Origin of the sequence: Thalassospira sp. UBA4513, from assembly GCF_002388495.1 — a bacterium.
GTDB classification, from domain to species: domain Bacteria; phylum Pseudomonadota; class Alphaproteobacteria; order Rhodospirillales; family Thalassospiraceae; genus Thalassospira; species Thalassospira tepidiphila.
In genome coordinates, this window is the sequence record NZ_DGMR01000039.1 from 173,003 (window position 1) to 222,222 (window position 49,220).

The following is a 49,220-nucleotide window of genomic DNA, read 5'->3' on the forward strand; positions in this document are numbered from 1 at the left end:
GCAACCCTTTATTTCTTCACGCTGTTTGGCCTGATCATGAACCTGATCAGTGACCTCAGTTATCATCTGGTGGATCCACGGATCGACTTCGAAGGGCGGGGGAATTGATCATGTTCAATGCTGTTCTCTCACCGCTCAACCGTCGTCGCCTGTCGAACTTCAAATCCAACAAGCGCGGCTATTGGTCGCTTGTGATCTTTACCATCCTGTTTGTCATTTGCCTCGTGGCCGAACTGGTCGCCAATGACAAACCGATCTTCGTCAAATATGGCGATGACTGGTATGTGCCGATCGTATCGGACCATCCCGAAACGGCCTATGGCGGGGATTTCGATGTCGAGACGGATTTCTATGATCCCTATATTCAGGGCAAGATCGCCGAAAACGGCTTTGCCATCTGGCCTTTGATCCCGTTTTCCTACGACACCATCGATTTTGAAATGCGCGAACCGCAACCAGCCCCGCCCTCAATGCGCCATTTGCTGGGCACGGATGAATTGGGCCGCGATGTTCTCGCACGCCTGATTTACGGTTTCCGGATTTCCATCCTGTTTGGTCTGGCACTGACCGCGGTCAGTTCCGTGATCGGCATTGCGGCTGGTGCGGTGCAGGGCTATTTCGGCGGCTGGGTCGATCTTGGCTTCCAGCGCGTGATTGAAATCTGGTCAGGCCTGCCACAGCTTTTCATCCTGATCATTCTGGCCAGCCTTTTTGCACCCGGTTTCTGGACGCTTCTGTTCATTCTGGTGCTGTTCAGCTGGATGAGTTTGACGGGGCTCGTCCGTGCCGAGTTCCTGCGCGCACGTAACTTCGAATATGTTCGGGCTGCACGCGCCCTTGGCATGACCGACACCCGGATCATGTATCGCCATGTTCTGCCCAATGCGATGGTGGCAACCATCACCTTCCTGCCGTTCGTGTTGAATGGCTCGATTGTCGCACTCACCTCGCTCGACTTCCTGTCGCTTGGCATGCCGCCCGGCTCCCCGTCCTTGGGCGAGCTGTTGTCACAGGGCAAGAACAACCTTCAGGCGCCCTGGCTTGGCTTTACCGCCTTCTTTGCCATCGCAACCATGCTCAGCCTTCTGATCTTTATCGGCGAAGCAGTGCGTGATGCCTTTGATCCGCGTAAAACGTTTTAAGGAGTAGGACAATGACAGCGCAATCCGCCCATCAGCCGCTCCTTGCCATTCGCGACCTCTCGGTCAAATTCGCCGACGTCACAGCGGTAAAGGATGTGTCCTTTACCCTTGATCGCGGTGAAACCATGGCCCTTGTCGGGGAAAGTGGCTCTGGCAAATCGGTCACCGCACTTTCGATTTTGCAATTGCTGCCCTATCCGCGCGCCAGCCACCCGTCAGGATCGATCATCTTTGACGGGCAGGAAATGGTCGGGGCCAAGGAACGCACCCTTCGCAAGATCCGCGGCAACCGGATTTCCATGATCTTTCAGGAACCGATGACATCGCTTAACCCGCTGCACAATATCGAAAAGCAGGTGGGCGAGGTATTGTTCCTCCACAAAGGCCTGCGCGGTGCCAAGGCGCGTGCCCGCATCCTTGAATTGCTTGAACTTGTCGGTATTCCCGATCCGGCGTCACGGCTAAAAGCCCTGCCGCACGAACTTTCCGGTGGCCAGCGCCAGCGCGTGATGATCGCCATGGCACTTGCCAACGAACCGGAACTGCTGATTGCCGATGAACCGACCACGGCCCTTGATGTCACCATTCAGGCGCAAATTCTTGAACTGCTCAAGGATCTGCAAAGCAAGCTAGGCATGGCGCTGCTCTTGATCACCCATGATCTGCAGATCGTTCAGAAAATGGCGCAGACCGTTTGTGTCATGAAAGACGGCGAAATTGTCGAGGCAGGGCAGGCGCGCGCGCTGTTTGACGATCCCAAACACGATTACACCAAAAAGCTGCTGTCGGCCGTTCCCAGTGGCCAAGCCCCGGCATTGCCGGAAAACGCCACCGAACTGCTTGAAACCAGCAACATCCATGTGCAGTTCCCGATTGGCCGCAAAGGCATCCTTGGGCGGCCCGATCATTATTTGCACGCGGTTGATCAGATTTCGCTGACCCTTAAGCAGGGCGAAACCCTTGGCATCGTTGGTGAAAGCGGATCGGGTAAAACCACGCTCGCCATGGCGATCCTCAGGCTTCTGAAATCAACCGGTGACATCCGCTTTGCCGGTCAGGACATTCGCGATTTTTCCGGTGCTGATTTGCGCAAGCTCCGCCGTGATATGCAGGTGGTGTTTCAGGATCCGTTCGGTTCGCTCAGCCCGCGCATGTCCATCGCCCAGATCGTTGGCGAAGGCCTTGAAATCCACGCGCCCGACCTGACCCAGGCCGAACGCGAAGCCCGCATTGCCGAGGCGCTTGACGAAGTCGACCTGCCGCAAAATGCCATGGATCGTTATCCGCATGAATTTTCCGGCGGGCAGCGTCAACGCATTTCGATTGCCCGTGCACTGGTCTTAAAACCCCGCTTTATCGTACTCGATGAGCCGACATCGGCCCTTGATATGTCGGTACAGGCCCAGATCGTCGAACTGCTACGTGATTTGCAGGCGCGCCACAAGATGGCATACTTGTTCATCAGTCATGACCTGCGCGTTGTGCGTGCATTGTCGCACCGTGTCATGGTCATGAAGAACGGAAAACTGGTCGAAAGCGGGGCTGCTGCCGATGTGTTTGATAACCCGCAACAGCCCTACACCAAGGCGCTGCTGGCCGCGGCTCTTGATCTCAAAGCAGCCGGTAAGGAATTTGTCAGAAACTAGGGGCAGCATTCCGGATCAAGATCGGGTACAACATATGAAAAGGCAATAATAACAGGACTATAAAGGCAGGTTTAAGGTTGAATATGTTGTCACGTGCGATCAAAAATCGAACCGGACATCGTCTTTGCGGCCATGTGCTGATCATGGCTCTGTGCTTTGCTGTATTTTCAATGGCGATCCCCGCGGCCCGTGCCAGCACGGCGTCCGCGGACAAAGCCAACACCGAAGAACCCAAAGAACCAGCCGTTCCTGAAATACCCGATACGGTTGTTGTGCCTGACCCGGTGTCGCTGACGATTGTCTTACGCAAAAGCGGCACCATTCGTCAGATCGTTTTCAACATCTGGCTGGAAGCCACCAACAGGCAGGCTGTGGACGTTATCGAGCAACGCCTGCCCAAGGTCATCAACGCCTTTCTGGTCGATCTGCAACGCCTGATGTATCGCGATACCGAGCAGCGCTTTGAAAACCGCGAACCGGGCAAGCGCGGCTTTAAATACACAGCCCCCGGCCTTTTGCCGCCACCACCCCCCAAGACCGAGGAAGAACTCGCCGCCGAGGCCGAAGCCGCCAAACTGGCCGAGGAAAATGGCGAGGAAATTGCCAAGGAACCACCCTTCAGCCCGTTCCAGCCGGTTTCAAACCGCTATTTCGCGGCCCTGCAAAACAAACTTCTGCGCACCGGTCAGGGCGTTCTGCCACCTGATACCCTGCGCTCGGTTCAGATCCGCATGTTCTATGATTTCTGGCCGGGTGACGCCAAGCCGCGCAAATAACCAAAATCCTAGTGTGATAAGTGTATCGATGCCCATGCGTCGCAGCCTGCGCATGGGCCATTGTCAAACGGGCACTTGTCGATCCTTGCGGCTGTGATATCCGAGGCCGTCGTCCTCATAGTTGTCATCAGAGTTGCCACTAAAGTTGCCCCACCATGTCGTTTGAAATCTGGCTCAGTTTCGCCCTGCTTGTCTTTCTGGTCGTGATGTCGCCCGGCCCCAGCATCCTGATCGGCATGTCCCATGCGCTGCGTTATGGTGCGCGCCCGACCTTGATGACGGCCTTGGGTGATGTCACCGCCAACATGATCCAGATGCTGATTGCGGCCCTTGGTTTGGGAGCTGTCCTGGCGACATCGGCAACCGCCTTTGCCATCGTCAAATGGTGCGGTGTTGGTTTTCTGCTCGTCATCGGTTTGATGTCATTCCTTCGCAAGCCCAGGGAAATCAATATCAAAACCGGTATCGAAACGAATAATCAGGTGGTGTTTGAGCCGGCAAACGGGCTGCGCCTGTTCCGCGAAGGCTTTCTGGTCGCGGCTGGAAATCCCAAGGCGATTGCCTTTTTCGGGGCGCTGTTTCCGCAATTTATCGATCCATCCCAACCGCTCGCGCCGCAATTGCTGATTCTGGGCGTAACCTTCGTAACACTTGATTACAGTTTCGTAATGATTTACGCGATGGGGGCTGCAAAACTGATGCCGTGGCTGGTGCGCCGCGGGGGCAATAACGTCATTGCACGGCTGTCAGGTGGCGTTTTGATCGTTGCTGCGGGGCTTTTGGCGCTGATTGAGGTGCCCGAAACCATGGCGGACACGCATCCGCTCCCGGCACAGGCGATAAACCAGCCAACGGCACCATAACATCGTTTTGCCCGGTCTTTTGTATTAGAATTTCAGATAAACCATTGATATCATTTTGGAAAATCGAAATCGCATAACATGCCAATTGGCGCAGATACAAACCAACTGGTCTGTATATAGCGAATTTTTGCCATATCAGATTTGCTGCATTTAAAATGGGGAAGTTTTGCTGCCCTAATTGGCCGATTTTGTGAAACGTGACCTTGGAAACGGGCTTTGGGCGTTAATTGTGGTCTGGGACCAGACGCTTGTCGATTTGTTCTTGGTTGTTTCTGGGGCCGGATTATTCGCTCTCGAGACCGGCACCGACGATGATATCGCCAAATTCGCGCAGGAAGACCGATCCCTTGACCGTCCGCTGAACCAGAACCGAACGGCGATCTTCTTCATCGACCTTGCGTTTGACCATGCCAAGCGAGCTCAGGCGATCAAGTGCACGGGTAATAGCCGGTTTGGAGATATTCAGCGCCTCGGAAAGGCCGCGTACCGTATGCGGGGCCGGGGTCAGGTAAACGCTTAGCAACAAGGCCATCTGTCGGGCCGACAGGTCGGGGGAGTCCCGACGCACACTCTCAACAATCGCGATACGCCAAAGGTCAAGCGCCTGAGACGGTTTGATCTCGATCGACATGTTCGTGCCCAACAATTTATTTGTTACGAATACGTAATCTCTACCTGACCCCTGCCATGATGTCAAAGGCCTAATTACCAAAAAATTGAATTTACGGTTAGTTTACTTACCGTAACGATCCTTGATCAGCTTGAAGGCGGCCCGGATGCCCTGTGCTTCGCCGCCGGTCGGGCGACCGGGACGGTCGGACGGGTTCCAGGCCATCAGATCGATATGCGCCCAGCTTTTGGCGCCTTCGGCAAAACGATCAAGGAACAGGGCGGCAATGATCGCGCCGCCAAACGGGCTACCCGAAATGTTGTTCATATCAGCCGCCTTGCTATCAAGCTGGCTGCGATAATCATCCCACAGCGGCAAACGCCACAGCGGATCGTTTTCGGCCAGACCTGTTTCCATCAGACCATTGGCCAGATCATCATCATTGGAAAACAGGGCCGGCAAACCAAGACCAAGGGCAACACGTGCCGCCCCGGTCAGGGTCGCGAAATCAAGCAGCATGTCCGGGTCTTCCGATGCCGCCTCGGTCAGGGCATCGGAGAGAACGATGCGTCCCTCGGCATCGGTATTGCCGACCTCAACCGTGATGCCCTTGCGGGTTTGCAAAATATCGCTCGGGCGATAGGCCCGACCCGACACCATGTTTTCAACCGCCGGGATCAGAACGCGCAATCGTACCGGAAGGTCGGCCGCCATGATCATGCGCGCCAGGCCAAGAGCCTGTGCCGAACCGCCCATGTCCTTTTTCATCAAAAGCATGTTGCTCGATGGCTTCAGGTCATAGCCCCCGGTGTCAAAACACACACCTTTACCGACCAGCGTGATCTTCGGCGCATTTTCATCGCCCCATGTAAGGTCGATCAGGCGCGGGTCGCGATCACTGCCATGCCCGACCGTGTGAATGGCCGGGTAGTTCTGCGCCAAAAGGTCCATGCCAACAATCGCACTGACATTGGCACCAAATTCCGCCCCAAGGCCTCTGGCGGCTTCTTCAAGCTCCGCCGGGCCCATGTCATTGGCCGGCACATTGATCAGATCGCGCGCGAGGCCGATGCCGCGCGCAATGTTTTCGGCCCGCTTGGCGGCCTCAATGTCATGCAGGGCGATTTTGGCGCGCTTGTCCTTTTTGCCGTCATCCTTGCGATAGCGGTCAAACCGATAGCCGCCCAAATAAAGTCCAAGGGCGGCCTTTTCATAAAGATCGTCCTTGTCCGTCAGATCATCAGAAAGCGCATAGGCCCCGGCCGGAAGGGCGTTTGGCAAGCCGGCAAAATCCCAGATCGCCTTGGCATCATCAACGTAGCCAACCAAAACAGTGCCAACCGCGCCGTCGGCCCCGGGAAGCAAAAGCTGCGTGCCGCGCTTGCCCTCAAAGCTGTTGGCGGCAATCCATGATTTGGTCGCGTCCGGCTGCTGGGCAAGCCAGCTTTCAAAACCGCTTTCGGCAATCGGGGTGATCGGGGTCGGCTTGGCAGAAGGATCGTTGGCGATGATGTGGTCGTACAATTTAAGACATCCCTGCTGGTGACGGGTGACGGGTGACGAGTGATTGGTGATACGTGACGGTCGACTGAAAGGGCAGTGGCCAAAGACCAACTGCCCAAACAAAACGAACCGGCAATATGTGTTCACAAGATATGTGACCCGATCTTACGGCTGCCATCCCCCGCGGTCAAAACTCATTCACATAATCGAACACTGCTTTGTGCTTAAGGCCACGCTTGAACGTCTGGCTTGAACGACTGGCTTGAACCGGGCGCCCAAAGGCCAGATAGTATTCGCCGCTGTCATCAAACGTCCCAATCGCGCCAACCGCCAAAGGTCCCAGCATGCAAAACCTTCCTGTGCTTTATATCGGCAATAAAAACTATTCCTCCTGGTCGCTGCGCGCCTGGCTTGGCCTGCGCGTTGCCGGCGTGGCGTTCGAGGAAAAACTGGTCCCGCTCCGCTCCGAAGAATGGCACGCCAAGGCGCCGGTCTTTTCGCCCACGGCCAAGGTCCCGGCCTACTTTGATGGCACCAAAACCATCTGGGAGGCGCTTGGCATTCTCGAATACATCGCCGACAGTCAGCCCGACACCATGCTCTGGCCGCTTGATATCGATGTGCGGGCAATCGCGCGCGCCGTCTCGCTTGAAATGCATGGCGGGTTTGGGCCCTTGCGAAGCTCCATGCCAATGAATTGCCGCAAAAGCCTGCCCGGGCTTGGCCGCAATAAAGGCGTGGACAAGGACATCACCCGCATCACTGAAATCTTCAAGATGTGCCGCACCCAATATGGTCAGGGCGGTGATTTCCTGTTTGGCCATTTCTCGATTGCGGATGCCATGTTTGCTCCGGTGATAACACGGTTCAAAACCTATGGCGTCAGCCTTGATCCGATTGGCAATGCCTATATGGAAACCATCCTTGCCCTGCCGGAAATGAAGGAATGGTACGCCGATGCCGCGACCGAGGAATGGGTGATTGACGACGCTGAGGTGAAATAACCCATGCCGGGGCTAACCGGAAAACTGCCCGAAATTGATCCAATGGGCGGGGACGCTGCCCTTGATCGGTTGCTGTCTGAGGTCCGGGAGTGCCGCATTTGTGCCGAACAGTTGCCGCTGGGCCCGCGCCCGGTGGTGCGCATGGCAAAATCGGCGCGTATTCTGGTGATCGGGCAGGCACCGGGCACACGCGTGCATGAAACCGGCCTGCCGTGGAATGATGCATCCGGCGATCGCTTGCGTGATTGGTTGGGACTTTCGGTCGATGATTTTTATGATCCGGCGAAACTCGCCATCATGCCGATGGGGTTTTGTTATCCCGGTCGCTTTGATCGTGGCGGGGATCTGCCGCCCCGACCGGAATGCGCGCCGACATGGCATGATGCCCTTATGCGCCATTTACCCGATATCGGCCTGACCCTTCTGATCGGGCAATACGCGCAGGAACGCTATCTTGGTCCGCGCCGGGCCAAAACCATGACCGAAACCGTGCATCACTTTGCCGATTTCCTGCCCGACGGCATCCTGCCCATGCCCCATCCAAGCTGGCGCAATACCGCCTGGATGAAAAAGAACCCGTGGTTTGAGGCCGACCTTTTGCCGGTGCTGCAATCACGTGTGCACGGCTTGCTGACATAGACCGATTTGGGTTGCGCTGGTTTTTATGTTCCAATGCGCCAGAAGACTGCGTCCATAAGACAAGTGGCCAACATTAAGGAGGCACAAGATATGAGCAAACTTGAAAAATCCACCATCGAAAAGGCGCTGAAAGGTCTTTCGGGATGGACGCTTGCCGATGACGGGCTTTCGATCAAGCGCGTCTATAAGTTTGGCGATTTCAATGCCGCGTTTGGCTTCATGACGCGGGTGGCGCTTAAGGCCGACAAGATGGATCACCATCCCGAATGGTTCAATGTCTATAACAAGGTCGAAATGACGCTGACCACCCACGATGCCGGGGGTGTCACCCAAAAGGACATTGATCTGGCAACCTTCTGCCAAACGGCTTCTGGTCAATAAGCCCTGCCAAATGAATTGCGCCCTGCCGCTGGGGGACGGCAGGGCGCATTGGCTGCGGGATAAAGAAACGAAATCGTGTGGGACTATTTCGGTTCCAGCCGGACCGCGCCATCTATGCGAATGGTCTCGCCATTGATCATTTCATTTTCACAGATATGCATTGCCAGACGGCCATATTCATACGGATCGCCAAGGCGTTTCGGGAATGGCGTATTGGCAGCCAGACTTTCCTGAACCTCGTCAGGCAGGCCCTTTAACATCGGCGTGCCAAACAGACCCGGTGCGATGGACACCACCCGAATGCCGTGGCGGGCCAACTCACGTGCAGCCGGCAGGGTAAGCGACGCCACCCCGCCCTTGGACGCGGCATAGGCCGCCTGTCCGATCTGCCCTTCGAAGGCCGCGATCGATGCGGTGTTGATAATCACCCCGCGTTCGCCGGCATCATTCGGGTCATTCTGGCTCATCGCGTTGGCGGCAACCCGCATCATGTTAAATGTGCCGATCAGATTGACCGTGATCACCTTGGAAAAGGCCGCCAGATCGGCCGGGCCGTCGCGCCCGACAATGCGTTCGCCATGCACGATCCCGGCACAGTTCACAAGGATCGATGGCGTGCCAAGATCCGCCTGCACCTTTGCAACCGCCTGCTCGACACTTTCGGCGTTCGAAACATCAACGCCATAGCCAACACCACCCAATTTCTCGGCTGTTGCCTTGGCACCCTCTTCATTCAGATCAAATGCCGCAATCCGTGCCCCGGCACTCGCCAGTGTCTCGGCGGTTGCCGCGCCAAGACCGGATGCAGCCCCGGTAACAATGGCAATCGAACCCTTGATTTGCATGACGTGAAGCCTCCCGACGCGCGCTCTTATGATTAATTTGGTATTTGTATACCAAATTATATCTTTAACGGGCAAGCGTCGATTTAACCTTGTCGGATGTGCGAAATTGACACCAAAGATCAGGGTTAACGGCGCTGGGCGATCTCGCGATAAAGCGCTTCGGGACTGACACCGATTTCAAGGGCAATCACCCGCCAATTACCCTTTTCCGGCAGCACCCCGTCATGCCAGGCGATCCAGGCATCAAGCCGTTCAGCCACAGTCCGAAGCCGCAAAATCTCCGCCCGCTGGCGCGTTGCCTGCACCTCGCGCGCCAGATGGGCGGCAAGCGATAGTGCCATCTGATTATTATCGGCAAGATGGGCTTCGACATCATGTTTGCGGATCATTTTGACCTGCGCATCCTGATGGCAGACAGCATCGCAATGGTAGTAATGCGAAAACAACGATGCCTCTGCCAAAACACTGTTTGGCCCGGCACGTTGCAAAACAATCTCGTCACCGTTTTCCAAAAACCGCGCCAGTCGCACTTCCCCGCTGAGAACAAGGAAGAGATGCTCGACCGGGTCGCCCTTGCGAAACAGGACCTTGGGCGGGCTGTAATCATACAGCCTGCCATGAAAACGGTTGAGAAGATCAAAGATTGATACCGACATGATATCTATCATGTGGCAATTGGCTAACCTGTTTCAAGCTTGGCGACCATTTAACCCAAAAGGTGTTGCCATGCTTATGCTCTCCCGCCTGCCGAAAACGCTGTTCCTGACCGCATTTGCCCCGTTGATCCTGCTTGGACTAACCATCCCGTTAACCGCCCATGCACAGGGAAATGTCCACATGCATCGCACCGGCAATGCGCAGCACGGCAGTAAAATCGCTAGGGATGAAAGCACGCCATCCCCCTATGTCGGCCAACAACATCGCCCGGTCAAAAGCCTGTCGGCCGACGATATGGCAGAACTGCAAAAGGGCGGCGGCTGGGGATTGGCCAAGGCCGCCGAACTGAATGGCGTGCCGGGGGCGGCCCATTTGCTCGAACTTTCTGATCAAATCCCGCTATCCACAGACCAGCATGCCGCCATCACCGCCCTTTATGCCGACATGAAAGAAAACGCGATCATTGCCGGCAACAGATTGATCGAGGCTGAAATCGCCTTGGACGCAGCATTCAGGGCCGGCGGCCTGACGGCGGATGAACTCGAAGGGCTGATAAACACCATCACCCAAAGTCTCGGCCGGTTGCGCTATGTTCATCTGTCGACCCACCTCAAGACCCCGAAAATCCTGAGCCCCGATCAAATCGCGCGCTATAACAGTTTGCGGGGATATGACGGGTGATGGGTGACGCGTCGCCAAAACCCTATCTGGCCTTGGCAAGCTTGCGTTCCCGAAGTGCGACATAGATCGCAGCCCCGATAATCATCGCCCCGCCGGGCAATATCCAGATATCGGGCACTTCGTCAAACAGGATCAGTGCCAGCACGGCAATGATCGGCAAACGCAAATAGGAAAATCCGACAAAGAAACTGTAATCGGCCAGTTGCAGGGCTTTGACGTTACAAACCTGCATCACATTCATCATCAACGCGGCAACCGCCATCAGGCCAAGTGCAGACCAGCTTGGCGTCTGCCAGACGAATAATGCCGGGATCAGGGAAACCGGTGTGGTGATGATCATCAGATAAAACAAAAGCGATGTGGTGGACTCGGTTGCCACCAACCGCTTTGTGATCAACCCGGCACTGGCCATGCAGATCGCCGCCGCAATCGGCAAAATACTGGCCGCTTGCATGGTATCTGTCCCGGGCTGAATGATCAGCGCCACACCGACAAACCCGATAACAATCGCAAGCCAGCGGTGAATGCGCACCTGTTCGCGCAAAATCACCGCGGCCAGAATGGTGCCAAACAGGGGCACCGTGAAATTAAGCGTCGTCGCCTCTGCCAGTGGCAAATACAACACCGCCATAAACCACAAACACATTTCCGCTGCCGACAACACCCCGCGCAAGCCAAACAAAGGCAGGCGCTTGGTGGCAAGGCTGCCAATCCCGCGCTTCAACACCATCGGCAAAATCAGGATCAGGCCAAAGGCAAAACGCAAAAATACCGCCTGATAGGGATGCAATTCCTCGGTGGCATAGCGGATGGTGAGCGTAAAACACGCCGCCAGAATGGCTGCAAACAGCGCAAAAAAGCTTGCCCGCATCACATCGGATTGGGTGTTGAACCATGTCCGCATGCTGTCACGACTTCCTGTTGGACGGCGGCGGGTCAAGATCGCTTGCGGTGGCCGAAAGACCGCGCTTGATCCGGTTGGCTTCGCGGTTAAGCTTGGCCTCGCGCCGCGCGATATAAAGTGCGGACCCGATGATCAGGGCGGCACCCGGCACCAGCCAGATTTCCGGAACCTCGCCAAACATCACCAGTGCGATACCGACAACAAAGGGCAGGCGCAGGTAATTAAACCCGATCACAAAGCTGTAATCATAAACCCGAAAGGCGTTGGTATTACAAAGCTGGGTGATGTTGGCCATGAACGCGCCCGCCACCATCAGGCCAAGCACCTCAAGGCTCGGCGTCTCCCAGACAAACAATGCCGGGATCAGGGTCAGGGGCGTGGTCAGCATCATCATGTAAAGGATGATGGCGGTCGGGTTTTCGGTTCGCGACAGTGACTTGATCGTCAATCCCGCACTGGCCATGCAGATCGCCGCCGCAATCGGAAACAGGCTTGCCAGTTGCACGGTTTCGCTGCCCGGCCGGATGATCACCAGCACCCCGCCAAAACCAACCAATAAGGCCGCAATCCGGTATTTGCGAACTTTCTCACCCAAAAAGATCGCGGCAAGGATGGTGCCAAATAGCGGTACGGTGAAATTAAGCGCGGTTGCCTCGGCCAGCGGCATATAGGCAATCGCCGAAAACCAGAAACTCATCGCCCCCATCGACAGAACCGCACGCAGGCAGAACATCGGGAAACGCTTGGTCTTAAGCGGCGTTAATCCCGCCCGCAACGCAATCGGTGCGATGAATAAAAGCCCAAAGAAATTGCGCAAAAACACCGCCTGCAACGGATCGATATGCTCGGTCGCAAGGCGGACAAACACCGAAAAGATCGCCGCACTGATCGATGCCATCAGGCCAAAGGCGGTTGCCTGCAAATAGGGCGGAAGTCCGTTAAACCATTCACGCATCGGGCTTGTCCTTTGCGGGGGCATCCCGATCAACGCGGGTCACCGGGATGGCTTGCGGATCGGCGGGGGCCGTGGTCGGCAGGCTGGCTTCCCTCTTGGCCTTTTTGGCCAGAACCGCCTCACGCCGCGCGATATAAAGTGCTGATCCAATGATCAAGGCCGCCCCCGCCCAGGTCCAGAAATCAACCACTTCGCCAAACATCACATAGGCCAAGGCCGCAACAAAGGGCAGGCGCAGGAAATCAAAGATCATGACATAGGACTGATCGGCCGTGCGATAGGCGCGCACCAACAATTGCTGCCCCGCCGTTCCGGTCACGGCAATGATCAACAGGATGAACAATTGCCAGACGGTCGGTCCCTGCCAGTATATCAGGGCCGGGATCAGCGACAGCGGCGTCATGATCAGGCCCATCCAGGTTACGATGGCATTGGCACTTTCGGTCCGTGACAGCATTTTAACCGTGGTCATCGCACACGCCATGAAAACCGTCGCGCCAAGTGCCAGGATCGCACCGGTCTCAAAACTTTGCCCAAACGGACGGATCACGATCATCGCCCCGACAAAGCCAATCGCAATCGCGCTCCAGCGGCGCGCGCGCACGGTTTCGCGTACCACCACGGCGGCCAGCACCGTGGTCAGGATCGGCAGGGTAAAGTTGATCGCAATGACCTGTGCCGCGGGCGACAGCGAAAGGGCGGTAAAAATGCACGACATCGCCCCGAAACCCAGCACCCCGCGCAGAAAATGCAGCTTGAACCGCTCGGTCTTTAATCCGCTCGCGCCATGGCGCACCATCCACGGCACCATTGGCAGTAATCCGAACAGGTTACGGAAAAACGATGCCTCGAACGGATGCAGGTCTGCTGTGACATAGCGGATAAAAACTGCCATTACCGCAAAACACATTGCAGCACTGATCATAAGAAGGGCGCCCATCAGGGCTGCATTGTCAGAGGCGGGGCGATGTAAAATCATTACAAGTAAAGGTTAGGGTCAAAACCCATGTCCATGATCGTCCCGGTCTCCCGGATTTGTGCGGATATGCGGAGCAAAATCGCCGGAAGATCAATATCTTTCAAGATTTTGCGACAAAATAGCCCGTGCAAATCCGGGTGATCCGAAGGACAACTGATATGGGAGAAAGCCTCTGCGTCAAACCCCTTGACCGGGGTTCACCCCGCTCTGCGGCATTTTCCTAGCTTTTTCTCTCATATCAGTTGCCGGGTCGGTCATGGACATGAGTTTTGACCCTACGCAGCTATCCGGAAAAAATCCAGTCTCGCGAACGGGGTATCGCATGGCAGCGGCGCATGGCAGACCCGGCAAATTTGGCGAACAGTTCGCGCACACTCGTTTTTCGTGTAAGATCAAGGCAATCAGCAAAATCCATTCAGGGGGAAGATAAATGGATGCAATTGATCGCAAACTGATCGACATCCTGCAGGAAGACGCATCACTGTCCTATTCGGTTCTGGGAACAAAGGTCGGGTTGTCTGTTTCTGCGGTGAATGATCGCGTGCGCAAGCTGCGCGAACAGGGGATTATTCAGGCCTATCGCATTTCGGTTGATCCAAACGCCATTGGCCGTGCCTTGACCGCAATGGTCTGGCTGCGCACCGATCCGGCCAAGGGCAACAAGAAACTGGTCAAATCCCTGATCAAGGCCGATGAAGTGCTGGAATGCCATCACATGACAGGACGCTTTGATTTTCTGGTCAAATTGCGCCTGCGTGATACCGGCCATCTGGAATCCTTCATTTCCGACACGATCAAGGAAATGCCCGGCGTGGTCGAAGTTCTGCCGGAAATTGCCTTGTCGACAGCCAAGGAAACCCTATTTGTTCCGGCGCAGGCCGACCACGAATAGGGGGCCGTGCCTGACTTTACAGTTTCAGGAAAATTTTGATCAGTCATCGGGGGGAGATGGCATTGCCGGTCATCATTTCCTAAGTATCACTATGTGATAGTACTGCGCACGTAACCCGCCAAACCCATTCTGATGTCCCGACATAGGAGCCCCCGAAATGATTGAATCGATGAATCTGGTGATCCTGATTGCATCGATTCTGGTGGTGGTGGCTGTTTTCACCAGTCTGGTCAGCTTCCGGGTCGGCGCGCCCTTGCTGTTGGTGTTTCTGTTTGTCGGTCTGGCGGCCGGCGAGGACGGCATTGGCGGCATCATGTTCGACAATGCGCCGCTTGCCTATTTCATCGGCTCCATCGCGCTTGCCCTGATCCTGTTTGACAGTGGCTTTGAAACCCAGCTCCGAACGTTAAAAATCGCGGCTGGTCCATCGCTTGTGCTGGCCACATTCGGGGTGTTGATTACCACCGGGGTGATTGGCGGGGTAACCTGGCTGGTGCTCGATGTGCCATGGCTGGTCGCCCTTTTGTTCGGGGCGATTGTCAGTTCGACCGATGCGGCGGCGGTGTTCTTCCTGTTGCGCGTGGGCGGGATCAATCTGCGTGATCGTACGCGCAGCACGCTTGAAGTTGAATCGGGTTCGAACGATCCGATGGCGGTGTTTCTGACCATCTCGCTGGTCGAACTCATTATCCTTGGCGGTGGCGAAAACATCGCGCTTGAACTCCTGCAACGCTTCATCCTTCAGATCGGTCTTGGCGCGATTTTCGGCCTTGCGGGTGGTTATGCGCTGGTCTGGATGATCAACCGGGTCAAACTTGAACCGGGACTGGTGCCGATCATTACCATGGCGTTGGCACTCAGCCTGTTTGGCGCGACCAGTATTCTCGGCGGCAGTGGCTTTTTGGCGGTCTATGTTGCGGGTCTTTATGCCGGGAACAGCAACATGAAGATGAGCGTCGGCGTCCGGCGTTTTCAGCATGTCACCACATGGCTTGCCCAGATCGCGATGTTTGTCACCTTGGGTCTGCTGGCCACCCCGTCCGAATTTGGCACGGTTGTCCTTCCGGGAGTCATTCTGGCGCTGGTTCTGGTGTTTGTCGCCCGTCCGGTCGCGGTCTGGCTGTGCCTTATGTTCTTTAACTTCTCACGCAATGATACCGCCTTTATTTCATGGGTCGGCTTGCGCGGGGCGGTGTCGATCCTGCTTGCGATTGTGCCGATGGTCGAAGGCGTGCCCGAAGGGCAGCTGTTGTTTAACACCGCCTTCATCGTCGTGATCACATCGCTTTTGTTGCAGGGCTGGACGATCCGGCGGATGGCGCATTGGCTGGGCATCATTGTGCCGGCCCGCCATGGCCCGGTGGATCGTATTGATCTTGAACTGCCCGGCAATGCCAATCAGGAAATCGTTGTCTATCGCGTTCACGAAGCCAGTGCGGTTGCCACCGGCCATCGTATTCCGCGCTGGGCACGGCCAAGTCTGATCCTGCGTGATGGCGCATCACTGCGCCCGCATTCTGCCGGGCCGGTTCAGGGCGGTGATCAGGTCTATATCATCACCCCGCCCAAGCATGTCGACCTGCTCGATCAACTGTTTGCCGGTCCGGCCGAGGGGGCCAATGACGTCGAACTGTTTGGCGATTTCAGCTTCCCGGCCGATACCCGAATTGCCGATATTGGTCGTCTGTATGGCTTTGCCGTCGACGCTGATGACACCGAACTCACCGTGGCCGAAATCCTCGAACGTGATCTGCCTGGTGATCTCGAACTCGGTGATCGCATGCCCTATGGCACGGTGGAGCTGATCGTGCGCCGCACCGATGATGAGCACGACGTGCTTGAAGTTGGTTTGGCGGTCGAACAGCAAAAAGCCAAACCCAAACGCCGCATTCCGATCTTCCAGTCGCGCAGCGAATTGCTGGCAATCTGGAAAGACTGGCAAAAACGCAAACGCGCCGAAAAGAACGCAGCGCTGAGCGATCAGACATCATCGACGGCCAAGCAGATTGATGATCGCACAGACGAGGCCGATGTGACTGAGGCCCCCGACGCGCCGGACACATCCGATGACATGATCGATGATGTGGCTGACGACGCGGTTAACGACACGGCTGGTGACACCCCCGAAGATGGTGCTGAAGCCCCCGAACCAGAAGACAGCGGCAAAAAGCCCGGCAAAGCAGGTCGGTCGAAAAAATCCTGATTGGCTATGCATTAGATTTCCGGTCTTTGGATTAGTTTGCCTAATGGCAGGATCAAAAAAGCTGGTTTGGCGTCGGTTCTGAACTGCCCTAAATTGTGGCTTCAATTCTTTTGGAGTCCTTGGGCCATGTTCGGTCTTTACGCAGCAGTTGTCTTGATCTGGGGATCGACCTGGATTGCCATTCAGTATCAGCTTTCGGTCGCCCCCGAAGTGGCCGTGGCCTATCGCTTTGCTTTGGCAACGCTGATCTTGATGGCTTGGTGTGGCCTACGCCGTTTGCCGATGCGCTTTACGCTGCGTGATCATTTCTTCATGGCGGTTCTGGGCGTCTGTCTGTTTTCGCTGAACTATGTGCTGATCTATGTCGCCAGTATCCATCTGACGTCCGGGCTTCTGGCGGTGGTGTTTTCAACCATCGTCATCATGAATATGATTAATGGCGTGATCTTTTTCCGCCGCCGTCCCGAAACCCGCACCCTGATCGGGGCCGGGATCGGGCTTACCGGGATCGCCATGGTCTTTGCCAATGATCTGGCCGCCTTCGATCTGACAACGGGCGGCAGCATCGGGCTTCTGGTCTCCCTTGCGGGCAGTTACATCGCATCACTTGGCAATATGGCGTCCGCACGCAACCATGCGCGCGGCGTTCCGGTCATGCAGGCCAATGCTTATGGCATGCTCTATGGCACGGTCTTGCTGTTTGGCTATATCGCGCTTGCCGGGATCCCGGTGTCGTTTGATACCAGTGCCAGATTCTTGGCAGCTTTGGTCTATCTCGCCCTGTTCGGATCGGTTCTGGGCTTTGGCTTCTATCTGACACTTTTGGGCAAAATCGGGCCGGATCGTGCGGCCTATAGTTCGGTGATGTTCCCGATTGTTGCCCTGTTGTTGTCGACCTGGTTTGAGGATTTCCACTGGACGGGCAATATAATCTGGGGTGTGGCGCTGACATTGGTCGGCAACGTGGTTATTCTGACCAAACGGGTTCCCAAACCGGCGACCAAGGTGCTCGAACAGGTTGCTCCGGTACCGCCAACTTGCGCAACAAACCCGACGGCGAAGCCCTGATCGCAGACCTGAAGACGGAGTAACAAGATGAACGGTGCGGCCTATTTCGAACGCATGGCGCAATATAATCTCTGGGCCAATTCGCGTGCCTACGGGCTTTGCGCGAAATTGCCAGCGGCCGAACTCGATGCCCCGCGCACGGCCTTCTTCCCGTCGATCCTGCGCACGCTCAATCATATACTGGTTGCTGACCGCATCTGGATGAGCCGCCTGCTCGGCAGTCCCGTGGCCATGCCGCTCAATACGGTGCTTTATGAAAACTTCGATGAACTCCACCACGCCCGCGTGGCCGAAGATCAGGCGATCATTGAGTTCACCAACGGCCTGACCGATGCCGAAGTAACCGCCGATCTTACCTATCACTCGGTCGCGGGCGATGCCTATACCATGCCGCGCGATCTGGTTTTGGCGCATATGTTCAATCATCAGACCCACCATCGTGGGCAGCTATCCAACATGCTGATCGAGGCCGGATTGGGCCCGCTTGAGATTGATCTGGTCTTTTTCGCCCGGGATCAGTTGCGATGATCGAACTTCTCGTTGCCTATACGCCGTTTCTGATTGCCGCCCTGTTGCTTAACATCTCTCCGGGGCCGGACATGGCCTATATTGTCGGGCAAACCGCGGTGCATGGCCGCAAGATCGGCCTGTTTTCATCGCTTGGCGTGATTTCCGGTGCCTTTGTCCATGTTTTGGCGGCAACCTTTGGTCTTTCGGCAATTCTTGCGACCTCGGCGCTGGCCTTTGCCATCGTCAAATGGATCGGGGTGGCTTATCTCGTGTGGCTGGGTATCGGCGCACTGCGCAGCAGCTTTGCCAAATCCGAAACTGCTGCGCAATCGGCTGAACCGGCTGCCCCGATTTCGACCAAACCGATGACCGCCTTTGGCGCCTGGCGTCAGGGGGTGATGATTGATGTGCTCAATCCCAAGGTGGCGATTTTCTTCATGGCCTTCCTGCCGCAATTCATTGATCCGACCCGTGGCAATGGTGCGGTTCAATTTCTCGTACTCGGCCTGATGGTGCTTCTGATCGCCTTTGTGGTTGAGGGCATGCTGGTGTTGGCGGTGGCCTCGACTGCGGGCCGGATCAAGGGCAGTCGCAAGCTCGGCGCCTGGTTGAACCGCGCACTTGGCGGCATGTTCATCGCCCTTGGCATCCGTCTTGCCATTTCCCAGCAATAGCCTGCAAAAATCAGCCTTCCTCAGGATTTTCGCGCCAGATAGCTGACCAATGCCCGCGATGCCGGGGCGGCGGTAATGCCATGGGCAACCACGCTGATGCAAACAATCATGGTGCCGGCGGCAAACAATGGTTTGAACGCCACCGGATCAATCATCGTCGCCATGATCAGCATGTAAATCACCGATGCAATCCCGCGCGGTCCGAACCAGCCGATATAAAGCTTTTCGCCCAGGCTATAGGGACTGCCGATCATGCAGATCCACACACAAAGCGGCCGCAGGACAGCGAGGCTTGCAATCGAAAACAGTAGCATCGTCCAGGTCCAGCTTTCATAAAGTGCTGGCACAACGATCAGGCCAAAAACAAAGAATGTCAGCATGGTCAGAAGCTCTGACTCGGCCTCGCCAAAGCTTTCGATCGCGTCCTTGACCTTGTCGCTCGAAATATTAAGCGCAAGCCCGCCGGCAAAGGCCGCGACAAAGCCATTGCCGCCCAATTCCTCGGCCAGCAGGAATATGAAAAGGGCTGCCAGAACGCCGAGTAACCGTTCAAACCGTGCAACGATGGTCCTGTTCTTGACCGCGTGATTGACCACCTGACCAATGACATAGCCACTGACCACCCCGATCACCGCCCCGATTGAAATCTCAAGCAGCGCCTCTGCGACCCAGCCCTGATGTCCGTTGCTCAGAAGATTGGCTTCCAGCAAAACTGCGGTGGTAAAGACCGGCAGGACCAAGCCGTCATTCAGCCCGCTTTCAATATTGATGCCCTGGCGCACCGGTTCGGGCACGCCCTTGTTTTCCAGTACCGGTCGGCCAAGCGCCGCATCGGTCGGACTGACAATAAGCGCAAGGATCAGGGCCGGCACCAACCCGATAGACGCATCAAGCCCGACAATAAACGCCCACGTCACCCCGATGGTCAGCGGCAACCCGATCAACAGCAAGCGGATCGCGATATTGCGCGCCGCACTTTCCTTGCGGTAATCGAGCACCGCGGCATCGAGAAACAAAATGATCGCAAGCGTCATCTCGGCAAAGCCGGTGGCAAAATGAATGCTGCCCGAAAGCGCATCCATCGGCGCACTGTGCCAGATGCCCAGCGGCAGGGCGACCAGCATCCCCGTCAGGACCATCATCATCGGCGATGAAATATTGCGGCGTTGCAGGCGGCGCGATTGCAGGCCATACACCAGCCCGGAGCCGAGAAAAAGAATGATCACCCATTCAAACATGGCGCTGCCCAACTTGTTGCCCTGATCCGGGGTAGTCTGCCCCAAAGGTCGCGGATCGCCAAATGTTTAAGGTATCACACGGCCTTACGCGATGGCCTTTTGCAAAACCGCCAACCCCTCGGCATGGGCGCGGCTGTCACCACTGGCAATCACCAGATCGCCGCTGTGCATCGTAAGGGCTTGGCCCGCCCAATCGGTAATGATCCCGCCCGCACCCTCGATCACCGGCACGGCGGCACAGAAATCATAGGGCTGCAGGTTCGATTCCACCAACACATCGCCAAACCCCATGGCAATCAGGCCATAGCCATAAGAATCAATACCGTAAATCGGCTGCTTGGCGGCCCCAAAGACCGCCTCATATCCGGCAATCGCCTTTGGCTCCACGAAAAGGTCCGGCCCGGTGGTGAAAATGGTGGCATCTTTCAGGTGGGCACATTCACGTGCCGTGACCACATTGCCATTGAGTGTCGTCGGTTGCCCTTCGACCCCGATCCAGCGTTCATCCAAAATCGCCTGATCAATCACACCCAGTACCGGCTTGCCATTACGACACAGCGCAATCAGGGTATTAAAGCTCGGCTTGCCGGTGATGAATGATTTGGTGCCGTCAATCGGATCAAGGATCCAGACATATTGGGCATCAAGGTTTTCCGGCCCGTATTCCTCGCCCAGAATGCCATGATCCGGCAGCTCCGCATTGATCAGATCGCGCATGGTGCGCTCGATCGCCCGGTCGGCATCGGTCACAAGGCTGGCATCGCCCTTTTCATCGATAGAAAGCGGCTTGCGGTAATAGCTTTGCAGCACCGGGCGCGCTGCATCGGCAAGCTTGTGGGCCATATCGAGAAACGGGGCATTGTTGGTCATCGGATATCCTGTGTCGGCAAGGTCAATTTTGCGGTGGGGCGTCTGGGCAATGAAGTCTGTCAGGCCATCGCGGCCTTGATCGTCGCCAGAACATCCTGATGGCAACGCGCATCCCCGCTGGCAACAACATCACCTGCACTATCGATATGAAGCGGCTTGCCGGCCCAGTCGGTCATCACACCGCCTGCACCCTCGACAACCGGCACCAACGCACAAAAATCATACGCCTGAAGCCCGATCTCAACCACCGTGTCGGCCAGACCGAGTGCTGTCAGGCCATAGGCATAGGCATCGACGCCATACATCGGCACCCGGCAGTTTTTCGAAACCGCCTGATAGGCCTTGGCGGCATCGCCCTTGAACAGCTCGGGCGCGGTGGTAAAGAAGGTCGCACTCTTAAGGTCTTCGCATTCGCGCGCACTGATCTCAACGCCATTCATCGTGCTGGCCTGCCCCATCACGCCGACCCAGCGTTCATCGGTAATCGCCTGATCAATAATGCCCAGAACCGGGGTGCCCTTGTGGCAAAGTGCGATCAGGGTCGCAAAGCTCGGCTTGCCGGAAATGAACGATTTGGTGCCATCAATCGGATCGAGCACCCAGACATATTCCGCATCGGTATTTTCCCGGCCATGCTCCTCGCCCAGAATGCCATGATCGGGTAGTTCGGCATTCAGGATATCGCGCATGGTGCGTTCGACCTCGCGGTCGGCAATCGTCACCGGGCTGTCATCGGCCTTCACATCGACCGCGACCGGGGTGCGGTAATATTTGCGCACGACCGGGCGTGCGGCATCGGCCAGTTTGTGGGCGATTTCCAAAAACGGATCGAGATTTTCCATAAAGGTATTCCTGCAGGCGGTTGATGTCTGGCGGCGGGGTATGGTTATGGCCGGTACTATTTCCGCTTTGGGCCCAGAAGGCAAGGACGCCATCTATAAAGTCCCAAACGACAAACCCCCAAACGCAAACAGGGGACAGTTTCCTGTCCCCTGCGTGTTCGGTGCTGACCATAAATCTCGGTCAGGCGATGTCTTTGGCTTGCGTGCTTACTGCGCGGTGGCTGCGTCAACAGCGTCGCCGGCTTCCTCAACCGCGCCTTCAACGGCGGCTGCGGCATCATCAACAGTTTCTTCAACCGCTTCGGCGGCTTCGTCAACGGCTTCTTCTGCGGCCTGGGTGGCTTCAACCGCTGCCGGATCGGGCAGGGCGACCGGGTTGTCAGACTTGGTGTTCAACCAGGCAATAACCGCGGCACGATCTTCGGCCTTTTTCAGACCGCCAAAGCTCATTTTGGTGCCATCGATGTAATCGCGCGGCTTGTAAAGGAACTCGTTCAGCTCCTCAAAGCCCCAGGTGCCACCATGGTTGGCCATCCCGTCAGAATAGGAGAAGTCATCCTTGTGCGCGAACGCGGCACCAACGATGCCATAAAGGTTCGGGCCGGTTTTGTTCGGGCCGCCTTTTTCGGCGTCATGGCAGGATGCGCATTTTTTGAAGACTTTCTCGCCTTCACCCATGTCGGCCGAGGCCAGCATGGCAAGAATCGGTTCCGGGCCTGCCGGTTCTGCCGGTGCAGCAGCAGGGGCATTTGCACCCGCCATCACATCTTCGGAGAACGGATATACCGGTGCTTCCAGTTCTTCAGGACTGACCAGTGCGCTGCCGACCTTGCCGACAACCACTACCAGAAGCACAGCACAAATAACGCCGGCGACGATCTTGTTGATTTCCATCGTGTTCATGACGGGACCCCGTTACAGCCTAATCACTCTCAGGTTTTATCTTTATGTTCTACCCATGCGTCCCCGGCAATCCTCGATCAAGAGAAACACACGTGTAACCGCAGGCAAAACTGGTTGGTGGGAAACTATACGTTTCAGCGATTTGCATCAACCTTTCTTAAACACCAAGGCGAACAAGCTTGCCTTAGAACTTTCGTCTAGTGTTCCGCAAAACGCGATTCCGTCTTTCGTCGCCGCACCAAAACCGGCTAATGTCGCGCCGATTAAGAACCTGTGTTCTGCCATTGCTTGTTCACACCACGCTTTGCGCAAGATCAAAAAACGGGTGATTTGTGCCTTATTGGAGCGAAGAAATGTCGACCCCGCGCAATCCTGTTGTTGTAATTCCCGCCCGCATGGCGTCCACGCGTTTGCCCAACAAACCACTGGCCGATATCTGTGGTGAACCCATGATCGTTCAGGTTTGGCGTCGCGCGACGGAGGCCGGAATCGGTCCGGTTCTGGTTGCCTGCGCCGAACAGGAAATTGCCGATGCGGTCACTGCTGCCGGGGGGATTGCCGTTCTGACCGATCCTGACCTTCCCAGCGGATCGGACCGTGTGCATCAGGCGCTGCAAACGTTCGACCCCGAAGGCACGTTTGATGCGGTGGTCAATGTGCAGGGGGATCTGCCGACCATTGATGCCGCCGATATTCGCGCGGTGTTTGAACCGCTTGCCGACCCGTCGGTGGATATCGCGACTTTGGCCGCTGAAATCAAACGCGACGAAGAACGCACCAACCCCAATGTGGTCAAGGCGGTCGCGGCCTTTGGCACCGGGCGTGTCGCCCGCGCCCTTTATTTCACCCGCGCAACCGCACCCTATGGTGACGGGCCGCTTTATCATCACATCGGTCTTTATACCTATCGCCGTGCCGCCCTTGATCGGTTCGTTTCCCTGCCCCCGGCAGAACTCGAACAACGTGAAAAGCTTGAACAGCTGCGCGCGCTTGAAAATGGCATGGTGATTGCGGTCGCCCTTGTTGATGGCGTACCGCTTGGTGTCGATACACAAGAAGACCTTGAACGCGCGCGCGAAGTGCTGGGTGCATAGTTGCGGTTCTTGGCATCAAGTGCTTTAAGTTCTTAACGACAACAATTTGACCATTCAGGAAACAGCCAGATGACTGCGCAACAAAGGATCGCTTTTCAGGGAATGCACGGTGCCTATTCAGATCAGGCAGCCCGTCGCGCCTTTCCGGGTGCAACGACAGTACCGTACAGGACCTTTGAAGGCGCCTTTAGCGCACTCGAAGATGGCGATGTCGATCTGGCGGTGATCCCGATTGATAATACGCTGGCGGGGCGTGTGGCCGACGTGCACCACATCCTGCCGGAATCGGGTGTTCATATCATCGGTGAAACCTTCCTGCGCATTAACCATGCGCTGGTTGGCGTGCCGGGTACGAAGATCGAAGACATCAAGGAAATCCACAGCCACGTTCACGCACTTGGCCAATGCCGCAAACTGCGCAAGGAACTCGGTGTCAATGCCGTGGTCGGCCCGGATACCGCGGGCTGTGCCAAGGAAGTTGCTGATCGCGGCGATAAATCGATTGCCGCCATCGCGCCGGTTTTGGCCGCCGAGATTTATGGTCTTGATGTGCTCCGGACCGAGGTCGAAGACGCCGAACACAACACCACGCGCTTCATCATTCTGGCCCGTGAACCGCTCAATATTCCCAATGACGGCACCCCGGTGGTGACAAGCTTTGTCTTCCGCGTGCGCAACGTCGCCGCCGCCCTTTATAAGGCACTCGGTGGTTTTGCCACCAACGGCATCAACATGACCAAGCTTGAAAGCTACATGGTCGAAGGCCACTTCACCGCGACCCAGTTCTTTGCCGAGGTCGAAGCCCACCCCGAACAGCTCGGCCTGCGCCACGCACTCGAAGAACTGCAATTCTTCTCGCACGAAGTCCGCATTCTGGGTGTTTATCCGGCGCACTCCTTCCGCAAGGAAAACAACCTTCCGGCGGAATAAACGGAAAAAAGAATTCGCAAAACAAAAAGGGCCGGACAAATCAATGTCCGGCCCTTTTTTTTGAAATCAGGTTCTTACGACCCGGCTTGGTTCTTCAAGTCGGTCGAGAAACGATGAATGATCTGGCTCAGTTCAGCCGAGCGATCAGAAAGCTCGGCGGAGGCTGATTTCAGTTCATCGGCATCGTTGGTCGTGCCCTGGGCATTCTTCATGGTTTCGTCAACGCTCTGGGAAATCTGTTTCACCCCATCCGCACTGCGGTTGGCATTGCCCGAGATTTCCTGCGTTGCCGCACCCTGTTCTTCAATGGCCGCGGCAATTGCGGTTGATGCGCTTCGGACCTGTTCGATGGTTTCCGAAACCCGCGAAATGCCGGTGACCGCACGTTCGGTGCCGTCAACAATGTCATTGATCTGGGCGGCGATTTCATCCGTCGCCTTGGCCGTCTGGGTGGCAAGGTTTTTGACCTCGTTTGCCACAACCGCAAAGCCTTTGCCGGCTTCACCCGCACGCGCAGCCTCAATGGTGGCGTTTAGCGCCAGAAGGTTGGTCTGACCGGCAATATCGTTGATCAGGCCAATGATCTCTTTGATCTTCTCAACCGTCTCGGACAGGCCGGCAACGTCATTTGACGCGCTCTGGCTTTCATCGGTTGCCCGTTCCACAGTGTTCGACATCTGCGAAATCTGAACGTTGATCTCGGTGATCGAGGATGACAGTTCCTCGGTCGCGGCGGCAACCGCATCGACGTTCTGGGAAACTTCACCGGCCGCAGATGCCACCTGCTGGCTCTGGCCCAGAATGCCATCCGCACTCTGTGACATGCTCACCGCAAGATCGGCACTGCGTTGAACCGAACGATCAACGGCCTTGGCGATACCACCGACTTCGCTTTCAAGCTTTTCGGCGATTGCGCGGATATTGCTGCGGCGTTCTTCTTCGGCTTTTTGTTTCTGAACCGCGGCATCGGCTTCAAGCTGCTGGGCCTGTGCCGACTTGTCACGCAGTGCCAGAACACCGGCGGCCATGTCGCCAATTTCAACGAACCGGGATTCGGTTTCGACCGGTGCCTTGTAATCGCCATCGGCAATCGTGCGAATGCTGCTGTTCAGGCCGACGATGCTGCGCGTAATGCGTGTGCCGACAAGCCAGGACAAAACACCGGCAATGATGATTGCGATAACGGAAATGATCGCAATGCGCTGCATGACAGAAATGAATTCTGCCTGAACATCGTCCATATAGACGCCAGCGCCAAGGGCCCAGTTCCATTCCTTGATCGGGCGCACATAGGCGGCCTTCTCGATCAGTTTGTCACCTTCACCCGGCTTCTTGGTTTCATACAGGATCACATCGCCGCCTGCCTTGGCTGCGGCAACAATCATGTTGCGCACCTTGCTGTCGGGATTGCACTTGCCAACATCTTCCGGGCTCAGCGGATCAAGCTGCATGCAGTAATTATAATCGGTGGCATAGATATAGTTCTGCCCGTCAAACCGGTATGCATTAAGCACATCCAGGGCCGCAGCCTTGGCTTCGTCTTCGGTCATCTCGCCGCTTTTGGCTTTGGCGATATAATTATTGACGATCGTGACCGCACCCTCGGTCAAATTCGAAATCTGTTCAAATTTCGCATTTCGAAGACTGGTTTGATAGTTCAGGGCGACTGTGGCGATAATTGCCAGCAGCACCAAAAGGCAGATGGCGGGAATGGAAAATATCCCCGTGACGACCCGAAATCGCATGATTATCCCCTTCCAAGCGATTGTAGTGATCGCACTATATGCACATGATTTGAGAACCAAATGATTAATATTGCGTGCGATATTTGTTACATGGTTATGACGGTCACAAACCCCAATAACCGGGGGAATGCGTTTTTGCATGGCTGATCGGCGCCGGGATTGATTGACTTATGGTCAAATGCCCTGTATCACCCGGCTCATTCCTTCGCTTGCAAAGACAGAATGAGCTGTCAGGAACTGTATGAAAAGGCGAGGGCGGGTTCGGCGTGATGACGTCGATGCCTCACATCATTTGCCTCTCATGCAGGGTCCGACGCAGTGGCTGCTCTTTGCCGCGCACCGGTCATGACTTCGTTTGGGCAGGCACCCACAGGCGTTAACATGGCGCCGACCGGATAAACGAAGGACTTTCCTTTATGACGAATTTTAATGGGCTCAACCTGATCGAGCCCCTGCTGCGCAATGTTGAAGCTGCCGGTTTCTCCGCGCCGACCGAAATTCAGGCCGCGACGATTCCTGCACTTCTCGAAGGCAAGGACCTGATGGGTATTTCCCATACGGGTGGCGGTAAAACCGCTGCATTCTGCCTGCCGTTGCTGCAGCGTCTTGCCGAAAACCCGCAGCGCCCGAAACCGGGTCAGCCGCGCGCGGTTATTCTGGCGCCGACCCGCGAACTGGCGACCCAGATCGGCCAGTGCCTGCGTGATTTCAAAAAAGGCATCCGCCTGTTTTCCTCTGTTGTCTTTGGTGGCTCCCCGATGGGCCCGCAGATTCAGGAACTGCGCCGTGGCGTTGATATCCTGGTTGCGACCCCGGGTCGTCTGCTGGATCATATGTCGCGCAACACGGTTCGTTTCGACGATGTCGAAGTCTTCATCCTTGATGAAGCCGACCGTATGCTTGACATGGGCTTCTCCGAAGACGTTCTGGCCGTTGCTGAACTGCTTCCGAATGCGCATCAGACCGTGATGTTCTCGGCAACCATGCCGCCGGAAGTCAAACACCTGACCGACCGTCTGCTTAAAGACCCGGTCAAGGTTGAAACCGCACCGCAGTCCAGCGTGACCGAGCGCGTGACCCAGGTTGGCATGTTTGTGAAACGTCACGACAAGACCAAGCTTCTGGTTCAGCTGCTTAAACGTGACGAATCCGAACGCGTTCTGGTGTTTACCAAAACCAAGGCAGATGCCGACGAACTGTCGTTCCAGCTGCGCGATGAAGGCATCGACAGCGATGCCATCCATGGCGACAAACAGCAGCGTATCCGTCAGAAAATCCTGCGGAACTTCCGCAATGGCAGTTTCCCGGTTCTGATTGCGACCGATGTTGCTGCACGTGGTATCGACGTTCCGGGTATTACCCACGTTGTGAACTATGATCTGCCGCAAGATGCCGAAAGCTATGTCCACCGTATCGGTCGTACCGGTCGTGGCAGTGCCGAAGGTATTGCGATTTCATTCTGCGAGCCGCGCGACATTCGCCTGCTTCGCAACATCGAACGCCTGATCAAACAGGACGTTAATATCGACGAAGATCACGAATTCCATGCTGCCCCGCCGCCCCGTTCGTTCGGTGCCGGTGCTGGTGCTGGCGGTCGTGGTGGTCGCGGTGGCCGTGACGGTGGTCGTGGCTTTGGCGGCGGCGGTCGCGGTGGTTTCGGCGGCCGTGATGGCGGTCGTGGCCGTGGTGGCTTCGGCGGTGGTCGTGATGGCGGCCGCGATGGTGCCCGTGGTGACAATCGTGACGGTGGTCGCGGTCGTGGTTTCGGCGGCCCGCGTGACGGTGGCCGTGATGGTGCCCGCGATGGCGGTTTCCAGGGTGATCGCGCAGCACGCGGTTTCGGTGGTCGTGATGAGGCACGCGATGGTGGCCGTGATGGCGCACGTCGTGACTTCAATGATCGTCCGCGTCGTGATGGCGGTGATTTCCGCAATGACCGCAAGCCGCGCTTTGATAATGATGACCGTGCACCGCGCGGCGATCGTGAAGAGCGCAGTGGCGGCCGCGGTGGCAACTTCCGCCCCCGTGGTGAAGGCGGCAACCGTGACGAACGTCGCTTTGCGGACAAGCCTCGCGGTGATCGTGGTGGTAACTTCCGCGGTCGCGATGGTGCCCGTGATGGTGCCGGTGCGCGCGACGGTGCCCGTCGTGACTTCAACGACCGTCCGCGTCGTGCCGAAGGTGGTCGCAGCGAAGGTCGCGGCGGCAACCAGGGCATGAAACGCCGTTCGGCATAATTCTGCCCCGCTGTATTGCGGGTACTGTATGGGGGCTGCGCCGGGGAACGGCATAGACGTTTACGTCATGCCGGTGCGCAGCACTTCACAGGGACATTGTTAAAGGGGGACCGGCTGGAAACAGCTGGTCCCTCGCTATTTTGGCCTGTGTTTCGCGCACGGGTTTGGAGCATTAATCTGTTTAGACCTATCCTGAAGTGGGGAATTGGTCTAAATTTACTAAACCTAAGCGTAAGGTATCTGTCCTGTGTGCCTCAGGGCTCCGAAATGCAGGCAGAGGAAGAGTGGTAATGATGAGCATCAGAATTGCATTTCTGGCCGTGCTTTTGGCGACCGTTGTTGGCTCGGGATCTGTGCGTGCACAGTCGGGCAAAAGCGGATCTGTTTCCGATGCCGACGGGCAGCGCGATTGTTCGCGTCTGGTTGCGTCGGGCAATCCGGATTACCCGCCCTATCTCTGGGTGGCCAAGGATGGCCATACCCTGCAAGGTGCTGCTGCCGACTTCATCAAACGGGCCGGTGAACTGGCTGGTGTTGAAGTCGACGTCGTCTATTCGGGCAACTGGGGCCGGGTGCAGCAACATATGCGCGACGGAACGATCGATCTGATCGCCGGTGCCTTCCTGACCCTGCCGCGTCTCGAATATATGGATTACTTCTATCCGGCCTTTCAGGGGACGCGCACCGTGATCTGGACGCATGACAATCTTGATCTGCGCTACAGCCAGTGGTCCGATCTGGTCGGGATCGATGGCCTGACCGTGATCAATAACAGTTTCGGACAGGCGTTTGACACCTATGCCCGCCACAATCTGACCATCAGCGAAGTACCAAGCCTCGAACAAGGCTTGCAGATGCTCTCGCTTGGTCGGGCGGAATACCTGATCTACGAAGAATTCCCCGGCAAGGCCGTGGCCGCCCGCGAAAACATCACCAATATCCGCAGTTACGACACCCCGGTCAGCACCGAAAACCTCTATCTGACCATGTCGCACAAATCGGAATGCAACACCGGCGAACTGCGCGGCCGCCTGTCGCGTGCCGTCTTCGATCTCGTCTCCCGCAATGTGATGACCGAAATGCTCGAAGCCAGCATCCAGGAATGGGGCGACCAGACCAATTAGGGCTAGACCACAGCTAGGGCCAGACCAGCTAGTGTCAGACCAGCTAATGTCAGACCAATTGGGGTCAAACCAACTGGGGCCAGACTAACTGCGGTCAGGCTAACTAGGGTCAGGCTAACTAGGGTCAGGCCAACTGAGGCTTGTCGCGGCGCTTACGCGGGATGCCTCTGTCGCACCCGTGAACAAACTGTCCCGATTATTGCAGCACCGGCAATGTGAGGGTTCCTCACATTTATTTATACCTCTGAAATCATGGGGTTTTTCCGCGCCCAGCGCGCGAACTGCAATCCGAAACCGTTGAATATCGGCGGCTTGACGCCGATTTTGTCTCTATGCTGCCCGGCGCATCAAAAAACCGGTATAGCTATGCGGATTTAATTTGACGTTAACGTTAACGTCAACTACAACAGAGTCGCGTCATATCCCGGTGTGCTTGATCCTCATCGCGCCGGTTTCACCACAGGATCGCGACATGGCCTCGTTTGAACCGCAAAATCCCGATTACGTCGCCGAAGTGCGTCGACGTTTCGCCCAGCAGCCCTACAATCTGTCAATCGGGGCCGAGGTTTCTGATGTCAAACCGGGCCGGGTCGAGGTGATTGTGCCAACGCGGCCTGATTTGTTGCAGCATAACGGCTATTTCCATGGCGGTCTGATCGCAGGGCTCGCCGATATCGCCGGGGGTTTTGCCGGCTGGAGTTTGGTCGAGGCCGATCAGGGCATGCTGACGATTGAATACAAACTCAACATCGTTGCACCCGGTATGGGCGATCAGTTGCGCGCGGTCGGCGAGGTGGTTTCACGCGGTCGGTCGATCATCGTCACCCGCATCGATGTCTTTGGTATGAGGAATACCGAAACGGTCCTCTGTGCGACATCGCTTCAGACGCTCAAGGTGATGAAGCTTCCGCCGGAATTACTCACCAGCGCCGCATAATCGGGCTGATTATTCACTTTTATCAAATAACCAGAATTCGCAGGGCAGGAACAGGAACATGGCATTTTTCGACTTCCCCGGACTGAAATTCGATCTTGGCGAAACCGCGGATGCAATCCGCGAAACCGTCTCGTCTTTTGCCGAGGCCGAAATCGCCCCGCGCGCGGCCGAGATTGATGCCAGTAACCAGTTCCCCAACGATCTCTGGCGCAAATTCGGTGATCTTGGCCTGCTGGGCATGACAGTGTCCGAAGAAGACGGCGGTACCGGCCTTGGCTATCTTGAGCACGTGATCGCCATGGAAGAAATCAGCCGTGCTTCGGCCTCGGTCGCGCTGTCCTATGGCGCGCATTCCAACCTGTGCGTCAACCAGATCAAACGCAACGCCACGCCCGAACAGAAGGCCAAATACCTGCCCAAACTGATCAGTGGCGAACATATCGGGGCGCTGGCGATGAGCGAGCCGGGCGCTGGATCCGACGTTGTCTCGATGAAGCTTAAGGCCGAGAAAAAGGGCGATCGTTGCATCCTCAATGGCAACAAGATGTGGATCACCAACGGGCCGGATGCCCATACGCTGGTCGTCTATGCCAAAACCGATCCCGATGCCGGGCCCAAGGGCATTACCGCCTTTATCATTGAAAAGACCTTCAAGGGGTTCTCGACGGCGCAAAAGCTCGACAAACTGGGGATGCGGGGTTCCAACACCTGCGAACTCGTATTCCAGGATTGCGAAGTGCCCGAGGAAAATATTTTGGGGCAGCTCAATGGCGGTGTGCGGGTTTTGATGAGCGGCCTTGATTACGAACGCGCGGTTCTGGCCGCAGGTCCCACCGGCATCATGCGCGCCTGCATGGATGTGGTCGTGCCCTATATTCATGAACGCAAACAGTTCGGTAAGGCGATCGGCGAGTTCCAGCTGATGCAGGGCAAGATCGCCGATATGTACACCACGATGAATGCGTGTCGCGCCTATGTTTACGAAGTCGCCAAGGCGTGCGATCGCGGGGAAACCTCGCGCAAGGATGCGGCGGGTGTGATCCTCTATGCTGCCGAAAAGGCAACCTGGATGGCGCTTGAAGCCATTCAGACGCTGGGCGGGAATGGCTATATCAATGAATATCCGACCGGCCGTTTGCTGCGCGATGCCAAGCTGTATGAAATTGGGGCGGGCACCAGCGAAATCCGCCGCATGCTGATTGGCCGCGAACTGTTTGGCGAAACCGCCTGAGTGTTAAAACCGAAAACTTCGTCCCACGAACAAACGGACCCATATCATGAGCACTTCTGATCCGATCGTCATTGTTTCCTGTGCCCGCACCGCGATGGGCGGCCTGCAGGGGGATTTTGCCAGCGTGACTGCCGCCGAGCTGGGCGGTGTTGCCATCAAGGCAGCGCTTGAGCGCGGCGGTATTAGCGCCGATGATATTGATGAGGTCATCATGGGAAATGTGTTGCCCGCCGGTCAGGGGCAGGCCCCAGCCCGTCAGGCCGCCTGGCATGCCGGCATCCCGCGTGCGGCGGGAGCGACCACGATCAACAAGATGTGCGGATCGGGCATGAAGGCCGTGATGTTTGCCCATGATACGCTGGTCGCCGGTGGTGCGGATGTCATGGTGGTGGGTGGCATGGAAAGCATGACCAATGCGCCGTTCCTGCTTCCGAAAATGCGGTCGGGCCACAAATACGGTCATGACATGGTCTATGACCACATGGCACTCGATGGTCTGGAAGATGCCTATGACAAGGGCCGTTCGATGGGCACCTTTGCCGAGGCGACCGCCGAAAAATACGGCTTTACCCGCAAAGAGCAGGATGACTATGCCATTACCTCGCTGACGCGGGCGCAAAATGCCGCCACGTCCGGCCATTTTGCCGATGAGATTACCCCGGTGACCTTTAACACCCGCAAGGGCGAGGTCACCATTGATGCCGACGAACAGCCGCCCAAGGCCAAACCTGAAAAAATCCCCACCCTGCGCCCGGCCTTTGCCAAGGACGGCACGGTGACGGCTGCCCATTCAGCATCGATTTCTGATGGGGCCGCGGCCCTTGTGATGATGCGCGCGTCGGAAGCTGAAAAGCGCGGTCTTAAGCCGCTTGCCAAGATCGTTGGTCAGTCGACCCACGCGCAAGAACCCTGCTGGTTCACGACCGCCCCTATTGATGCGATCAAAAAGGTGCTGGGCAAAACCGGCTGGTCCAAGGACGATGTCGATCTTTGGGAAATCAACGAAGCCTTTGCCGTGGTGGCGATGGCTGCGATCCGTGATCTGGAACTTGATCACGGCAAGGTCAATGTCCATGGCGGTGCCTGTGCACTCGGCCATCCGATAGGTGCCACCGGCGCACGGTTGCTGGTGACCTTGATCCATGCGCTTAAAACCCATGGCGGGACCAAGGGCGTGGCGTCGCTTTGCATTGGTGGCGGCGAGGCCACGGCGGTTGCCATCGAGCTGCTTTAAGTTTTTGGTAAATTATGTGAACGAAGTTACGCCCCTGTGATTGGGGGGCGGCTTTCTGATGACAGAAAACCGTGATCCTGCTATCGGAATTGCGGTTTTGGCGCAGGGACGAGGCTGCTTGCGCGACACCAGCACCGGGGTATCATAGTCAAGGGACAGCCATGCAAGATGTGTTGAGCCTGGCGGCGCAAAATCTTCTGTCGCCCATCGTTCTTTTCTTTGTTCTGGGGGTGGGAGCTGCCCTTGCGCGATCGGATCTGACGATCCCGGAAGCCGTCGCCAAAGGCATTTCGCTTTATCTTCTGTTTGCCATTGGTTTCAAGGGCGGGGTGGCGGTCTCAAATAACGGGATCGACCTGACACTTGGCATGACCCTGATGGCGGGCGTGATCCTGTCCTTTGTCTTGCCCTTCATTGCCTTTGCGCTTTTGCGCTGGATCTCGCAACTGAGCAGAACAGATGCTGCTGCGGTGGCAGGGCATTATGGCTCGATCTCGATCGTGACCTTTGTCGCGGCAACTTCGGTCCTGCAAAGTTCGGGCATTGTGGCAGAAGGTTACATGGTTGCGGTGGCTGCCGCGATGGAGGCACCTGCCATCTTCTCGGCCCTGTTGCTGGTGTCATCAGGCGGCAAGGGCCGGATGGATGGCGCGTTGATCCGTGAAATCCTGCTCAATGGTTCCATCGTCCTGCTGGTCGGCAGTTTCTTTATCGGCTGGATCACCGGTGCCGAGGGCATGGCCAAGATCGAAGCCCTGATTGTTTCGCCCTTCCAGGGGGTTCTTTGCCTGTTCCTGCTTGATATGGGGCTGGTTGCCGGGCGTGGCCTGAAACAGGGGCGTGCGGTGCTGCGCCCGGGGCCGCTTGTTTTCGGGATGTTGATGCCGGTGATCGGGTCCTGCCTTGGACTGGCGTTTGCGCTGATTATCGGCCTGTCGCTTGGTGGAGCGGTGCTGTTGATGGTGCTGGCCGCCTCGGCAAGTTATATCGCGGTGCCTGCGGCCATGCGTGTTGCCCTGCCTGAGGCCAATCCGTCGGTCTATCTTACGCTGTCGCTTGGCGTGACGTTCCCCTTCAACCTGACGCTTGGCATTCCGCTTTATCTTGCGATGGCCAGCGCCGTTCACGGAGGTTAATCCCATGGAAAAGCATGATGCTAAACGCGTGGCGATCATTATCGAAGCCATTATGGAAAGCCGCCTGCGTCAGGCGCTTGAAGGGGCGGGGGTTACCGGCTTTTCCGTGCTGCCAGTACTTGGCGGATCGGGTCGGTCAGGCAGTTGGAGCCGCGACGATACCGTATCGCGCGGCGGCGGTATGGTTCAGGTGATTTGCATCATCCGCCCGGAGAAGCTTGACCGGATGCTTGAGGCCGCGTTCGAGGTGGTGGATCGTCATATCGGCGTTGTCACAATCAGTGACTGTCAGGTGCTGCGCGCGGATCGTTTCTAGGAACGTCAGGGTTTGGTTGTCTGCGAAACAAAGGAGATCGCACGTTTAGAACGGTTCAAAAGGTTGGAATGGGGACTATCAACTTGGGCAATTTGGTCCTATTTTGTCGACAGCGTTATGACAGAATAGGGGACTTCGCGAGATGTCAAAGCCAACCGTTGATCGGATGCTTGCCGGGTTCAAGAGCTTTAAGGCGATGTATTATGATCAGCGCCCGGAACGCGTCGAGGACCTGGTCAATATGGGCCAGCGACCGGAAGTTCTTTTGATTGCCTGTTCTGATTCCCGCGTTGATCCCGCCATCCTGACCAATGCCGAACCGGGCGAGATGTTTGTCATCCGTAACGTGGCAAACCTTGTTCCGCCCTATGAGCCCGATGAAAACTATCACGGGACGTCGTCGGCGATCGAATTTGCGGTGCGTGATCTGAAGGTCAGGGACATCGTCATTCTGGGCCATTCGGCGTGCGGTGGCATGGAGGCTCTAGTCGAACACGGCGAAGCGGGCAAGGTGCCGGATCGTGACTTTATCGGCGAGTGGGTCAGCATTTCGAAATGCTGTCTCGAACATGGCCCGGATGTCGACAAGGTATCGCGTCATTCGATCCGTAACTCGCTGCAAAACCTGATGTCGTTCCCGTTCATCAAGGAACGGGTCGAGGCCGGAGACCTCAAGCTGCATGGCTGGTGGTACGGCATGAAAGAAGGGATCCTGTGGCGCTTTGATGCCGCGCAGGACAAATTTGTTCAGGGCGAAGAGTAAGCCCGGTCTGATGACAACGATCTTCTGATCGCAGGACCGGACATCGCCTGTAAGTGGGAGGGTGGCCGTCATGCGGTTGGAAGAACATCAGATCATGGTGCGCGATACCGCGCGCGAGTTCGCCGAAAACGAACTCAAACCCAATGCCGCAAAATGGGACATCCACCATACCTTCCCGGCCGAGGCGATTGCAGGCCTGGGCGAGCTTGGCTTTTTGGGCATGCTGGTGCCTGATGAATATGGCGGAGCGGGCATGGATCATGTCGCCTATGCGCTTGCACTTGAAGAAATTGCCGCTGGTGACGGCGCGACCTCGACCATCATGTCGGTGCATAACTCTGTCGGCTGCATGCCGATCCTGAAATTCGGGACAGAGGCCCAAAAGCAGGAATTTCTCGTGCCGATGGCGCGCGGCGAAAAAATCGGGGCCTTTTGCCTGACCGAACCGCAGGCCGGATCAGATGCCAGTGCACTGCGCACCCGTGCGGTGCGCGATGGCGATCACTGGGTTTTAAATGGCGCCAAGCAATTCATCACATCGGGGTCCGAGGGCGATGTCGCCATCGTCTTTGCCGTCACCGATCCGGATGCTTGCAAGCGTGGCATTTCGGCCTTTATCGTGCCGACCGACACGCCGGGTTATGTCGTATCCCGGGTTGAGGAAAAGCTTGGTCAGAATGCCTCGGATACCTGCCAGATCACGTTTGTTGAATGCCGGGTGCCAGCCGGAAACATGCTGGGCGAGGAAGGGCAGGGCTACAAGATCGCGCTTGCCAACCTTGAAGGCGGTCGCATCGGCATTGCCGCCCAGTCGGTCGGTATGGCGCGTGCGGCGTTCGAGGCGGCCAAGGATTACGCCAACGAACGCGAAACGTTTGGCAAAAAGATCATTGATCATCAGGCGGTGGCGTTTCGTCTGGCCGATATGGCCACCAAGATCGATGCCGCCCGGTTGCTGGTCCATCGCGCCGCTGCCTTGCGCGATGATCACAAGCCATGCCTGACAGAGGCCTGCATGGCGAAAATGTACGCCTCCGAAATTGCCGAAGAAGTGTGCTCGGCCGCCATTCAGATCCACGGTGGCTATGGCTACCTCAAGGACTTCCCGGTCGAGCGCATCTATCGCGATGTGCGGGTGTGCCAGATCTATGAAGGCACGTCCGATATCCAGCGGATGGTGATTGCCCGGGCGTTGGCGGATTGACGAGGTGCGCGTCGGTTGATTGTTAGATCGGTGGCGGGGCGAAGCGTTCGAGGAAGCGTTCCGCGCGCGGCAAGGCATCATGCAGGAACTGTTTGGGTTCACGAAGCCATAGCCCATCGATCTGGCGCGATTTTTCCTCGGAAATCAAAACGCCGTGCGGGATTTCTTTGATTTCGACATTCCAGTCCGGCCAACGCTGTCTGGCCCGGCGGATGCAATGGCTGATGAACGCTGCACGCTTGCTGTAGCCATGATAATCAAACACCCAGTCATCGTGGGCGACGACAATGTGATTGCCCGGATGGCCGCTTTTCGGGTGAAGCCAAAGTGCCGTGAGCTCCCCAATCGCACTGTATCGCTTGATAAAGGCGTGGGCGAGGATGTGGCAGGCACCACAGGCAAAGAACACACGGTCCGGCAGGTTCCAGCGCATCACCGGATCGCTTTTGCGATAGTTCGGTGTTCTTGGCTGATGCATCGGCCTTAATCCTGACGCCCGGGCAGAAGTCCGTGCTTTTCCAGTAACCTGCGAAACTGGTGATAGTTCAGATCAAGACTTTTGGCAGCCTCGGTCTGGTTGTTGGCGTTTTGGCGCAGGGCCTGTTCAAGCAGTTTGATTTCGAAATTGGCGACCTGTGTTTTGAAGTCGATATTTGTGTCTGGTTGCGGCGTGTCGACTTCTTCCGCAGGTGTCGGTGTGTCACGGTCGGTCTCGGACCAGATGTCCTCGAACGGATCGATGGTGATGTGGGCCAGCGGGGCTTCGTCGTCTTCAGAGAGGTAGATGCTGCGTTCAACCGCGTTGCGCAGTTCGCGGATGTTGCCGGGCCAAGGGTAGCGAAGCAATTGTTCGGCGGCATTGCGCGAGAAACCGGGAAATACGCTGCGGCCCAGGCGTTTGGTCATCTCAAGCGCGAACTGTTCGGCGAGTAAGAGTATATCATCAGACCTTTGGCGCAGTGGCGGCACGGCGACGACGTCAAAGGCGAGGCGATCAAGCAGATCGGCGCGGAACCTGTTGGTTTTGGCCAGTTCGCGCAGATTTTCATTTGTCACACCAATGACGCGGGTGTCGACTTCGATGACTTCCGAGCCGCCGACGCGCTCGATCTCGCCATATTCAACAACACGCAGAAGCTTTTCCTGCACCACCGGGCTGGCTGTGGCGATTTCGTCGAGGATGATGGTGCCGCCGTGCGCACGTTCGAACCGCCCGATATGGCGTTTGGTCGCCCCGGTAAACGCCCCGGCCTCGTGCCCGAACAGTTCGGTATCAAGCAAGGTCTCAGACAGAGCGGCGCAATTGACCTTGACCAGTGGTCCACCCCAGCGGCGCGACAGGTAATGCAGGCGGGCGGCAATCAGTTCCTTGCCCGAGCCGCGTTCGCCAATCACCAGACACGGGCGTTCAATCGGCGCCAAGCGTGAAACATGTTCAAGGGCGGCCAGAAAAACGGGGTCTTCGCCCAATATCGGTTGCAAACTATCCATTTCGCGAAAAACGTTATCGAAAAACGTCATTATTGTCGCGATAAAAGTTAAACAAAAAGTCTGATGATTAATTAAGTTATTGATTTTATGGGATTTCAAAACTGGCACGGCATTTGAAGTAGAGAGTGCAGAATTTGTAGCGTCCCCCGATTAATTAAGGAGATCAGACAATGGGCGTGTTTTCGCGTTTGTCCGATATCGTAAATGCCAACATCAACTCGCTTCTGGATCGTGCCGAAGATCCGGAGAAAATGGTGCGTTTGATGATTCAGGAAATGGAAGACACCCTGGTTGAGGTGCGTTCCGCCGCCGTCAAGGCGATTGCGGACAAGAAGGAAGTCGAGCGCAAGCTCAAGAAGCTTCATGACGGTCAGGTCGAATGGGACACCAAGGCAGAGTTTGCTGTTTCCAAGGGCCGTGATGATCTGGCCAAGGGCGCACTGATGGCGCGCCGTCGTCTGGCCGATCAGAGCCTTGTGCTTGAGCGTGAACTGGAAGTGATCGAGGAAACCCTTGGCAAGTATGACGAGGACCTCAATAAGCTTCAGAACAAGCTGAACGAAGCCAAGGCGAAACAGCGTACGGTTGAAATCCGCATGCAGACGGCTGAAAAGCGTGTCAAAATGAAAGAAAAGCTGCATTCCGGTCAGATCGACGAGGCGCTTCTGCGTTATGAGCAGATGGAACGCCGGATTGACGAGCTTGAAGCGAGTGCGGACTCTTGGGACCTTGGTCGCGGACAGAGCCTTGAGGAACAGTTCGAAGACCTTGAGGCCGAGCTCGGGATCGAGGATGATCTTAAGGAACTGAAAGCACGCGTAAAAAGCGACGCGAAAAAAGACAAATAAGTAACGGGTTTTCGTGTTTCGATGCGTTGATCTGTTTGAAAGAACGAGATGTCGAATATGTGGGCGATTGCCGTACCTCTTATCGTTTTGATCACCGTTGTTGGCCCGGTTTGGGTGGTGTTTCATTACATCACGGTTTGGAAACGCATGAAGGCCGAGCAACGCCCGCAAAGCCCGGAACAGACAGCCCGCGAAAAGGAAGCGGTGGCGGGTCTGAAACAACGGGCAAAGCGACTCGAAACGCGTGTCGAAACACTTGAACGCCTGTTAGATGCCGAGGTTGCCGAATGGAGGAACAGGATATGACTGCTCAGCAAGCTACTGCCGGAGACGGTTTTGGGCGCAGTCACAAAAGACGCTCGCGCTGTGGATGTGGCTCACGGCATAACCCGGACGGTTCCAGGCGTCATGGTGTGATCGGCCGGACCACGCGCGGCATTTCAGAAGCCTTTGGCATTCCGCGCAAAGGGGTGCTGATTGCCTTCATTCTGGTTCTGATCTTCAGCTTCCCGGTTGGCGTGATGCTGTTTGGTCTGGCGTGGGCCTATGTCCATCATCCGCAGTGGTTTGATGCTCTGCGCGGTAAAGTGCGCGGTGCCGGCCAAAGCACATCGGCCGGACGTGCCGCCCGCCAGAACAACAGCACGGCGGATGCCGCAAACGAGCGCCCGACGGTTGGTGTTGATTATGAAGAAAGCTGGATGGAAGACCTGCGCGAGCAGTTTGACGATCTGGAACGGCGCACCGGTTCGATGGAGGGCTTTGTCGCATCTGGCGATTACCGCATGGCATCCGAATTCAAAAAGATGAAAGAGGATGACGAAGCCAGCAAGGCCGATAAAGACAGCAAGCCGGACGATACCAAAACGGATGGGCCGAAGGCCTAAGCACGAGCAGAGCATTTTGACGAGATTGACGGCGGTTTTAACAGCTACCCCAAATCCCCCCTCGCGTTAGCACGGGTCTTGACCCGAAGAACCGTCGTCAAACAGTTAAACCGGACTTCTCAGGAGGTCCGGTTTTTCTTTTTGTTTGCAGTTCCTTGCGGCAAAACCCCCAAATAGCGTTTATCACTATACCTAATTTAAAGGTTTTTTCGGCAAAGTCGGAAAAATTGCCCATATAGTGCGCTATAGGGCAGGCAGCTTTTGGGGAGCACCATATGACGACCATGATCGAGCATCCCGGCGAACAGGATTTTCTGCATCGTTTGATGCTTGATAACCCGTGGTGGGATGGCGTTACCGATGATCAGGTGCAAGGCCTGCCGCAACGCGCCTTTTTCAAGCGGTTCTGGGCGGCGATCGAAAAGAATGACGGCCAGAAGGCGGTTGTTCTGACCGGCCCACGCGGGGTGGGCAAGACCGTGATGATGCGCCAGGCCGTGGCGGAGCTTTTGAATGCCGACACGCCGCGGCGCCATGTTTGCTATATCTCGCTTGAACATCCGTTGTTTCTTGAGGTCGACCTGCCGCGTTTGCCGAAGCTGCTGCGCTCCATGCGCGGGATTTCGGCCGATCACCCGCTTTGGCTGTTTATTGACGAGGTATCCTATCAGCGCGACTGGGAGGCAAGCCTGATCAAGTTGCTCGCCGCCGATCCGATGTTACGCGTGGTGGCGGTCAGTGCGCTCGCACCTGCGGGCGATAATGCGGAATATATCCAAAGCCTGTTTTTACCCCCCTTCAGCTTTGCCGAGTATCTTGAGCAAAAGGGCATCGCACCCAGTGATGTCTTGCCCGAAACGCCCAATGTCGGGCGCTATACCGCCGATGTGCCGGACGGGTTGGTGGCACTCAACGACCTGTTTGAGGATTACATCAACGAAGGCGGTTTTCATGCCGCCAATGGCGAGGCCGGGGCCATTCACCGGTCATTGCATTCGGATTTGCCGGGCCTGCATGGCATTTCAAGCCCGTCGGACCTGCATCGGTTGTTTGCGCTTCTGGCCTATAACACCGGTTCGGAATTTTCGATCGAGGTGCTGGCGCGCGAGCTTGATATCGCCAAGAACACGCTTCGGCGGTATCTTGAATATCTTGAAAGTGCCTGGCTGGTGCGCCGCCTTGAACGTGTCGATCAGGATGCCAAACCGTTTCAGCGTGCAGTGGCGTTCAAGGTGCACCTCATTCATCCGGGTTTGCGCACCGGTTTGATTGGTGTTCGGGCATCTGATAGTACCACCATCACGCGGTTGGCGGAAACCGCGATCCAGACCCAGTTCCTGACGTCAAGTGTCGGGATGGAAAGCCTGTATTACGCCCGTTGGGGGCAATATGAGGTGCCGTTTGTGTTCCTTGATCGTCGCTCCGGCACGCCACTTTTTGCTTATCACTGCCTGTGGCGTGATGAAGCGATCCGCAAGCCCAAGGAAATCCGTGCCCTGGTCAATTTCCGGGGCAGTCATGCCCTGCCGCTGGGCGCGTTTGTCCTGACCAAGGCGCAGTGGCATGGCGGCAAGCTTGGCGGGGTGCCGATGCGTTTTGAACCGGCCAGTGTGCTGGCCCTTCGCATCGGGCTTGAATTTTCGCAGCTTTGATCTGTGGCGCGCGGGGAAGGAGGTCTTTGATGACTGGGCTTTTACGGTTTTGCCTCTGCTTTTTTGCCGGGATGGTGTTGCCGGCGATTGCGTTTGCGCAGGCACAGGTTGTCTGCCCCGCCGAGCCGCACTGGAGTAACACCACACCGCCGATCAATATCGAGCATGTCTTTTGCGGTGAGGTCGATGGCAATCGGGCCAAGGGTTTCCATTCCCGCCCGGATGGCATCAATCCGGCCAGTGTCGCGGATGTAAAGATCACCCAAGAACCAAATGCCAGTGGCGTGTATGGCGCGACCATCACACTGGTGAACCCCGATGGACCCAACCCGTCAAAGTTTTCGACCATTTACCCCGACGCATGCAGTCAGGCGGAGGTGGAGAAATCCATTATTTATGCCCATGACCATCAGGTGGCCTGCCCGACCGGCGCGCCGCATTGGGCATCTTGCGGGTTCAACCGACCCGAAGGCGGCTCGGTGGCGGGTGCGGGATATTGCGTTGGCCCATCGGAAGGTGTGCGCTTTTACATCGCCTTTGCCACACTCAGTCACGGGGCAAATGCGGGCAATATCAACACGGCCTTTCCGCTGTATTGATCAGGGGTGGCAAACGGCAGGTGATGAAAGACTTTTATAATGACAACCGGTGATTTCCCGCTGCCCGATTGGCCGGGCAAGGTGACTGACGATCCGGGGCATGACCGGATTGCGGCTTGTCTTGTGATGGATATCGGGCGCGCGGACCAATGGGCGGCTGAGGTGCTTTCCCACGTTGGCAAGGTGCGCCAAGGTCTTGAAGCCTCTTGGGAAATGGCGATGAATGCCTACATCATAAATGTCGGGCCGGACATGACTGAGATCGCGCCGGTTTATGACGAAGCGGGTGAAAGCCCGGTGACGGTCCGCACCAATGACCTTGAGGCGGCGCTGAGGGCATGGATATCAAAGCTCTCGGAAAGTCCGGATTAACCGGGCGGAAAGCAATTTGCCCGAAGCTGGGCATGGTTGGACAGGATGAGTAAAGCGATTTGAACCCGGCATTCTGGCGTATTCCCGCATGTGCGATGGCGATATTGGCGGTGGCATTTATCATGTCCGCGAGCCATCCTGCATGGGCGCAAAGCGCAAGCACCAAGGACGCGCCGTCTGACCCGCTGGAAAAATTCCTGCATCAATATGTCGAACATGCCGGACTTCCCGGGGCGGTGGTGGCGATTGGTTATGGCGAAGGCACTGTGCGCTATGCCGCCACCGGTTATGCCAGTGTCCGGCCCGAAACCGGCATGACGCGGGATCGGCAGTTTTATATCGGATCGCTGACCAAGATGATGACGGCGGTTGTGACCCTGCAACTGGCATCCGAGAAGCGGATTGATCTGGCCGATCCGATTGGCAAATACCTGCCCGAGGCCTTCCGTGATCGCATTGCCAATGCCGATCGTGCGACCATTCGTGATTTGCTGCGCAACAGTTCAGGCATTCCCGATTACCTTGATGGCGAGTTCTTTTTTGAGCTGGTCGGGCGTGACCCGCAGCACGGTTGGCGCAATGTCGAGTTGTTGCCGCTGATTGCTGATCGTGAAGCATACTTTGCGCCGGGAACAAACTATGCGCCGTCCAACAGCAATTTCATCCTGCTCGGCGTGATGATCGAGGCGGTCGAGGGTGACCATATCGAGGCAGTGTTTAACCGCCGGATTTTCGAGCCGGCCGAGATGATCAATACATCCTTTGGACGGTTTCCAAGGCCTGCATCGCTGGCGCGCGGCTTTGATGATGCCAATGGCGACGGGCAACTTGAAGACGTCACCGATTATGATGTTGGCGATCAACTGGCCGATGGCGGGGTGATTTCAACGACCGAGGACTTGGTCAAATTCGCCCGTGCGCTGTTTGTTGAGGGGGTGCTGCTGGGTCCGAACGCGATCGAGCGTGCAACAACCGATACCGTTTTTGCCGGTGACGGGTCTTATGGCTATGGGTTTATGATCGGTTCAAGCGACTGGGGCCCGGTCTGGGGCCATGACGGGATCTATTTCGGCTATTCCGCCGAGTTTTCCTGGTTCCCGGAACAGGACACGGTGGTGGTGTTTCTGGCCAATGGCCGGGCGCTCAATGAAGTGCCATCAGTCACCAGCATGCTGATGACCGGTTTGTTCGGGAACCCGGAATAGGGCGACCTCGCTGCGTTGCTAACAATTCCCTGCTTGCGGCGGGCTCACTATGCCGCACCGCAAAAAAGTGGCTTGCAGTGAAAAGCGAGTTTGGGTAATTTTCGTAAAAATAAATATCAAATATTGTACGAATATTATCAAACGGGAGATTCCTGATGGCTGCAGCCCCACGTCCGCGCCGTTCTGTTTTGTATATGCCGGGATCGAACGCCCGTGCCCTTGAAAAGGGCAGAAGCCTTCCGGCCGACGGGCTTATTCTGGATCTTGAGGATGCGGTGGCCCCGGATGCCAAGGATACCGCGCGGGGTCAGATTGTCAGTGCGCTTTCCGAGGGCGGCTATGGCAAACGCGAAATCCAGATCCGCACCAATGGCCTGAACACGCCGTGGGGCCATGCCGATATTGTCGCGGCCGCCAAAACCAGTGCTGATGCCATTCTGCTGCCCAAGGTCGAAAGTGCCGATACGGTGCGACAGGTCGCCAATATCATGGAGGCTGAAGGCGCGCACGCAGGCATGACCATCTGGTGCATGATGGAAACCCCGCTTGCGATGCTCAATGCCAAGGAAATTGCCGGGGCGCACCCGCGTCTGGGCGGGTTTGTCATGGGGACGTCGGATCTTGCCAAGGATCTGAACTGTGCGCATACGCCGGACCGTCTGCCGATGGTGACCAGCCTTGGTCTGTGTCTGTTGGCGGCGCGGGCCTATGGGCTTGCGATCCTTGATGGTGTGCATCTTGATCTGTCGGACGATGCCGGTTTTGAGGCGTCCTGCAAACAGGGGCGCGAGTTCGGCTTTGATGGCAAAACACTTATTCATCCCAAAACCATTGCGGCGGCCAACGAAGCCTTTGCCCCGGCAGAGGCCGAGATCGAATGGGCGCGTAAAATCATAGCTGCGCATGAAGAAGCCAGTGCCGCAGGCAAGGGTGTTGTCGTGGTCGATGGCAAGCTGATTGAAAATCTGCATGTGGTGTCGGCCAAGAAATTGGTCGCGATGGTCGATTTGATTGCGGAAATGGACGCCGCCTAAGCGCAGTAACAACATCAGATAAAACGGCTCGCGCCGAGTAACGAAAATGGCTGCAAGCAAGACAGCCAAACAGGCGCGCACCGGTGTTTTACAGAAAATCCGGCCTTTCAGGGAGGCAATCGAATGTCAAAGACCAACCCGGGCAATTATTTTGAGGATTTCCAGATCGGACAGGAAATCCGCCATGCCACGCCGCGCACCATCACCAGCGGGGATGTTGCCCTTTATACCGGGCTTTATGGTCCGCGCTTTGCCGTGCAGTCGTCTGACGAGTTTGCCCAAAGCATCGGCTATAAGGCCGCCCCGGTAGATGATTTGCTGGCCTTTCACATGGTGTTTGGCAAAACGGTACCCGACGTGTCGCTGAATGCGGTGGCCAATCTTGGCTATGCCGGGGGTGTGTTTGGTGTGCCGGTCTATCCCGGTGATACAGTCAGTTCGGTTTCTACCGTCACCGGGATCAAGGAAAATTCCAACGGCAAGACCGGTGTGGTTTATGTCAATTCCGTCGGGCGGAATCAGCGCGGCGAGATGGTGCTTGATTACAATCGCTGGGTCATGGTGCGCAAACGTGATGAACGTGCCCCGGCCCCGGAAACGGTGCTGCCGGAATTGCCCGGCGTGGTGGCGCCCGAGGCATTTCAGATCCCGGTCGGGCTTGATGTATCGGGCTATTCGACAGAGCTTTCCGGATCACCGCATCGCTGGGATGACTATTATGTCGGCGAGAAGATCGATCATGTCGATGGCATGACCCTGGAAGAAGCCGAACATCAGATCGCAACAAGGCTTTATCAAAACACCGCCAAGGTTCATTTCGATCAGGTCGCGGCCAATGGCGGACGGTTTGGCAAGCGGTTGATTTATGGCGGGCATATCATTTCGCTGTGCCGGGCCCTTTCATTCAACGGGCTTGGCAATGCGTTCCGGATTGCCGCGATCAATGCCGGGGCGCACGCCAATCCGGCCTTTGCCGGGGATACGATTTTTGCCTGGTCGGAAGTTCTGGGCAAATTCGAAGTGCCCGGTCGTCGTGATCTTGGTGCGCTTCGCTTGCGTCTGGTGGCGGTCCGCGATCGTCAGGCCAGTGACTTCCCGCTTAAGGACGCGGATGGCAAATATCAGTCTGATGTGTTGCTTGATTTCGACTACACGGTGCTGATCGCGCGCTGACTCGTCATAAATCCTGGGGTGGCTTAACTTTTCGTTTGGCTGCGCCAGGGTAATTTCGCCGCGCGCCTGGGCCCGGTCTTGATCGGGTGAGGGCGCATTCATATGTCTTTGCAATAAATAAGACCCGATCCGCTGGCAGTTTCCTTGCGTAAGAAGGTCTAATTGTGCGATTGCTAAAAGCACGTTACGCCGTAAGTGAATGACCCGTGTCCTTCGCAGCGCCCTTCCCGCAGGGTGTTTACGGTGTCTGAGAGGTCAACCTACGTAGTTTAACGGAGGCAGTTGAGGCGTTTTGTCACTGATTTCTTTGGTTTACAAAGGGGTTCAGATTGACTCAAACCCGCTGCATGGGTAAATAAACCCTGCTTTCCCGCCAGCTACTTTGAGAAGAGGCAATTCCGCTATGAGCAAAGCCAATCGGCCGCTGTCTCCGCACTTGCAGGTGTACCGGCTTCCGATGACGGCAAAGATGTCCATCTCCTTCCGCGTGATGGGTGTCGGCCTTGCCATTGGTTTCGTATTTTTGGCGTCCTGGCTGATTGGTGCCGGCGCTGGTCGTGAAGCCTTTAACGGCTATCACGGATTTTTCACCTCGTGGTTTGGTCTGCTGCTGCTGTTCGGTTGGACGGCGGCGTTTTATTACCACGCCTGCAACGGGATCCGTCACCTTGTCTGGGATACCGGTCGCGGCCTGACGAATGAGGGTGCTGCCAAAGGCAACCCGATCGTCCTTGGCGCGGCAGTCGTGCTGACCATTCTCACCTGGATCATCGGTCTGGCCTAAGGCCGGGCAAGAGGGGACAACTTGTCATGAAGATGCAATCCGATCTGGGCCGTGTCCGCGGTCTCGGTTCTGCCAAAAGTGGCTCTTCGCACTGGTGGACCCAGCGCGTTACGGCTGCTGCAAACCTTCCGCTCGGCATCTGGTTCATTGTTTCTATACTTGCCGGGCACACGGCGAATTACGATGCCGTTCACGCTTGGTTGAGCTCGTATTTCCATTCAACCATGATGATCCTGATGATCGTCAGTGTTGCCGTGCATTTCACGCACGGCCTGCAGGTTGTGATCGAAGATTATGTGCATAACCGTAAAGCAGAAGTGATCTCGCTGATGCTGATCAAGGCGGTCGCAGCGTTCTTGTCTGTGGCGGCCATCGTATCAGTCCTGCGTATCGTTTTTGCCGGAGCCTGAGCCAATGAGTGAATCTTATAAAATTATCGACCATAACTACGACGTCGTTGTTATGGGTGCGGGTGGCGCGGGTTTGCGCGCGACACTGGGTACGGTTGAAGCCGGCCTTAAAACCGCATGTATCACCAAGGTCTTCCCGACCCGTTCGCACACCGTTGCTGCCCAGGGCGGTATCGGTGCATCGCTTGGCAACATGTCCGAGGATCACTGGCAGTGGCATATGTATGACACCGTCAAGGGTTCGGACTGGCTCGGTGACCAGGACGCGATCGAATATATGTGCCGTAACGCCGTTCCGGCAGTTCATGAACTTGAACATTACGGCATGCCGTTCTCGCGGACTGAAGATGGCAAAATCTATCAGCGTCCGTTCGGTGGTCACACCCGTGACCACGGCAAGGCGCCGGTTGAACGTGCATGTGCCGCCGCTGACCGTACCGGTCACGCCATGCTGCATACCCTGTATCAGCAGTGCCTGAAGCACAAAGCAGAATTCTTTGTCGAGTATATCGCCCTTGACCTGATCATGGACGAAGACGGTTCGTGCAAGGGTCTGGTCGCCTGGGATCTTGATACCGGCGAGCTGCATCGCTTCAACGCCAAGATGGTCATTTTGGCGTCTGGTGGTTATGGCCGTGCGTTCTTCAGCTGCACCTCGGCCCATACCTGCACCGGTGACGGTCATGGCATGGTGGCCCGTGCGGGTCTTGGCCTTCAGGATATGGAATTTGTTCAGTTCCACCCGACCGGCATTTACGGTTCAGGCTGCCTGATTACCGAGGGTGCCCGTGGTGAAGGTGGTTATCTGACCAACTCCGAAGGCGAGCGTTTCATGGAACGTTATGCCCCGACCGTTAAGGACCTTGCATCGCGTGACGTCGTGTCGCGTGGTATGGCACAGGAAATCCGTGATGGTCGTGGTGTTGGCGAACACGGCGAATACATCCACCTGCATCTTGAACATCTTGGTTCGGAAGTGCTGTGGGAACGCCTGCCGGGTATTACCGAAACCGCAAAAATCTTTGCCGGTGTCGATGCGACCAAGGAACCGATCCCGGTCCTGCCGACGGTCCATTACAACATGGGCGGTATTCCGACCAACTATAAGGGCGAGGTCTTGCGGCCGACGGCCAAAGACCCGAACGCAATCGTTCCGGGCCTGATGGCGGCGGGTGAAGCAGCCTGCGTTTCGGTCCACGGTGCAAACCGTCTGGGTACGAACTCGCTGCTCGACCTTGTTGTGTTTGGCCGTGCATGCGGCATGCATGCCGCCGAAGTGGTCGATTCCAAGGCATCCTTCAAGGAGCTTAAAACCACCGATGGCGACGAGGCGATTGCACGCTTTGACCGTCTGCGTTGGGCAAAAGGTTCGCGTCCGACGGCTGATATCCGTCTGGAAATGCAGCGCGTCATGCAGGGTAACTGCGGCGTGTTCCGGACCTCGGAAATCCTTAAAGAAGGCAAGGACAAGCTTTCTGAAACCGCCAAGACGCTTCCCGACGTCGGTGTTTCGGATCGATCCCTCATCTGGAACTCGGACCTGGTCGAGACTCTCGAGCTTGAGAACCTGATGACCTGTGCCGCTGCAACCATGAATTCGGCAGAAGCGCGTCATGAATCGCGTGGTGCACATGCCCACGAAGATTTCCCGAAGCGTGATGACGAAGTCTGGATGAAGCACACGATTGCGACCGTCGACACCGAAAAGGGCTATGGCGTTGATCTGACCTATCGTCCGGTCAATACCTTCACGCTCACCGACGAAGTGTCGTATATCGAGCCGAAAGAGCGCGTCTATTAAGGCGCGGCAAGAGAGGATTTGAGAGATGGTAGAATTCAATCTTCCCGCCAATTCGGTCGTCAAAGAGGGCAAGACGTTCTCTGCGCCGGCTGACGCGAAGAATGTCCGTGCGTTCAAGATTTATCGTTTTGATCCGGACAGTGGCGACAACCCGCGTACTGACACCTATGACATCGACCTCGACAAATGCGGGCCGATGGTTTTGGACGCGCTGATCAAGATCAAGAA

Annotated in this window: 51 protein-coding genes and 1 pseudogene; 37 read left to right on the plus strand and 15 right to left on the minus strand. The window is 56.5% G+C overall.

Features of this window, described 5'->3' with window-relative positions; genetic code table 11:
* Positions 1-110: 110 nt before the first annotated feature.
* The 4 genes from B2T33_RS17725 to B2T33_RS17740 all read left to right on the plus strand — a co-directional run bounded on the left by B2T33_RS17725 (position 111) and on the right by B2T33_RS17740 (position 4,427).
* The gene (locus B2T33_RS17725; protein WP_210515469.1) at positions 111-1,142 is read left to right on the plus strand and encodes an ABC transporter permease; all 1,032 of its coding nucleotides are present in this window, start codon (positions 111-113) and stop codon (positions 1,140-1,142) included.
* A gap of 11 nt (positions 1,143-1,153) precedes the next feature.
* Positions 1,154-2,788 carry an ABC transporter ATP-binding protein gene (locus B2T33_RS17730; protein ID WP_286792756.1) on the plus strand — a complete coding sequence of 545 codons (1,635 nt, stop codon included), beginning with the start codon at positions 1,154-1,156 and terminating at the stop codon, positions 2,786-2,788.
* Positions 2,789-2,931: 143 nt separating this feature from the next.
* Entirely contained in the window at positions 2,932-3,564 is a 633-nt protein-coding gene (locus B2T33_RS17735; RefSeq protein ID WP_286792757.1) for a hypothetical protein, read from the plus strand.
* Positions 3,565-3,719: 155 nt separating this feature from the next.
* A complete protein-coding gene (locus B2T33_RS17740; protein WP_286792758.1) occupies positions 3,720-4,427 on the plus strand; it encodes a LysE family translocator in 708 nt (235 codons plus the stop codon).
* Positions 4,428-4,710: 283 nt separating this feature from the next.
* Here the strand turns inward: B2T33_RS17740 and B2T33_RS17745 are convergent, their stop codons facing one another.
* The 3 genes from B2T33_RS17745 to B2T33_RS17755 form a co-directional block, all read right to left on the minus strand.
* Entirely contained in the window at positions 4,711-5,058 is a 348-nt protein-coding gene (locus tag B2T33_RS17745; RefSeq protein WP_064787729.1) for a MarR family transcriptional regulator, read from the minus strand.
* 102 nt (positions 5,059-5,160) lie between these two features.
* Positions 5,161-6,561: a leucyl aminopeptidase family protein gene (locus tag B2T33_RS17750; RefSeq protein WP_286792759.1), complete on the minus strand. Its 1,401-nt coding sequence runs from the start codon at positions 6,559-6,561 to the stop codon at positions 5,161-5,163.
* 166 nt (positions 6,562-6,727) lie between these two features.
* A complete protein-coding gene (locus B2T33_RS17755; RefSeq protein ID WP_157092635.1) occupies positions 6,728-6,886 on the minus strand; it encodes a hypothetical protein in 159 nt (52 codons plus the stop codon).
* On the opposite strand from B2T33_RS17755, the gene B2T33_RS17760 reads away from it, so the two are divergent.
* From B2T33_RS17760 to B2T33_RS17770, 3 genes are all read left to right on the plus strand, one after another.
* Positions 6,885-7,544, plus strand: a complete 660-nt coding sequence (locus tag B2T33_RS17760; RefSeq protein WP_063086670.1) for a glutathione S-transferase family protein — start codon at positions 6,885-6,887, stop codon at positions 7,542-7,544. The genes B2T33_RS17755 and B2T33_RS17760 overlap by 2 nt on opposite strands.
* A gap of 3 nt (positions 7,545-7,547) precedes the next feature.
* On the plus strand, positions 7,548-8,183 hold the full coding sequence (locus tag B2T33_RS17765; protein ID WP_198155603.1) for a uracil-DNA glycosylase family protein: 636 nt from the start codon (positions 7,548-7,550) through the stop codon (positions 8,181-8,183).
* Positions 8,184-8,273: 90 nt separating this feature from the next.
* Entirely contained in the window at positions 8,274-8,564 is a 291-nt protein-coding gene (locus B2T33_RS17770; RefSeq protein ID WP_063086674.1) for a 4a-hydroxytetrahydrobiopterin dehydratase, read from the plus strand.
* Between the two features lie 83 nt (positions 8,565-8,647).
* Here the strand turns inward: B2T33_RS17770 and B2T33_RS17775 are convergent, their stop codons facing one another.
* Together B2T33_RS17775 and B2T33_RS17780 are read right to left on the minus strand one after the other, a co-directional pair.
* The gene (locus B2T33_RS17775) at positions 8,648-9,409 is read right to left on the minus strand and encodes an SDR family NAD(P)-dependent oxidoreductase (RefSeq protein WP_063086676.1); all 762 of its coding nucleotides are present in this window, start codon (positions 9,407-9,409) and stop codon (positions 8,648-8,650) included.
* Positions 9,410-9,534: 125 nt separating this feature from the next.
* Positions 9,535-10,065 carry a Crp/Fnr family transcriptional regulator gene (locus B2T33_RS17780; RefSeq protein WP_063086678.1) on the minus strand — a complete coding sequence of 177 codons (531 nt, stop codon included), beginning with the start codon at positions 10,063-10,065 and terminating at the stop codon, positions 9,535-9,537.
* A 70-nt stretch (positions 10,066-10,135) separates the two neighbouring features.
* Between B2T33_RS17780 and B2T33_RS17785 the strand changes: the two genes are divergently transcribed.
* Positions 10,136-10,747: a hypothetical protein gene (locus B2T33_RS17785; protein WP_286792760.1), complete on the plus strand. Its 612-nt coding sequence runs from the start codon at positions 10,136-10,138 to the stop codon at positions 10,745-10,747.
* A gap of 22 nt (positions 10,748-10,769) precedes the next feature.
* Here the strand turns inward: B2T33_RS17785 and B2T33_RS17790 are convergent, their stop codons facing one another.
* From B2T33_RS17790 to B2T33_RS17800, 3 genes are read right to left on the minus strand one after another with little or no spacing between them, the layout of a single operon-like run.
* The gene (locus B2T33_RS17790; protein WP_063086682.1) at positions 10,770-11,651 is read right to left on the minus strand and encodes a DMT family transporter; all 882 of its coding nucleotides are present in this window, start codon (positions 11,649-11,651) and stop codon (positions 10,770-10,772) included.
* 4 nt (positions 11,652-11,655) lie between these two features.
* A complete protein-coding gene (locus B2T33_RS17795) occupies positions 11,656-12,606 on the minus strand; it encodes a DMT family transporter (RefSeq protein WP_063086684.1) in 951 nt (316 codons plus the stop codon).
* The gene (locus tag B2T33_RS17800) at positions 12,599-13,585 is read right to left on the minus strand and encodes a DMT family transporter (RefSeq protein WP_063086686.1); all 987 of its coding nucleotides are present in this window, start codon (positions 13,583-13,585) and stop codon (positions 12,599-12,601) included. The genes B2T33_RS17795 and B2T33_RS17800 overlap by 8 nt, the downstream gene beginning before the upstream one ends.
* A gap of 430 nt (positions 13,586-14,015) precedes the next feature.
* Between B2T33_RS17800 and B2T33_RS17805 the strand changes: the two genes are divergently transcribed.
* The 5 genes from B2T33_RS17805 (at position 14,016) to B2T33_RS17825 (ending at position 18,932) form a co-directional block, all read left to right on the plus strand.
* A complete protein-coding gene (locus B2T33_RS17805; RefSeq protein WP_063086688.1) occupies positions 14,016-14,477 on the plus strand; it encodes an Lrp/AsnC family transcriptional regulator in 462 nt (153 codons plus the stop codon).
* 157 nt (positions 14,478-14,634) lie between these two features.
* Entirely contained in the window at positions 14,635-16,680 is a 2,046-nt protein-coding gene (locus B2T33_RS17810) for a potassium/proton antiporter (RefSeq protein WP_063086690.1), read from the plus strand.
* 126 nt (positions 16,681-16,806) lie between these two features.
* Positions 16,807-17,748 (plus strand): DMT family transporter, encoded by a 942-nt coding sequence (locus B2T33_RS17815; RefSeq protein WP_063086692.1) that lies wholly within the window; start codon positions 16,807-16,809, stop codon positions 17,746-17,748.
* A gap of 27 nt (positions 17,749-17,775) precedes the next feature.
* On the plus strand, positions 17,776-18,276 hold the full coding sequence (locus B2T33_RS17820) for a DinB family protein (protein WP_063086694.1): 501 nt from the start codon (positions 17,776-17,778) through the stop codon (positions 18,274-18,276).
* Positions 18,273-18,932: a LysE family translocator gene (locus B2T33_RS17825; protein WP_286792761.1), complete on the plus strand. Its 660-nt coding sequence runs from the start codon at positions 18,273-18,275 to the stop codon at positions 18,930-18,932. The genes B2T33_RS17820 and B2T33_RS17825 overlap by 4 nt, the downstream gene beginning before the upstream one ends.
* A gap of 20 nt (positions 18,933-18,952) precedes the next feature.
* Here the strand turns inward: B2T33_RS17825 and B2T33_RS17830 are convergent, their stop codons facing one another.
* From B2T33_RS17830 to B2T33_RS17845, 4 genes are all read right to left on the minus strand, one after another.
* Positions 18,953-20,170, minus strand: a complete 1,218-nt coding sequence (locus B2T33_RS17830; protein ID WP_286792762.1) for a cation:proton antiporter — start codon at positions 20,168-20,170, stop codon at positions 18,953-18,955.
* Positions 20,171-20,254: 84 nt separating this feature from the next.
* Entirely contained in the window at positions 20,255-21,040 is a 786-nt protein-coding gene (locus tag B2T33_RS17835; protein WP_197146159.1) for an inositol monophosphatase family protein, read from the minus strand.
* Positions 21,041-21,099: 59 nt separating this feature from the next.
* Positions 21,100-21,882: a histidinol-phosphatase gene (hisN, locus tag B2T33_RS17840; RefSeq protein WP_197146158.1), complete on the minus strand. Its 783-nt coding sequence runs from the start codon at positions 21,880-21,882 to the stop codon at positions 21,100-21,102.
* 207 nt (positions 21,883-22,089) lie between these two features.
* Positions 22,090-22,785 carry a c-type cytochrome gene (locus B2T33_RS17845; protein ID WP_286792763.1) on the minus strand — a complete coding sequence of 232 codons (696 nt, stop codon included), beginning with the start codon at positions 22,783-22,785 and terminating at the stop codon, positions 22,090-22,092.
* Positions 22,786-23,138: 353 nt separating this feature from the next.
* Here B2T33_RS17845 and B2T33_RS17850 point away from each other — a divergent pair, with 353 nt between their 5' ends.
* Together B2T33_RS17850 and B2T33_RS17855 are read left to right on the plus strand one after the other, a co-directional pair.
* Entirely contained in the window at positions 23,139-23,879 is a 741-nt protein-coding gene (locus tag B2T33_RS17850) for a 3-deoxy-manno-octulosonate cytidylyltransferase (protein WP_286792764.1), read from the plus strand.
* Between the two features lie 69 nt (positions 23,880-23,948).
* On the plus strand, positions 23,949-24,809 hold the full coding sequence (locus tag B2T33_RS17855; protein ID WP_286792765.1) for a prephenate dehydratase: 861 nt from the start codon (positions 23,949-23,951) through the stop codon (positions 24,807-24,809).
* Positions 24,810-24,883: 74 nt separating this feature from the next.
* On the opposite strand, the gene B2T33_RS17860 is transcribed toward B2T33_RS17855, so the two are convergent.
* The gene (locus tag B2T33_RS17860; RefSeq protein WP_063086704.1) at positions 24,884-26,554 is read right to left on the minus strand and encodes a methyl-accepting chemotaxis protein; all 1,671 of its coding nucleotides are present in this window, start codon (positions 26,552-26,554) and stop codon (positions 24,884-24,886) included.
* A 416-nt stretch (positions 26,555-26,970) separates the two neighbouring features.
* Here B2T33_RS17860 and B2T33_RS17865 point away from each other — a divergent pair, with 416 nt between their 5' ends.
* From B2T33_RS17865 to B2T33_RS17905, 9 genes are all read left to right on the plus strand, one after another.
* On the plus strand, positions 26,971-28,791 hold the full coding sequence (locus B2T33_RS17865; protein ID WP_286792766.1) for a DEAD/DEAH box helicase: 1,821 nt from the start codon (positions 26,971-26,973) through the stop codon (positions 28,789-28,791).
* A 290-nt stretch (positions 28,792-29,081) separates the two neighbouring features.
* Positions 29,082-29,915: a substrate-binding periplasmic protein gene (locus B2T33_RS17870; protein ID WP_286792767.1), complete on the plus strand. Its 834-nt coding sequence runs from the start codon at positions 29,082-29,084 to the stop codon at positions 29,913-29,915.
* A gap of 472 nt (positions 29,916-30,387) precedes the next feature.
* Positions 30,388-30,852, plus strand: a complete 465-nt coding sequence (locus tag B2T33_RS17875; RefSeq protein ID WP_008888483.1) for a PaaI family thioesterase — start codon at positions 30,388-30,390, stop codon at positions 30,850-30,852.
* A 58-nt stretch (positions 30,853-30,910) separates the two neighbouring features.
* A complete protein-coding gene (locus B2T33_RS17880) occupies positions 30,911-32,083 on the plus strand; it encodes an isovaleryl-CoA dehydrogenase (RefSeq protein WP_286792768.1) in 1,173 nt (390 codons plus the stop codon).
* Positions 32,084-32,129: 46 nt separating this feature from the next.
* Positions 32,130-33,317: an acetyl-CoA C-acyltransferase gene (locus B2T33_RS17885; RefSeq protein WP_286792769.1), complete on the plus strand. Its 1,188-nt coding sequence runs from the start codon at positions 32,130-32,132 to the stop codon at positions 33,315-33,317.
* Between the two features lie 161 nt (positions 33,318-33,478).
* Positions 33,479-34,453, plus strand: coding sequence for a sodium-dependent bicarbonate transport family permease (locus B2T33_RS17890; RefSeq protein WP_064779965.1), 975 nt, complete (start codon positions 33,479-33,481; stop codon positions 34,451-34,453).
* Between the two features lie 4 nt (positions 34,454-34,457).
* Complete coding sequence (locus tag B2T33_RS17895; RefSeq protein WP_007088811.1) at positions 34,458-34,769, plus strand: P-II family nitrogen regulator; 312 nt, start codon at positions 34,458-34,460, stop codon at positions 34,767-34,769.
* Positions 34,770-34,911: 142 nt separating this feature from the next.
* The gene (locus tag B2T33_RS17900; protein WP_008888479.1) at positions 34,912-35,532 is read left to right on the plus strand and encodes a carbonic anhydrase; all 621 of its coding nucleotides are present in this window, start codon (positions 34,912-34,914) and stop codon (positions 35,530-35,532) included.
* Between the two features lie 70 nt (positions 35,533-35,602).
* Positions 35,603-36,736 (plus strand): acyl-CoA dehydrogenase, encoded by a 1,134-nt coding sequence (locus B2T33_RS17905; RefSeq protein WP_286792770.1) that lies wholly within the window; start codon positions 35,603-35,605, stop codon positions 36,734-36,736.
* A gap of 22 nt (positions 36,737-36,758) precedes the next feature.
* Here B2T33_RS17905 and B2T33_RS17910 read toward each other — a convergent pair whose 3' ends face one another.
* Together B2T33_RS17910 and pspF are read right to left on the minus strand one after the other, a co-directional pair.
* The gene (locus B2T33_RS17910) at positions 36,759-37,214 is read right to left on the minus strand and encodes a hypothetical protein (protein WP_286792771.1); all 456 of its coding nucleotides are present in this window, start codon (positions 37,212-37,214) and stop codon (positions 36,759-36,761) included.
* A gap of 5 nt (positions 37,215-37,219) precedes the next feature.
* Entirely contained in the window at positions 37,220-38,227 is a 1,008-nt protein-coding gene (pspF, locus tag B2T33_RS17915; protein ID WP_286792772.1) for a phage shock protein operon transcriptional activator, read from the minus strand.
* A gap of 170 nt (positions 38,228-38,397) precedes the next feature.
* Between pspF and pspA the strand changes: the two genes are divergently transcribed.
* The 13 genes and pseudogenes from pspA to B2T33_RS17980 all read left to right on the plus strand — a co-directional run.
* Positions 38,398-39,075, plus strand: coding sequence for a phage shock protein PspA (gene pspA / locus B2T33_RS17920; RefSeq protein ID WP_008888471.1), 678 nt, complete (start codon positions 38,398-38,400; stop codon positions 39,073-39,075).
* 48 nt (positions 39,076-39,123) lie between these two features.
* Entirely contained in the window at positions 39,124-39,381 is a 258-nt protein-coding gene (pspB, locus tag B2T33_RS17925; RefSeq protein WP_232308297.1) for an envelope stress response membrane protein PspB, read from the plus strand.
* Positions 39,378-39,962 (plus strand): hypothetical protein, encoded by a 585-nt coding sequence (locus tag B2T33_RS17930; RefSeq protein WP_286792773.1) that lies wholly within the window; start codon positions 39,378-39,380, stop codon positions 39,960-39,962. The genes pspB and B2T33_RS17930 overlap by 4 nt, the downstream gene beginning before the upstream one ends.
* A 275-nt stretch (positions 39,963-40,237) precedes the next feature.
* The gene (locus tag B2T33_RS17935; RefSeq protein ID WP_286792774.1) at positions 40,238-41,614 is read left to right on the plus strand and encodes an ATP-binding protein; all 1,377 of its coding nucleotides are present in this window, start codon (positions 40,238-40,240) and stop codon (positions 41,612-41,614) included.
* Between the two features lie 29 nt (positions 41,615-41,643).
* Positions 41,644-42,213, plus strand: coding sequence for an EndoU domain-containing protein (locus B2T33_RS17940; protein WP_286792775.1), 570 nt, complete (start codon positions 41,644-41,646; stop codon positions 42,211-42,213).
* Between the two features lie 39 nt (positions 42,214-42,252).
* A complete protein-coding gene (locus tag B2T33_RS17945) occupies positions 42,253-42,585 on the plus strand; it encodes a hypothetical protein (RefSeq protein WP_286792776.1) in 333 nt (110 codons plus the stop codon).
* A gap of 122 nt (positions 42,586-42,707) precedes the next feature.
* The gene (locus B2T33_RS17950) at positions 42,708-43,790 is read left to right on the plus strand and encodes a serine hydrolase domain-containing protein (RefSeq protein ID WP_286792777.1); all 1,083 of its coding nucleotides are present in this window, start codon (positions 42,708-42,710) and stop codon (positions 43,788-43,790) included.
* A 155-nt stretch (positions 43,791-43,945) separates the two neighbouring features.
* Entirely contained in the window at positions 43,946-44,824 is an 879-nt protein-coding gene (locus B2T33_RS17955) for an HpcH/HpaI aldolase/citrate lyase family protein (protein WP_286792778.1), read from the plus strand.
* A 123-nt stretch (positions 44,825-44,947) separates the two neighbouring features.
* Positions 44,948-45,997, plus strand: coding sequence for a MaoC family dehydratase (locus B2T33_RS17960; protein ID WP_286792779.1), 1,050 nt, complete (start codon positions 44,948-44,950; stop codon positions 45,995-45,997).
* A gap of 403 nt (positions 45,998-46,400) precedes the next feature.
* Positions 46,401-46,781 carry a succinate dehydrogenase, cytochrome b556 subunit gene (gene sdhC, locus B2T33_RS17965; protein ID WP_008888453.1) on the plus strand — a complete coding sequence of 127 codons (381 nt, stop codon included), beginning with the start codon at positions 46,401-46,403 and terminating at the stop codon, positions 46,779-46,781.
* Positions 46,782-46,807: 26 nt separating this feature from the next.
* The gene (sdhD, locus tag B2T33_RS17970) at positions 46,808-47,191 is read left to right on the plus strand and encodes a succinate dehydrogenase, hydrophobic membrane anchor protein (protein WP_008888452.1); all 384 of its coding nucleotides are present in this window, start codon (positions 46,808-46,810) and stop codon (positions 47,189-47,191) included.
* Positions 47,192-47,195: 4 nt separating this feature from the next.
* Complete coding sequence (gene sdhA / locus B2T33_RS17975; RefSeq protein WP_286792780.1) at positions 47,196-48,992, plus strand: succinate dehydrogenase flavoprotein subunit; 1,797 nt, start codon at positions 47,196-47,198, stop codon at positions 48,990-48,992.
* Positions 48,993-49,017: 25 nt separating this feature from the next.
* A pseudogene (locus tag B2T33_RS17980) lies at positions 49,018-49,220 on the plus strand (succinate dehydrogenase iron-sulfur subunit); the annotation flags it as partial.

Coding starts and splice junctions, on each gene's coding strand:
- B2T33_RS17725 (WP_210515469.1), top strand. CDS start 111: ATGTTCAATGCTGTTCTCTCACCGCTCAACCGTCGTCGCCTGTCGAAC.
- B2T33_RS17730 (WP_286792756.1), top strand. CDS start 1,154: ATGACAGCGCAATCCGCCCATCAGCCGCTCCTTGCCATTCGCGACCTC.
- B2T33_RS17735 (WP_286792757.1), top strand. CDS start 2,932: ATGGCTCTGTGCTTTGCTGTATTTTCAATGGCGATCCCCGCGGCCCGT.
- B2T33_RS17740 (WP_286792758.1), top strand. CDS start 3,720: ATGTCGTTTGAAATCTGGCTCAGTTTCGCCCTGCTTGTCTTTCTGGTC.
- B2T33_RS17745 (WP_064787729.1), bottom strand. CDS start 5,058: ATGTCGATCGAGATCAAACCGTCTCAGGCGCTTGACCTTTGGCGTATC.
- B2T33_RS17760 (WP_063086670.1), top strand. CDS start 6,885: ATGCAAAACCTTCCTGTGCTTTATATCGGCAATAAAAACTATTCCTCC.
- B2T33_RS17755 (WP_157092635.1), bottom strand. CDS start 6,886: ATGCTGGGACCTTTGGCGGTTGGCGCGATTGGGACGTTTGATGACAGC.
- B2T33_RS17765 (WP_198155603.1), top strand. CDS start 7,548: ATGCCGGGGCTAACCGGAAAACTGCCCGAAATTGATCCAATGGGCGGG.
- B2T33_RS17770 (WP_063086674.1), top strand. CDS start 8,274: ATGAGCAAACTTGAAAAATCCACCATCGAAAAGGCGCTGAAAGGTCTT.
- B2T33_RS17775 (WP_063086676.1), bottom strand. CDS start 9,409: ATGCAAATCAAGGGTTCGATTGCCATTGTTACCGGGGCTGCATCCGGT.
- B2T33_RS17780 (WP_063086678.1), bottom strand. CDS start 10,065: ATGTCGGTATCAATCTTTGATCTTCTCAACCGTTTTCATGGCAGGCTG.
- B2T33_RS17785 (WP_286792760.1), top strand. CDS start 10,136: ATGCTTATGCTCTCCCGCCTGCCGAAAACGCTGTTCCTGACCGCATTT.
- B2T33_RS17790 (WP_063086682.1), bottom strand. CDS start 11,651: ATGCGGACATGGTTCAACACCCAATCCGATGTGATGCGGGCAAGCTTT.
- B2T33_RS17795 (WP_063086684.1), bottom strand. CDS start 12,606: ATGCGTGAATGGTTTAACGGACTTCCGCCCTATTTGCAGGCAACCGCC.
- B2T33_RS17800 (WP_063086686.1), bottom strand. CDS start 13,585: ATGATTTTACATCGCCCCGCCTCTGACAATGCAGCCCTGATGGGCGCC.
- B2T33_RS17805 (WP_063086688.1), top strand. CDS start 14,016: ATGGATGCAATTGATCGCAAACTGATCGACATCCTGCAGGAAGACGCA.
- B2T33_RS17810 (WP_063086690.1), top strand. CDS start 14,635: ATGATTGAATCGATGAATCTGGTGATCCTGATTGCATCGATTCTGGTG.
- B2T33_RS17815 (WP_063086692.1), top strand. CDS start 16,807: ATGTTCGGTCTTTACGCAGCAGTTGTCTTGATCTGGGGATCGACCTGG.
- B2T33_RS17820 (WP_063086694.1), top strand. CDS start 17,776: ATGAACGGTGCGGCCTATTTCGAACGCATGGCGCAATATAATCTCTGG.
- B2T33_RS17825 (WP_286792761.1), top strand. CDS start 18,273: ATGATCGAACTTCTCGTTGCCTATACGCCGTTTCTGATTGCCGCCCTG.
- B2T33_RS17830 (WP_286792762.1), bottom strand. CDS start 20,170: ATGTTTGAATGGGTGATCATTCTTTTTCTCGGCTCCGGGCTGGTGTAT.
- B2T33_RS17835 (WP_197146159.1), bottom strand. CDS start 21,040: ATGACCAACAATGCCCCGTTTCTCGATATGGCCCACAAGCTTGCCGAT.
- hisN (WP_197146158.1), bottom strand. CDS start 21,882: ATGGAAAATCTCGATCCGTTTTTGGAAATCGCCCACAAACTGGCCGAT.
- B2T33_RS17845 (WP_286792763.1), bottom strand. CDS start 22,785: ATGAACACGATGGAAATCAACAAGATCGTCGCCGGCGTTATTTGTGCT.
- B2T33_RS17850 (WP_286792764.1), top strand. CDS start 23,139: ATGTCGACCCCGCGCAATCCTGTTGTTGTAATTCCCGCCCGCATGGCG.
- B2T33_RS17855 (WP_286792765.1), top strand. CDS start 23,949: ATGACTGCGCAACAAAGGATCGCTTTTCAGGGAATGCACGGTGCCTAT.
- B2T33_RS17860 (WP_063086704.1), bottom strand. CDS start 26,554: ATGCGATTTCGGGTCGTCACGGGGATATTTTCCATTCCCGCCATCTGC.
- B2T33_RS17865 (WP_286792766.1), top strand. CDS start 26,971: ATGACGAATTTTAATGGGCTCAACCTGATCGAGCCCCTGCTGCGCAAT.
- B2T33_RS17870 (WP_286792767.1), top strand. CDS start 29,082: ATGATGAGCATCAGAATTGCATTTCTGGCCGTGCTTTTGGCGACCGTT.
- B2T33_RS17875 (WP_008888483.1), top strand. CDS start 30,388: ATGGCCTCGTTTGAACCGCAAAATCCCGATTACGTCGCCGAAGTGCGT.
- B2T33_RS17880 (WP_286792768.1), top strand. CDS start 30,911: ATGGCATTTTTCGACTTCCCCGGACTGAAATTCGATCTTGGCGAAACC.
- B2T33_RS17885 (WP_286792769.1), top strand. CDS start 32,130: ATGAGCACTTCTGATCCGATCGTCATTGTTTCCTGTGCCCGCACCGCG.
- B2T33_RS17890 (WP_064779965.1), top strand. CDS start 33,479: ATGCAAGATGTGTTGAGCCTGGCGGCGCAAAATCTTCTGTCGCCCATC.
- B2T33_RS17895 (WP_007088811.1), top strand. CDS start 34,458: ATGGAAAAGCATGATGCTAAACGCGTGGCGATCATTATCGAAGCCATT.
- B2T33_RS17900 (WP_008888479.1), top strand. CDS start 34,912: ATGTCAAAGCCAACCGTTGATCGGATGCTTGCCGGGTTCAAGAGCTTT.
- B2T33_RS17905 (WP_286792770.1), top strand. CDS start 35,603: ATGCGGTTGGAAGAACATCAGATCATGGTGCGCGATACCGCGCGCGAG.
- B2T33_RS17910 (WP_286792771.1), bottom strand. CDS start 37,214: ATGCATCAGCCAAGAACACCGAACTATCGCAAAAGCGATCCGGTGATG.
- pspF (WP_286792772.1), bottom strand. CDS start 38,227: ATGGATAGTTTGCAACCGATATTGGGCGAAGACCCCGTTTTTCTGGCC.
- pspA (WP_008888471.1), top strand. CDS start 38,398: ATGGGCGTGTTTTCGCGTTTGTCCGATATCGTAAATGCCAACATCAAC.
- pspB (WP_232308297.1), top strand. CDS start 39,124: ATGTCGAATATGTGGGCGATTGCCGTACCTCTTATCGTTTTGATCACC.
- B2T33_RS17930 (WP_286792773.1), top strand. CDS start 39,378: ATGACTGCTCAGCAAGCTACTGCCGGAGACGGTTTTGGGCGCAGTCAC.
- B2T33_RS17935 (WP_286792774.1), top strand. CDS start 40,238: ATGACGACCATGATCGAGCATCCCGGCGAACAGGATTTTCTGCATCGT.
- B2T33_RS17940 (WP_286792775.1), top strand. CDS start 41,644: ATGACTGGGCTTTTACGGTTTTGCCTCTGCTTTTTTGCCGGGATGGTG.
- B2T33_RS17945 (WP_286792776.1), top strand. CDS start 42,253: ATGACAACCGGTGATTTCCCGCTGCCCGATTGGCCGGGCAAGGTGACT.
- B2T33_RS17950 (WP_286792777.1), top strand. CDS start 42,708: ATGTCCGCGAGCCATCCTGCATGGGCGCAAAGCGCAAGCACCAAGGAC.
- B2T33_RS17955 (WP_286792778.1), top strand. CDS start 43,946: ATGGCTGCAGCCCCACGTCCGCGCCGTTCTGTTTTGTATATGCCGGGA.
- B2T33_RS17960 (WP_286792779.1), top strand. CDS start 44,948: ATGTCAAAGACCAACCCGGGCAATTATTTTGAGGATTTCCAGATCGGA.
- sdhC (WP_008888453.1), top strand. CDS start 46,401: ATGAGCAAAGCCAATCGGCCGCTGTCTCCGCACTTGCAGGTGTACCGG.
- sdhD (WP_008888452.1), top strand. CDS start 46,808: ATGAAGATGCAATCCGATCTGGGCCGTGTCCGCGGTCTCGGTTCTGCC.
- sdhA (WP_286792780.1), top strand. CDS start 47,196: ATGAGTGAATCTTATAAAATTATCGACCATAACTACGACGTCGTTGTT.